Annotated in this window: 49 protein-coding genes (1 of these 49 running past the window's edge); 28 read left to right on the top strand and 21 right to left on the bottom strand. The window is 68.6% G+C overall.

What is annotated here, in order from left to right:
• Both metW and VBO01S_RS10145 read left to right on the top strand, forming a co-directional pair.
• On the top strand, positions 1 to 517 hold the 3' portion of the coding sequence (metW, locus tag VBO01S_RS10150; protein ID WP_062473606.1) for a methionine biosynthesis protein MetW. 71 nt of this gene lie to the left of the window's left edge; the window shows 517 of its 588 coding nt (coding positions 72-588); the start codon falls outside the window, past its left edge; its stop codon occupies positions 515 to 517.
• 37 nt (positions 518 to 554) lie between these two features.
• The gene (locus tag VBO01S_RS10145) at positions 555 to 1,142 is read left to right on the top strand and encodes an IMPACT family protein (protein ID WP_062473604.1); all 588 of its coding nucleotides are present in this window, start codon (positions 555 to 557) and stop codon (positions 1,140 to 1,142) included.
• Here VBO01S_RS10145 and VBO01S_RS10140 read toward each other — a convergent pair.
• Positions 1,087 to 2,019 (bottom strand): ion transporter, encoded by a 933-nt coding sequence (locus VBO01S_RS10140; protein WP_062473602.1) that lies wholly within the window; start codon positions 2,017 to 2,019, stop codon positions 1,087 to 1,089. The two genes, VBO01S_RS10145 and VBO01S_RS10140, sit on opposite strands and share 56 nt — an antisense overlap.
• 115 nt (positions 2,020 to 2,134) lie before the next feature.
• On the opposite strand from VBO01S_RS10140, the gene VBO01S_RS10135 reads away from it, so the two are divergent.
• Positions 2,135 to 2,650 (top strand): bactofilin family protein, encoded by a 516-nt coding sequence (locus VBO01S_RS10135; RefSeq protein WP_062473600.1) that lies wholly within the window; start codon positions 2,135 to 2,137, stop codon positions 2,648 to 2,650.
• Between the two features lie 33 nt (positions 2,651 to 2,683).
• Here the strand turns inward: VBO01S_RS10135 and VBO01S_RS10130 are convergent, their stop codons facing one another.
• Positions 2,684 to 3,538 carry a DUF72 domain-containing protein gene (locus VBO01S_RS10130; protein ID WP_082818071.1) on the bottom strand — a complete coding sequence of 285 codons (855 nt, stop codon included), beginning with the start codon at positions 3,536 to 3,538 and terminating at the stop codon, positions 2,684 to 2,686.
• A 92-nt stretch (positions 3,539 to 3,630) separates the two neighbouring features.
• On the opposite strand from VBO01S_RS10130, the gene VBO01S_RS10125 reads away from it, so the two are divergent.
• Together VBO01S_RS10125 and VBO01S_RS10120 are read left to right on the top strand one after the other, a co-directional pair.
• Positions 3,631 to 5,142, top strand: coding sequence for a M20 family metallopeptidase (locus tag VBO01S_RS10125; RefSeq protein WP_062473598.1), 1,512 nt, complete (start codon positions 3,631 to 3,633; stop codon positions 5,140 to 5,142).
• Positions 5,143 to 5,215: 73 nt separating this feature from the next.
• Positions 5,216 to 6,091 (top strand): alpha/beta hydrolase, encoded by an 876-nt coding sequence (locus VBO01S_RS10120; protein ID WP_062473596.1) that lies wholly within the window; start codon positions 5,216 to 5,218, stop codon positions 6,089 to 6,091.
• A 3-nt stretch (positions 6,092 to 6,094) separates the two neighbouring features.
• Here VBO01S_RS10120 and VBO01S_RS10115 read toward each other — a convergent pair whose 3' ends face one another.
• The 5 genes from VBO01S_RS10115 to VBO01S_RS10095 all read right to left on the bottom strand — a co-directional run bounded on the left by VBO01S_RS10115 (position 6,095) and on the right by VBO01S_RS10095 (position 11,314).
• A complete protein-coding gene (locus VBO01S_RS10115) occupies positions 6,095 to 7,273 on the bottom strand; it encodes an MFS transporter (protein WP_062473594.1) in 1,179 nt (392 codons plus the stop codon).
• Positions 7,274 to 7,378: 105 nt separating this feature from the next.
• Positions 7,379 to 7,843 carry a YidB family protein gene (locus tag VBO01S_RS10110; protein WP_062473592.1) on the bottom strand — a complete coding sequence of 155 codons (465 nt, stop codon included), beginning with the start codon at positions 7,841 to 7,843 and terminating at the stop codon, positions 7,379 to 7,381.
• 100 nt (positions 7,844 to 7,943) lie between these two features.
• Positions 7,944 to 9,299, bottom strand: a complete 1,356-nt coding sequence (locus tag VBO01S_RS10105; protein WP_062473590.1) for a M20/M25/M40 family metallo-hydrolase — start codon at positions 9,297 to 9,299, stop codon at positions 7,944 to 7,946.
• A 106-nt stretch (positions 9,300 to 9,405) separates the two neighbouring features.
• A complete protein-coding gene (locus VBO01S_RS10100) occupies positions 9,406 to 10,137 on the bottom strand; it encodes a 16S rRNA (uracil(1498)-N(3))-methyltransferase (protein ID WP_062473588.1) in 732 nt (243 codons plus the stop codon).
• A gap of 79 nt (positions 10,138 to 10,216) precedes the next feature.
• Positions 10,217 to 11,314 carry an aminoglycoside phosphotransferase family protein gene (locus VBO01S_RS10095; protein ID WP_062473586.1) on the bottom strand — a complete coding sequence of 366 codons (1,098 nt, stop codon included), beginning with the start codon at positions 11,312 to 11,314 and terminating at the stop codon, positions 10,217 to 10,219.
• 132 nt (positions 11,315 to 11,446) lie between these two features.
• On the opposite strand from VBO01S_RS10095, the gene VBO01S_RS10090 reads away from it, so the two are divergent.
• Genes VBO01S_RS10090 through rsmA form a run of 3 tightly spaced genes read left to right on the top strand, consistent with a single transcriptional unit; the run spans position 11,447 to position 16,255 of the window.
• Positions 11,447 to 14,038: an LPS-assembly protein LptD gene (locus VBO01S_RS10090; protein WP_062473584.1), complete on the top strand. Its 2,592-nt coding sequence runs from the start codon at positions 11,447 to 11,449 to the stop codon at positions 14,036 to 14,038.
• Between the two features lie 19 nt (positions 14,039 to 14,057).
• Entirely contained in the window at positions 14,058 to 15,461 is a 1,404-nt protein-coding gene (locus VBO01S_RS10085; protein WP_062473582.1) for a peptidylprolyl isomerase, read from the top strand.
• A gap of 26 nt (positions 15,462 to 15,487) precedes the next feature.
• Positions 15,488 to 16,255 (top strand): 16S rRNA (adenine(1518)-N(6)/adenine(1519)-N(6))-dimethyltransferase RsmA, encoded by a 768-nt coding sequence (gene rsmA / locus VBO01S_RS10080; protein WP_062473581.1) that lies wholly within the window; start codon positions 15,488 to 15,490, stop codon positions 16,253 to 16,255.
• 286 nt (positions 16,256 to 16,541) lie between these two features.
• Here rsmA and VBO01S_RS10075 read toward each other — a convergent pair whose 3' ends face one another.
• The 3 genes from VBO01S_RS10075 to VBO01S_RS10065 form a co-directional block, all read right to left on the bottom strand.
• Entirely contained in the window at positions 16,542 to 16,967 is a 426-nt protein-coding gene (locus VBO01S_RS10075; RefSeq protein ID WP_095747788.1) for a barstar family protein, read from the bottom strand.
• A 50-nt stretch (positions 16,968 to 17,017) separates the two neighbouring features.
• Entirely contained in the window at positions 17,018 to 17,431 is a 414-nt protein-coding gene (locus tag VBO01S_RS10070) for a guanyl-specific ribonuclease (protein ID WP_056574987.1), read from the bottom strand.
• Positions 17,432 to 17,611: 180 nt separating this feature from the next.
• Positions 17,612 to 19,960, bottom strand: coding sequence for an NADP-dependent malic enzyme (locus tag VBO01S_RS10065; protein WP_062473579.1), 2,349 nt, complete (start codon positions 19,958 to 19,960; stop codon positions 17,612 to 17,614).
• 176 nt (positions 19,961 to 20,136) lie between these two features.
• Here VBO01S_RS10065 and VBO01S_RS10060 point away from each other — a divergent pair, with 176 nt between their 5' ends.
• The 14 genes from VBO01S_RS10060 to VBO01S_RS09995 all read left to right on the top strand — a co-directional run bounded on the left by VBO01S_RS10060 (position 20,137) and on the right by VBO01S_RS09995 (position 40,658).
• Entirely contained in the window at positions 20,137 to 21,186 is a 1,050-nt protein-coding gene (locus VBO01S_RS10060) for an SPFH domain-containing protein (RefSeq protein WP_062473577.1), read from the top strand.
• 106 nt (positions 21,187 to 21,292) lie between these two features.
• On the top strand, positions 21,293 to 22,774 hold the full coding sequence (locus VBO01S_RS10055) for a DUF4178 domain-containing protein (RefSeq protein ID WP_062473574.1): 1,482 nt from the start codon (positions 21,293 to 21,295) through the stop codon (positions 22,772 to 22,774).
• Positions 22,775 to 22,834: 60 nt separating this feature from the next.
• Complete coding sequence (locus VBO01S_RS10050) at positions 22,835 to 23,053, top strand: DUF350 domain-containing protein (RefSeq protein ID WP_062473571.1); 219 nt, start codon at positions 22,835 to 22,837, stop codon at positions 23,051 to 23,053.
• Positions 23,050 to 24,606, top strand: coding sequence for a polyamine aminopropyltransferase (locus VBO01S_RS10045; protein WP_370680733.1), 1,557 nt, complete (start codon positions 23,050 to 23,052; stop codon positions 24,604 to 24,606). The genes VBO01S_RS10050 and VBO01S_RS10045 overlap by 4 nt, the downstream gene beginning before the upstream one ends.
• A gap of 117 nt (positions 24,607 to 24,723) precedes the next feature.
• Positions 24,724 to 26,334, top strand: coding sequence for an FAD-dependent oxidoreductase (locus tag VBO01S_RS10040; protein ID WP_062473569.1), 1,611 nt, complete (start codon positions 24,724 to 24,726; stop codon positions 26,332 to 26,334).
• Positions 26,331 to 27,449 (top strand): saccharopine dehydrogenase family protein, encoded by a 1,119-nt coding sequence (locus tag VBO01S_RS10035; RefSeq protein WP_062473566.1) that lies wholly within the window; start codon positions 26,331 to 26,333, stop codon positions 27,447 to 27,449. The genes VBO01S_RS10040 and VBO01S_RS10035 overlap by 4 nt, the downstream gene beginning before the upstream one ends.
• A complete protein-coding gene (locus VBO01S_RS10030; protein ID WP_062473563.1) occupies positions 27,446 to 27,832 on the top strand; it encodes a DoxX-like family protein in 387 nt (128 codons plus the stop codon). The genes VBO01S_RS10035 and VBO01S_RS10030 overlap by 4 nt, the downstream gene beginning before the upstream one ends.
• Complete coding sequence (locus VBO01S_RS10025; RefSeq protein WP_062473560.1) at positions 27,829 to 28,305, top strand: DUF2269 family protein; 477 nt, start codon at positions 27,829 to 27,831, stop codon at positions 28,303 to 28,305. Before VBO01S_RS10030 ends, VBO01S_RS10025 begins: the two co-directional genes overlap by 4 nt.
• 121 nt (positions 28,306 to 28,426) lie before the next feature.
• Positions 28,427 to 34,435, top strand: coding sequence for an alpha-2-macroglobulin (locus VBO01S_RS10020; RefSeq protein ID WP_062473557.1), 6,009 nt, complete (start codon positions 28,427 to 28,429; stop codon positions 34,433 to 34,435).
• Positions 34,436 to 34,468: 33 nt separating this feature from the next.
• A complete protein-coding gene (pbpC, locus tag VBO01S_RS10015) occupies positions 34,469 to 36,778 on the top strand; it encodes a penicillin-binding protein 1C (protein WP_370680743.1) in 2,310 nt (769 codons plus the stop codon).
• Positions 36,779 to 36,853: 75 nt separating this feature from the next.
• Positions 36,854 to 38,206: an esterase-like activity of phytase family protein gene (locus VBO01S_RS10010; RefSeq protein WP_062473551.1), complete on the top strand. Its 1,353-nt coding sequence runs from the start codon at positions 36,854 to 36,856 to the stop codon at positions 38,204 to 38,206.
• A gap of 150 nt (positions 38,207 to 38,356) precedes the next feature.
• Positions 38,357 to 38,665, top strand: coding sequence for a DUF3649 domain-containing protein (locus tag VBO01S_RS10005; RefSeq protein WP_370680729.1), 309 nt, complete (start codon positions 38,357 to 38,359; stop codon positions 38,663 to 38,665).
• Complete coding sequence (locus VBO01S_RS10000) at positions 38,662 to 40,311, top strand: PepSY-associated TM helix domain-containing protein (protein WP_062473548.1); 1,650 nt, start codon at positions 38,662 to 38,664, stop codon at positions 40,309 to 40,311. Before VBO01S_RS10005 ends, VBO01S_RS10000 begins: the two co-directional genes overlap by 4 nt.
• A complete protein-coding gene (locus VBO01S_RS09995) occupies positions 40,311 to 40,658 on the top strand; it encodes a DUF3325 domain-containing protein (RefSeq protein WP_062473545.1) in 348 nt (115 codons plus the stop codon). Before VBO01S_RS10000 ends, VBO01S_RS09995 begins: the two co-directional genes overlap by 1 nt.
• Before the next feature lie 7 nt (positions 40,659 to 40,665).
• Here the strand turns inward: VBO01S_RS09995 and VBO01S_RS09990 are convergent, their stop codons facing one another.
• Genes VBO01S_RS09990 through VBO01S_RS09975 form a run of 4 tightly spaced genes read right to left on the bottom strand, consistent with a single transcriptional unit; the run spans position 40,666 to position 44,158 of the window.
• Entirely contained in the window at positions 40,666 to 42,057 is a 1,392-nt protein-coding gene (locus VBO01S_RS09990) for an aminopeptidase P N-terminal domain-containing protein (protein ID WP_062473541.1), read from the bottom strand.
• Between the two features lie 6 nt (positions 42,058 to 42,063).
• On the bottom strand, positions 42,064 to 43,029 hold the full coding sequence (locus tag VBO01S_RS09985; protein WP_062473538.1) for a hypothetical protein: 966 nt from the start codon (positions 43,027 to 43,029) through the stop codon (positions 42,064 to 42,066).
• Positions 43,026 to 43,754, bottom strand: coding sequence for a nucleotidyltransferase family protein (locus VBO01S_RS09980; RefSeq protein WP_062473631.1), 729 nt, complete (start codon positions 43,752 to 43,754; stop codon positions 43,026 to 43,028). The genes VBO01S_RS09985 and VBO01S_RS09980 overlap by 4 nt, the downstream gene beginning before the upstream one ends.
• A gap of 14 nt (positions 43,755 to 43,768) precedes the next feature.
• Positions 43,769 to 44,158, bottom strand: coding sequence for an S-adenosylmethionine decarboxylase family protein (locus VBO01S_RS09975; RefSeq protein ID WP_062473535.1), 390 nt, complete (start codon positions 44,156 to 44,158; stop codon positions 43,769 to 43,771).
• Between the two features lie 149 nt (positions 44,159 to 44,307).
• Between VBO01S_RS09975 and VBO01S_RS09970 the strand changes: the two genes are divergently transcribed.
• Together VBO01S_RS09970 and gap are read left to right on the top strand one after the other, a co-directional pair.
• Positions 44,308 to 46,413 carry a transketolase family protein gene (locus VBO01S_RS09970; protein ID WP_062473533.1) on the top strand — a complete coding sequence of 702 codons (2,106 nt, stop codon included), beginning with the start codon at positions 44,308 to 44,310 and terminating at the stop codon, positions 46,411 to 46,413.
• A gap of 63 nt (positions 46,414 to 46,476) precedes the next feature.
• Positions 46,477 to 47,478, top strand: a complete 1,002-nt coding sequence (gene gap, locus VBO01S_RS09965) for a type I glyceraldehyde-3-phosphate dehydrogenase (RefSeq protein WP_056575024.1) — start codon at positions 46,477 to 46,479, stop codon at positions 47,476 to 47,478.
• A 70-nt stretch (positions 47,479 to 47,548) separates the two neighbouring features.
• Here gap and VBO01S_RS09960 read toward each other — a convergent pair whose 3' ends face one another.
• The 3 genes from VBO01S_RS09960 to VBO01S_RS09950 form a co-directional block, all read right to left on the bottom strand.
• Positions 47,549 to 48,145, bottom strand: coding sequence for a hypothetical protein (locus VBO01S_RS09960; protein WP_082818070.1), 597 nt, complete (start codon positions 48,143 to 48,145; stop codon positions 47,549 to 47,551).
• Between the two features lie 15 nt (positions 48,146 to 48,160).
• A complete protein-coding gene (locus tag VBO01S_RS09955) occupies positions 48,161 to 48,751 on the bottom strand; it encodes a hypothetical protein (RefSeq protein ID WP_062473530.1) in 591 nt (196 codons plus the stop codon).
• An 88-nt stretch (positions 48,752 to 48,839) separates the two neighbouring features.
• On the bottom strand, positions 48,840 to 49,148 hold the full coding sequence (locus VBO01S_RS09950; RefSeq protein WP_062473527.1) for a putative quinol monooxygenase: 309 nt from the start codon (positions 49,146 to 49,148) through the stop codon (positions 48,840 to 48,842).
• A 220-nt stretch (positions 49,149 to 49,368) separates the two neighbouring features.
• On the opposite strand from VBO01S_RS09950, the gene VBO01S_RS09945 reads away from it, so the two are divergent.
• Positions 49,369 to 49,659 carry a YciI family protein gene (locus VBO01S_RS09945; RefSeq protein WP_062473524.1) on the top strand — a complete coding sequence of 97 codons (291 nt, stop codon included), beginning with the start codon at positions 49,369 to 49,371 and terminating at the stop codon, positions 49,657 to 49,659.
• 30 nt (positions 49,660 to 49,689) lie between these two features.
• Here VBO01S_RS09945 and VBO01S_RS09940 read toward each other — a convergent pair whose 3' ends face one another.
• Together VBO01S_RS09940 and VBO01S_RS09935 are read right to left on the bottom strand one after the other, a co-directional pair.
• Positions 49,690 to 50,772, bottom strand: coding sequence for a pirin family protein (locus tag VBO01S_RS09940; RefSeq protein WP_062473522.1), 1,083 nt, complete (start codon positions 50,770 to 50,772; stop codon positions 49,690 to 49,692).
• Between the two features lie 148 nt (positions 50,773 to 50,920).
• The gene (locus VBO01S_RS09935; RefSeq protein ID WP_062473519.1) at positions 50,921 to 51,337 is read right to left on the bottom strand and encodes a VOC family protein; all 417 of its coding nucleotides are present in this window, start codon (positions 51,335 to 51,337) and stop codon (positions 50,921 to 50,923) included.
• 165 nt (positions 51,338 to 51,502) lie between these two features.
• Between VBO01S_RS09935 and VBO01S_RS09930 the strand changes: the two genes are divergently transcribed.
• Positions 51,503 to 53,080 (top strand): CYTH and CHAD domain-containing protein, encoded by a 1,578-nt coding sequence (locus VBO01S_RS09930; protein WP_082818068.1) that lies wholly within the window; start codon positions 51,503 to 51,505, stop codon positions 53,078 to 53,080.
• A 68-nt stretch (positions 53,081 to 53,148) separates the two neighbouring features.
• On the opposite strand, the gene VBO01S_RS09925 is transcribed toward VBO01S_RS09930, so the two are convergent.
• Positions 53,149 to 53,625, bottom strand: a complete 477-nt coding sequence (locus VBO01S_RS09925; RefSeq protein WP_062473516.1) for an FKBP-type peptidyl-prolyl cis-trans isomerase — start codon at positions 53,623 to 53,625, stop codon at positions 53,149 to 53,151.
• Positions 53,626 to 53,663: 38 nt separating this feature from the next.
• A complete protein-coding gene (locus VBO01S_RS09920) occupies positions 53,664 to 54,593 on the bottom strand; it encodes a LysR family transcriptional regulator (protein ID WP_062473514.1) in 930 nt (309 codons plus the stop codon).
• Between the two features lie 139 nt (positions 54,594 to 54,732).
• Between VBO01S_RS09920 and VBO01S_RS09915 the strand changes: the two genes are divergently transcribed.
• Complete coding sequence (locus VBO01S_RS09915) at positions 54,733 to 55,323, top strand: NADPH-dependent FMN reductase (protein ID WP_062473622.1); 591 nt, start codon at positions 54,733 to 54,735, stop codon at positions 55,321 to 55,323.
• The coding region (locus tag VBO01S_RS09910; RefSeq protein WP_062473624.1) for a pirin family protein at positions 55,320 to 56,003 on the top strand (684 nt) is incomplete at its 3' end. The genes VBO01S_RS09915 and VBO01S_RS09910, both read left to right, overlap by 4 nt.

The following is a 56,003-nucleotide window of genomic DNA, read 5'->3' as shown; positions in this document are numbered from 1 at the left end:
CTGCGGCGACGGCGCCCTGCTCGACCTGCTGCAGCGCGAGCGCGGCTGCACCGGCTATGGCGTGGAGATCGCCGACGGCAACGTGCTGCAGTGCATCCGCCGCGGCGTCGACGTGATCCAGCTCAACCTCGACGAAGGCCTGGCGATGTTCGACGACGCCACCTTCGACGTGGTGCTGCAGATCGACACGCTGCAGCACCTGCGCAATGCCGAGGTCATGCTGCGCGAGACCGCGCGCGTGGGCCGCTTCGGCATCGTCGCCTTTCCCAATTTCGCGCACTGGCCCAACCGCTTGAGCGTGGCGCGCGGGCGCATGCCCGTGACGCGCCGCCTGCCCTACCAGTGGTACGACACGCCCAACATCCGCGTCGGCACCTACAAGGACTTCGAGGTGCTGGCCGGCAAGAACAACCTGCGCGTGCTCGACGCCTTCGGCCTGCAGAACGGCCGCGACGTGCGCTGGCTGCCCAACGCGCGCGCCAGCACGGCGGTGTTCAAGTTCGAGCGGGGCGGCTGAGCACGCCGCCCCTGCACCGCACGGACATCGGGTCGGAATGAGCTTCACGCTCGCGCAGCCGGTTCACAGCGACCTGCTCATCAAGAAAAGCCGCTTCATCGGCTGCGTGCAACCGGTGCCCGACCGCGCGGCCGCGCTGGCGGTGGTCGCCTCGCTGCGCGCGGAACACCCGGGTGCCGCGCACGTGTGCTGGGCCCTGATGGCCGGCGGCCAGTCGGCCGCGAACGACGACGGCGAGCCCGGCGGCACGGCCGGGCGCCCCATGCTCGAGGTGCTGCGCCACCAGCAGGTCGAAGGCGCGCTTGCCACCGTGGTGCGCTACTTCGGCGGCGTGAAGCTCGGCGCCGGCGGCCTTGTGCGCGCCTACACCGACGCCGTGGCGCAGGCCCTGCTCGGTGCCACGCTGGTGCCGCTCGTGCGCCAGCGTCACCTGCAGTGCGCCGTGCCCTACGCGCTCGAGGGGCTGGTGCGGCGCGAGCTGGCCGCCATCGGTGCGGTGCTCGAAGACGTGCAGCACGGCGATGACGTGCGCATGGCCTTCGCGCTGCCCGCGCCCGAGGCCGACGCCTTCATCGCGCGCCTCGACGATGCTGCGCAAGGGCGCGTCGTCTGGCCGACGGCGTGAGCCGCTTCGCTGGCGCCTTGCCCGGGGCCGGCTCCGCCGCCAGGGCGAGCACGCCGCGCGAGGCGAGCGCGATCGGCTCCGCCAGGTCGTCGTCGACGCCGCGCCGCGTCATCTCGGCCGTGACGATGCCGGTGGGCACGGCCAGCACGCCCCAGCCCAGCAGCATCATCACCGAGGCGATCGCGCGGCCCAGGTCGGTCTTGGGCACGAGGTCGCCGAAGCCGACCGTGGCCATGGTGGAAATCGCCCAGTAGATCGCCACCGGAATGCTGGTGAAGCCGTGCGTCGGGCCCTCGACCACGTACATCAGCGTGCCCATCACCAACACCACGAGCATCACGAAGCCCACGAACACCGTGATCTTGCGGCGGCTCGATGCCACCGCCGACACCAGCGCGCGGTACTCCACCGAATAGCGCGACAGCTTGAAGATGCGGAACACGCGCAACAGCCGCAGGATGCGCACGTCGATCAGGTACGCCAGCTCGGGCGCGAAGGCCACGAGAAAGGTCGGCAGCAGCGCCAGCAGGTCGATCACGCCGTAGAAGCTCAGCGCGTAGCGCAGCGGCTTGTTCACGCAGCACAGCCGCGCGATGTACTCCAGCGTGAAGAGAATCGTGAACACCCACTCGAGCGCATTGAACAGAGGCCGCCACTGGTCGCGGATCGATTGCACGCTGTCCAGGATGACGACCAGCACGCTCATCACGATCACCGCGATTAGCGTCAGGTCGAACCACAGGCCGGCGGGCGTGTCGGCCTCGAAGATCACGGTGAACAGCGTGCGCCGCCAGCCGCGCGCGGGCTTGTCGAACCGCGAGTCGGTGGCGGCGGGCGTGGACAGGGCTTCGATGTTCGGGCGGATCAGGCGGGTCATGCGGGGCATTGTCAGGGGCCCCGGGCGACTTATTCAGTTACGCTTATTGCGCAATGAAGTGCCGCATGCCGTGAGTGCGTTCTTACGATAGTCCCCTTTCTTGAGGAGCTCCCCATTGGCCACACAGTCCCCCTTTTTCGGCAAGCGTGATCGTGACACCGATTCGCTGACGTCCCGTCCCGCACCGCTGGTTGGTTCGGGCACCAATCTCTCGGGCACTCCCGTCAATCCCTCCTCGTTGACCGCACAGGCCGGCCTGGCCCCGGCGGCTGCGCCTGCCGCCAAGGAAGGCGGCAGCAAGCTCACCGTCGGCCCGAACATCAAGCTCAAGGGCGTCGAGATCACCGATTGCGACACGCTCGTGGTCGAAGGCCTGGTCGAGGCGACGATGGATTCGCGCCTGATGCAGATCGCCGAGCAGGGCGAGTTCAAGGGCTCGGCCGAGATCGACATCGCCGAGATCCGCGGCGTGTTCGACGGCAACCTCACCGTGCGCGAGAAGCTCGTCATCCACTCGACCGGCAAGGTCACCGGCAAGATCCGCTACGGCAAGATCGTGATCGAAGAAGGCGGCCAGCTGTCGGGCGAAATCAGCTTCGGCGCCAAGCCGTCGCTGCAGGCCGCCGCCTGAGGCACCTGACGCGCCCGGTCTGACGACCGTCGATCAGGGCGCTTTCTTTTTCGGTGGGGCCTTTTTGGCCGCCGGCTTCGGCTTGTCCGCGGCGGCGGCCATTGCTGCGTCTGCAGCCGGCGGCGCCCACCCCAGGCGCTGCAGCAAGGCACCGGCCGCGGCCGGTGCTCTCTCCTTGGCGCCGTTGATGAAATACACGAACACGTCGCGCGCCTTCGGCGTCGTGGTCCAGCCTTGCGCGCGCGCGGCCCAGGTGTCCAGCGCCTTGGGCGCGTAGCCAGTCGCGAGCGACGCGTCGGCCATCATGAGCCGCGCATAGGCGACGTCGCCTTCGGGCTCCTCGAACGATGGAAACTTGTCGGCGTCGGTGAACACGGTCGACACCTTGTGCTTCTTCGCGAGCGCCTTGTAGGCGGGCACGATGAAGCTCTCGTGGCGCACGTCCATCACGTGGCGCAGCGCGCGGCTGCCTTCCTTCTTGGGCAGCAGCTCCAGGAAGGCTTCGAAGTCTTCTGCATCGAACTGTTTGGTCGGCATGAACTGCCACACGATCGGCCCGAGCTTGTCGCCCAGCTCGGCCACGCCGCTGTCGATGAAGCGCTGGATCGACTCGCCCGCGGTCGCCAGCACCTTGCGGTTGGTGGTGAAGCGCGAGGCCTTCATCGAGAACATGAAGTCGTCGGGCGTGTCGTCGCGCCACTTGCGGAAGGTCTCGGGCTTGAAGGTGCTGTAGTAGGTGCCGTTGATCTCGATGGCGCTGACCTGCCGGCTGGCGTGGTTCAACTCCTTCGCGTGGGCCAGGCCCTTCGGGTAGAAGTTGTCGCGCCAGGGCTCGTAGGTCCAGCCGCCGATCCCCACCTTGATCCGCGTCGATGTTGCCTTGCTCACATTGCGCTCCGGGTTTTGAGATCGCCCGCACTCTACGCGCGCGCGCCGCGAGGCGCAAAATGCGTTTTTTCGTCCCCGCGGAGAATCCCCCGATGAACGCCCCCCTGCACCGTGAAATGCCCGCCGGCACGCTCGACGCGACGCGCGCCCTCTCTGATGTCACCGCCCGATGGGACGGCGACATCGTCAAGCAACTCACCGACTACATCGCCATCCCCGCCAAGTCGCCCGGCTTCGACAAGGACTGGTCGGCCAACGGCTATCTGGAGACCGTGCTGCGCAACGCCGCGGCCTGGGTCGAGGCGCAGAAGGTCGAGGGCCTGAAGCTGGAGATCGTGCGCCTCGAAGGCCGCACGCCGGTGCTGTTCTTCGAAGTGCCGGCCACCGGCACGAACATGACCGAGACCGTGCTGATGTACGGCCACCTCGATAAGCAACCCGAGTTCACCGGCTGGCGCAACGACCTCGGCCCGTGGACGCCCAAGTACGAGAACGGGCTGCTCTACGGCCGCGGCGGCGCCGACGACGGCTACGCCGTGTACGCCAGCGTGGCCGCGCTGCAGGCGCTCAAGGCCCAGGGCGTGGCGCACCCGCGCATCGTCGGCCTCATCGAGACCTGCGAGGAAAGCGGCTCCTACGACCTGCTGCCGTACGTCGACGCGCTGCGTCCGCGCCTGGGCGAGGTCGAGCTGGTGATCTGCCTGGATTCGGGCGCCGGCAACTACGACCAGCTGTGGCTCACGACCTCGCTGCGCGGCATGGCCAGCGGCACGCTCAAGGTCGAGGTGCTGACCGAAGGCATCCACTCGGGCGACGCCTCGGGCCTGGTGCCCTCGAGCTTCCGCATCATGCGGCAGGTGCTCGACCGCCTCGAGGACAGCGCCACCGGCCGGCTGCTGCCCGCCAGCTTCCACTGCGAAGTGCCGGCCGACCGCCTGGCGCAGGCCAAGGCCACCGCCGCCATCCTCGGCGACGAGGTCTACAAGCGCTTCCCGTGGGCGCACTACGACTGCGGCGGCTCGACCATGTTCGCGCTGCCGACCACCACCGACCCGGTCGAGGCCCTGCTCAACCGCACCTGGAAGCCCACGCTGTCGGTCACCGGCGCCGAAGGCTTTCCGGCCCTGAAGGACGCGGGCAACGTGCTGCGCCCCTACACCGCCTTCAAGCTCTCGCTGCGCCTGCCGCCGCTGGTCGATGCGGCCGAGACGGTGCAAAAGCTCAAGGCCCTGCTCGAAGACAACGCGCCCTACCAGGCACGTGTCACCTTCGAAAGCGGCGGCGGTGCCACCGGCTGGAACGCGCCCACCATCACGCCGTGGTTCGAGGACGCACTCAACAAGGCCTCGCGCGCGCACTTCGGCGCCTCCTGCGGCTACATCGGCCAGGGCGGCACGATCCCGCTGATGAACATGCTGAGCGCCGGCTTCCCGACCGCGCAGATGATGGTCTGCGGCGTGCTGGGCCCGAAGAGCAATGCGCACGGCCCCAACGAGTTCCTGCACGTGCCCTACGCCAAGAAGCTGACGGCCGCCGTGGCCGAGGTCATCGCCGCCCTGCCCGTCGCGCACCGCGCCGCGGCTGCGGAGCCGGTGGCGGCTTGAGCGCCGCGCCGGGCCGCCCCAAGCTAGCTCGCTCCCGCTTGGCGGGAAGGCGCGCAGCGCCAAGGGTGCACCCATGAGCGACGCGCTGCCCTTGCCACATCGCGTGGCGCTGTCCACGCCGGACGGCGAGACGCTGGCGCTGCGGCGGCTGCCCGCCGCTGGCAGGCCCCGCGCCGTGGTGGTCGTGGTGCACGGGCTGGGCGAGCACGCGGGGCGCTACCACGGCCTGGCCAAGCAGTTGCACGGCTGGGGCTTCGCGGTCTGGGCGCACGACCACCACGGGCACGGCGAGTCCACCGGTGCGCGCGGCGGCCTGCCCAGCGAGCTGCGGCTGGTCGACGACCTGGCCCTGGTGATCGACGATGCGCGCCGCGAGAACCCCGGTGTGCCGCTGGTGCTGCTGGGCCACAGCCTGGGCGGCCTGGTCGCCGCGAGCCTGGTGGCGCGCGGCGTGCGGCCGGTCGATGCGTTGGTGCTCTCGTCGCCGGGGCTCGATCCGGGGCTGAACGGCTTTCAGAAGATGCTGCTGGCGGTGCTGCCGCGCATCGCGCCCAACCTGCGCGTGGGCAACGGGCTCGACGACAACTACCTCTCGCACGACCCGGTGGTGGTGCAGGCCTACCGCGATGATCCGCTCACGCACGACCGCATCGGCAGCCGGCTGGCGCGCTTCCTCGCGTACGAAGGCGTCACGGTGCAGCAGCACGCGGCGCGCTGGCCGGTGCCCACGCTGCTGATCTACGCGGGCGACGACCGGCTCGTGCGGCCGGCTGCGAGCCGCGCCTTCGCGGCCGCTGCGGCGCCCAGCGGCAACGTCGAGGCGAAGTGCTTCGACGCGCTGTACCACGAGCTCTTCAACGAGCTCGATGCGGAGCCCGTGTTCGACATGCTGCAGCGCTGGCTCGACCGGCGCTTTCCGGCGGCGACTGTTCCCGCGCGCGTGGCCTGAGGCTCAGGCCTTGGCCACCGGCGCGCGCCGGCGTTGCGTCTGCGCGAGCCAGAGCAGCGCGGCGCCGGTCAGGGCCACCGGCACCAGCGAGCCGTAGTTCAACAGCTGCCAGCCCTGCGTGGTCACCAATACGCCCGAGGCGAATGAGGTCAGCGCCAGCGTCGCGAACACGCAGAAGTTGAGCGCGCCCTGGGCGCGGTCGCGCTCCTCGGCCGTGTAGGCCGTGAGCGACAGCGTCGTGCTGCCGGTGAACAGGAAATTCCAGCCCACGCCGAGCAGGAACAGCGCCACCAGGAAGTGGTGCAGGTCCACGCCCGACAACGCCACCACGATGCAGCCGAGGTTGAGCGCCAGCCCCACCCCCATCACCGGCAGCGCGCCGAAGCGGCGGATCAGGTGGCCGGTGAAGAAGCCTGGCGCGAACATGCCGATCACGTGCCATTCGAGCACCAGCGCCGCGTCGGAAAACGGCAGGCTGCAGATCTGCATCGCGATGGGCGTGGCGGCCATCAGCAGGTTCATCACGCCGTAGCTCAGCGCGCCCGCGGCGGCCGACACGATGAACACGGGCTGGCGCATGATCTCGCCCAGCGGCCTGCCGCCGCCGGCTTCCTTGCGGGTCGGCGAGGGCGGGAATTCGATGAAGTGCATCACCGCCATCGAGAGCAGCGCCACCGCCGCCAGCGCGATGTAGGCGCCGGCGAAGGGCACGGAGAGCGCTTCGCGCGTGAAGGTCGCCAGGTTCGGCCCCGCCACCGCGCCGATCAGGCCGCCGACCATCACCATCGACACGGCCTTCTCGCGCCAGGCCGGCAGTGCCAGTTCGGCCGCTGCGAAACGGTAGAGCCCGGCGTTGGCGTTGTAGTAGCCGGCGACCAGGGTGGCGAAGCACAGCAGCCAGAAGTTCTTCGAGAACGCCGCGTAGGCGCACAGCAGCGCCGAGCCGACCGCCACCGCCAGCCCGATCTGAAACGAACCGCGGCGGCCGAAGCGCTGCTGTGTGCGCGCCACCAGCCCTGTGCTCAACGCGCCGCCCACCACATAGCCCATCACGGGCAGCGTGGCCATCCAGCCCTGTGGTGCGATGCCCAGGCCCACGAGACCGTTGATGGCGATGAAGGTGACGTTGTTGGTCAGGAGCAGGCCCTGGCAGATGGCCAGGAGCCACAGATTGCGATTCATGGGGCGCGGTTCTACGCGATTGGGCGACGAAGGCAAGGCGCCGGCCAAAAAAAAGCGCCCTCGCGGGCGCCGGAATTCTGAGAATGAAATTCGCCGGGTGGCAGGTCAGGTCGGCTTGTTGCCTTGAAGCAGTCCGCTGAGCGAGCCCAGCAGGTCGTCCTGGTTGCCGAGGCCTTGCTCGGGCACCTTGCCCTGCGGCGTGAGCTGGTTGATGAGGGCCGGCAGCATGGTGGCCAGCATCGGCAGCAGCATTTGTGCGTTGATGCCGAGCTTGGAGGCGATGGCGGCGATCGTGTCGCCGCCCAGCGCGTTCTGCAACTGATCGCCCGACACCGGCTTGTTTTCACCGTTGCCGATCCACGAGCCGATCACGTCGCCCATGCCCGCCTGCTCGAATTTCGAGACCATGCCGCCGAGGCCGCCCTGCCCGCCGTTGTTGGCAAGCAGGCCGCCCAGGGCGCCGGCGAGGCCTCCGAGATCTCCCAATCCCCCGAGGCCACCGCCTTGCGGTTGCTGCTGTTGTGCAGCGCCTCCTAGCACCTGACCGAGTACCGAATCGAGCAACCCCATGACCATTCCTTGGTGTGTGACAGAAACGCTCACATTTTCCAATGTGGCGACCCGCTTGCCGAAAGTGGCGCGGCCACTTTCGAACTGGCAACGTGACAAATTACTTGCTGCGTGCTGCGCGTTTCGGCAGGAGCGCGGGGCTGACGCCCTGCACGCCGACCAGACCGAGCACGGTGACGAGCGAATTCTGCGCGCCTTTCCATGCATCTGTCACGTCAATCGACTCGGCCAGCGAGTGGAATCCGCCCGACTTGCCGCCGCCGCCGATGATGATGGCCGGGATGCCCAGCGAAATGGGAACGTTCGCATCCGTGCTGCCGCCGCGCAGCAGCGTCTTGTGGCCGAACGCACTGTTGGCACGCGTGGCGGCCTCGACGATCACCGAGTCGGGCGCCGTGCGGCCGCCCGGGCGGTCGCCGATGAGCTTGGTGCTCACGCTCAGGCTGCTCACGTTCCAGCGCTTGTTCTCTTCCGCCACGGCCTCGTCGAGCGTGGCGAGGATCTTCTTCTCGGTCTCCAGCAGCGAGGCCATGTCGTCCGAGCGGATGTCGATGGCCATGCGCGCATCGGGCGCGATGGTGTTCACCGAGGTGCCGCCGCCGACGGTGCCGACGGTGAAGGTGGTCTTGGGGAAACTCGGCGTGCGCACCTCGGCGATCTTGGCGATGGCGCGGCCCATGCCGTGGATCGCGCTGGGCACCTGGCCGAAGGCGCCGAAGCTGTGGCCGCCCGGGCCCTTGAAGGTGACTTCGTAGCGGTGGCTCGCGGTACCGAGCACCAGCACGTGGCCGTCGGGCGAGGGCTCCAGGCCGACCATGCCGTCGATGTCCAGGTGGTCGCGGAAGATGGCCTTCATGCCGCGCAGGTTGCCCAGTTCTTCCTCGCCGACGTTGGCAACGATCATCAGGTCGCCCACGGTCTGGATCTTGTTGTCGTTGAGCACCTTGAGCCACGACAGCAGCACCGACAGGCCGCGCGTGTCGTCACCGATGCCGGGCGCGAAGAGCTTGCCGTCGCGCTCCTTCACCTTCACATCGGTGCCGGCCGGAAAGACCGTATCGAGGTGCGCCGAGATCAGCAGCTTGGGGCCGTTGCCCGTGCCCTTGCGCAGGCCGATCACGTTGCCTTCGGCGTCGATCTTCGCGTCGGGCAGGCCGAGGGCTTTCAGGCGCGCCAGGAAGGCTTCGGCGCGCTTCTGTTCCTTGAAGGGCGGCGCTTCGATCTCGGTCAGCGTCTTCAGTTCTTCGACCGTGCGTTCGTGGTCGGCCTTGACCGATTCCAGCAGCTTGCGGATCGCGGGCGAGGCCATGAGCTGGGTGTAGGCCTGGTCGACCGCGGGGCTGACTTGCGCCGGCGTGGGCGCAACGGCCTGGCTCTGGGCGTGAACGGCGGGCATGGCGCACAGCGCGGCCAGGACGAGGGGGGCGAGACGAAGCGCGCGGGATGAACGAGGCATGGGGAGAGCGGTCCTTCCGGGAGGCGGATTGAACAAGAAAAAACGAAGCGGCCATTGTTCCGCAGGCGCCCGGTGTGCGCCTCGCGGAAAACACCCCCCGAACCGCTCAGGCGCCGACGAGCGACACCAGCGCCGCGAGCGCCGCGGTTTCGGCGCGCAGCACCCGCGCGCCGAGCGTGGCCGGTGCGAAGCCGCGCGCGATGGCGTCCTGTTCCTCGGTGGCGCTGAGGCCGCCTTCGGGGCCGCTGAGCACGAGCGCCGGTTGTGCGGTGGGTGTCTCTGCGGCCACGGCGGTGACAGCGCGCGTGCCCTCGGCCAGGCTCAGCACGAGTCGCGTCGTTGTCGTATCTGCGGCGGCAGCACCGCCGAGCCAACCCGCGAAGGACTGCACCGGATGGATCACCGGCACGCGATTGCGACCGCATTGCTCGCAGGCCGCGACGGCGATGGCTTCCCAGTGCGCCCGTTTCTTCTCGGCGCGCTCGCCCGACAGGCGCAGCACGCCGTGCGCCGTGGCCAGCGGCTGGATGCTGGCCACGCCGAGCTCGGTGGCCTTCTCGACCAGCCAGTCCATGCGCTCGTTGGCCGGCATGCCGACCGCGAGGTGCACGGCGCGGGCCGCTTCGCGCTCGATGGGCGTGTGGGCCCCCACCGTCACCGCGACCTCGCTGCGGCCCATGCGCTCGACCGTCGCGGCGTACTCGCCGCCCGCGCCGTCGAACAGGGTGAGCGTGTCGCCGGGCTGCATGCGCAGCACCTGCACATGGCGCGCGGCGCCCGGCGGCAGCGCCAGGCTGGCGCCGGCGGTCAGCGGCACGGAGCAGTGAAAACGGGGCATGCGATGAGATCAGGAGCTGATGGCGCCCGTGGTACGGGCGCTACAGCGATTTTCTTTTTTGGCTTTTTTCAGTTTCTCTTCAGACTCGGCCGTAGGCGAAGCCGGTGACGGCCGTGGTGCCCTCGACCTCGTCGATCACGCGCAGCAGCGGCTTCAGCTCGATGTAGCGGCTGGCGGTGGCGCGGATGTAAGCGATGAAGCGAGGTGTGTCGGCCAGGTAGCGCGGCTTGCCGTCGCGCAGCGTGAGGCGCGCGAAGATGCCGGCCACCTTGAGGTGGCGCTGCAGGCCCATCCATTCGACCGCGCGGTAGAAGGCGCCGAAGTCCTCGTCGACCGGCAGCCCGGCCTTGCGCGCGGCGGTCCAGTAGCGGATGGTGATGTCGAGCACGAACTCCTCGTCCCAGCTCAGGAAGGCGTCGCGCATCAGGCTGGCGATGTCGTAAGTGATCGGGCCGTAGACGGCGTCCTGGAAGTCGAGCACGCCCAACGGCTGGCCGGCATCGTCGCCCACCATCAGGTTGCGCGGCATGAAGTCGCGGTGCACGTAGACGCTCGGCGACGCGAGGTTGTTCTCGACGATCAGCGCGAAGGCGCGGTCCAGGCGCTCTTTCAGCTGGCCTTCCACGGCCACGCCGCGGTGCTTGCCGATGTACCACTCGGGAAAGAGCGCCAGTTCACGCTCGAGCAGCGCGCGGTCGTAGGGCGGCAGCACGCCGGGCCTGGAGGCCAGCTGCCAGCGGATCAGCGCGTCGATGGCCAGGTCGTAGAGCGGCCGGTTGGCGTCCGGGCGGGCCGGGTCGATCACGTCGAGCATGGTCTGGCGGCCCAGGTCGTCGAGCAGCAGGAAGCCGTGGTCGCGGTCCCATTCGAGCACCTGCGGCGCCGTCACGCCGGCCTCGGTCATCAGCTGCGCCACCTGCACGAAGGGGGCGCTGTTTTCCTTGTCGGGCGGCGCATCCATCACGATGCGCGTGCGGCCGTCGGTGGTGTCGAGGCGGAAGTAGCGGCGAAAGCTCGCGTCGGCCGAGGCCAGCCGGACGGTGTCCGGGCGCAGTTGCCGGGCGTCGGCAATGCCGGCCAGCCAGCCCCGGAACGCTTCGGCCCGCTGCGGATCTGTCCAGAGAATGGCCTGGGCGGGGTGTGGGGTCGTGGACGCCGGGGTCGAAGGTGCTGTCATGGATAATCAATTCTACAAATCCGCCTGGCGCGGCACCCCTGCTCGAGGTCGATCCGACCGGGCGGGGTGGCTGCCGGACCCCGCAACCCGCCGGCTTGCCGCGCCGTCCCGACGATTTTTCGTTCCGAATCGATGCCTACGACCCCACGCGCTGCCTTGCGACGTTCGAGCCCGCCGCTGCCACTGGCCGTGCTGTCGCTGGCGCTGCTGCACGCGCATGGCGCCCTCGCCCAGCAAGCCGGTGTGCTTGAGGGACCGCTCACGCTGAAGCGCACGCCGCTGCTCACCGAGACGCTGACGCCCGTGCAACGCAGCCAGCTGCCCAGCCTCGTCACCGGCGACCGCATTTCCGGCCGCCCCGACCTCGAGACCGTGGTCGAGGGCAACGCCACGCTGCGCCGTGGCCCGGTCGCCATCACGGCCGACCGCCTCGAGTATTACCAGCCGGACGACCGCGCCAAGGCCACCGGCAACGTGCGGGTCAACCAGGCCGGCAACGTGTACGAAGGCCCCGAGCTGGAACTCAAGCTCGAGACCTTCGAGGGCTTCTTCAACAACGTGCGCTACCGCTTCCTCGCGACCGGTGGCCACGGCGAGGCCGAGCGCATCGACTTCGTCGACTCCAACGTCTCGATCGCGCGGCGCGCCAGCTACACCACCTGCCGCCGCGAGGACTTTCCCGGCTGGATGCCGGCCTGGCTGCTGACCGCCGCCACGCTGACCACCGACACCGAGGAAAACGAGGGCGTGGCCATCGATGCGCGCATGAGCTTCATGGGCATCACGACGCCGCCGATCCCGCGCGTGACCTTCCCGCTGTCCAACGAGCGCAAGAGCGGCCTGCTGCCGCCCACCATCGGGCTGGACAACACCAACGGCTTCGAGGTCGCACAGCCCTACTACTGGAACATCGCGCCCAACCGCGACGCCACCTTCACGCCCACGCTGATGAGCAAGCGCGGGCTCAACTTGGCCAGTGAGTTCCGCTATCTCGAGAAGGACTACAGCGGCAGCATCCGCCTGGACCTGATGGGCAGCGACCGCCTCGTGGGCCAGCGCTACAACGAGGCGCGCGCCGAGCAGCTGCAGAAGCTGAACAACGGCGAGATCGCGCTCAAGGACCTGAACTTCGGCAAGCCGCCCGACAGCAGCAAGCGCTGGGGCCTGTGGCTCAACCACCACCACGACTTCGACGCCAAGGCGCTGGGGCTCGACTCTCTGTCCGCCAGCCTCAACATCAACCGCGTCAGCGACAACGACTACTGGCGCGACTTCACGCGCACGCCGACGCTGGCGCAGCGCCAACTGCCGAACGATGCCTCGCTGAACTGGACCAAGGGCGACTGGAGCGGCGCGGTGCGCGCCCTGCGCTACCAGACGCTGCAGTACAACCTGTCGCCGGTCGTGCCCTCGTACGACCGCGTGCCGCAGATCACGGCCAACTACGCCAAGTACGACTGGCACGGCTTCGACGTTTCGCTGAACACCGACTACTCGCGTTTTCGCGTCAACAGCATCCTGGCCGGCCAGCCCGGCTTCGACCTCATCCAGCAGTCGCAGCCCGACGGCGACCGCGTGTTCGCGCAGGCGGCGATCAGCCGGCCGTTCCTCACGCCGAGTTCGTTCGTCATCCCCAAGCTGCAGCTGCACGCGACCTCGTACAACTACTACCTGCCGCAGTCGTCCATTCCGAAGGTGTCGGTCAACGGCATCGACTACGTGAACGGGATGCCGTACAACCCGAGCCAGCTGTACTTCTTCCCGACCTCGTCGAACCGCGTCGTGCCGACCTTCAGCCTGGACAGCGGCCTGGTCTTCGAGCGCGACGCCAGCTACTTCGGCCGCGCCTTCCGCCAGACGCTGGAGCCGCGCGCGTACTACGTGTACACGCCGTACCGCAACCAGAGCATGCTGCCGAACTACGACTCGGCCGCCAACGACTTCAGCTTTGCGACCATCTACACCGAGAACGCGTTCTCGGGCGCGGACCGCATCTCGGACACCAACGCGCTCACGCTGGGCGTCACGTCCCGCCTGATCGATCCGGGCACCGGCGTCGAAGCCGTGCGCTTCGGCATCGCGCAGCGCTTCCGCTTCGCCGACCAGAAGGTCACGCTGCCGGGCGTCGCGCCGGTCACCGACCGCACCAGCGACCTGCTGCTGGGCGCCCAGATCAACTGGACGCCCAAGTGGAGCCTGGACACGCTGCTCCAGTACAACCCCGATTCGCGCCGCTCCACGCGCAGCGCGATCAGCGCGCGCTACAACCCGGGCCCGTACCGCAACCTCAGCGCCGCCTTCCGCTACCAGGCGCCGAGCACGCCCACGGCCACCGACGGCAACAAGTCGATCGACTTCGGCTGGCAATGGCCGCTCAACGACCTGTGGGGCGACAAGGGCAAGGACCTCGGGCCGGGCAAGGGCGAAGGCGGTGGACGCTGGTACGCCGTGGGTCGCCTGAACTACAGCCTGCAGGACAAGAAGCTCACGGACGGCGTGCTCGGGGTCGAGTACGACGGCTGCTGCTGGATCAGCCGTGTGGTGCTGCAGCGCATCACCACCGGCCAGGTGACGGCCAACACCCGCATCATGTTCCAGCTCGAATTCGTCGGTTTCTCCAGCATCGGCTCGAGCCCGATGCAGGCGCTGCGACAGAACATCCAGCGCTACCAGCCGCTGCGTCAACCGACCGAAGCCCCGAGCCGCTTCACCAATTACGACTGAAACGACGACCGTCCACGCCATGAAACACATCCGTTCCCTCATCACCCTGGGTTGCCTTGCGGCCATCGCCGCAACGGCTGGCGCACAGGGCTTTCGTTCCGGCAGCGGCATCACGGACATCATGCGTGCCGGTCCCCGGATCGTGCCGCCGGCGGCGCGCCCGGCCGGTCCCGCGGCGGCGCCGGTGCAGCGCGCGGCCGAGTACATCGTGGCGCTGGTCAACTCCGAGCCGATCACCAACACCGAGGTGCAGTCGCGTGTCACCCGTCTGATCCGCGAGAACCCGGACGCCGAGCGCGTGCCGCGCGCCGAACTCACGCGCCTCGTGCTGGAGCGCCTGATCACCGAGCGTGCGCAGCTGCAGCTGGCGAAGGAAAACGGCATCAAGGTCGATGACGTGGCGATCGACCAGGCCGAGCAGACCGTGGCCCGCCAGAACGAGATCAGCCTCACCGAACTGCGCAGCCGCGTCGCGGCCGAAGGCATCTCGCCGCGCGAATTCCGCAACGACCTGCGCGACCAGTTGCTGCTCACGCGCCTGCGCGACCGCGAGGTCGAGTCCAAGGTCAAGATCAGCGACACCGAGGCCGACGAGTACCTGCGCGACCAGCGCGAGAGCGCCGTCAAGAACAACGCCCTGCTCAACCTCAACATCGCTCAGCTGCTGGTGGCCGTGCCCGAGAACGCCACCGAGGCGCAGGTCGCGACCGCACAGAAGAAGGCAACCGACCTCGCACAGCGCGCGCGCAGCGGCGAAGACTTCGCCAAGCTGGTACGCGAGAACTCCGACTCGCCCGACCGTGCCAACGGCGGCGCGCTCGGCCTGCGCAGCGCCGACCGCTACCCGCCGGTGTTCGTCGAGGCCACGCAATCGACCGCGGTGAACGGCATCGCCGGACCCGTGCGCTCGGGCGCCGGCTTCCACGTGCTCAAGGTGCTGACCAAGGCGCAGGTGGGTTCGTCGGATGCGTCCATCACCCAGACCCAGGTGCGCCACATCCTGCTGCTGAACGACCCCAAGCGCACGACCGCGCAGGCGGTGGCCCAGCTGCAGGAATTCAAGCGCCGCGTGCAGGCCGGTACCGCCGACTTCGCCGGCCTGGCGCGCGACAACTCGCAGGACGCGAGCGCCAAGGAAGGCGGCGACCTCGGCTGGTCGCGCCCCGGCCAGTTCGTGCCCGAGTTCGAGGAAGCCATGGACCGGCTCACGCCTGGCCAGATCAGCGACCCCGTGGTGTCGCGCTTCGGTGTCCACCTGATCCAGGTGGTCGGCCGCCGCGAAGCCAAGCTGAGCCAGTCGGAGCAGCGCGAAGCCGCGCGTGCCGCGCTGCGCGAACAGCGTGTCGAAGAAGCCTTCACCACCTGGGTGCAGGAAGTGCGCGCGCGCGCCTACGTCGAATACCGCGAGACGCCGCAGTCCTGATGGCCGCGGCAGCGTCTTAGGCCGCGATGGCACAGCACATTGCAAGAAAGCGGTTCGGACAGCACTTCCTGTCCGACGGCGGGATCATCGACGGGATCGTGCAGGCGATCGCGCCGCAGCCCGGCGATGCGATGGTCGAGATCGGGCCGGGGTTGGCGGCGCTCACGCAGCCGCTGGTCGAGCGGCTTGGCCGCCTGACGGTCATCGAGCTCGACCGCGATCTGGCCAAGCGGCTGCGCGAGCATCCGCAGCTCGACGTCATCGAGTCGGACGTGCTCAAGGTCGACTTCGCCGAACTCGCGGCCAAGGCCGAACCGAAACCGCTGCGCGTGGTGGGCAACCTGCCCTACAACATCTCCACGCCGATCCTGTTCCACCTGCTGGGCTATGCCCACCTGATCGCCGACCAGCACTTCATGCTGCAAAAGGAAGTGATCGACCGCATGGTGGCCCGACCCGCCACCTCGGACTACAGCCGCCTGAGCGTGATGCTGCAGTGGCGCTACGACATGGAGAACGTGCTGTTCGTACCGCCCGAGAGCTTCGACCCGCCGCCGCGTGTGGACAGCGCCGTGGTGCGCATGGTGCCGCTCGCGCAGCCGCCGGTGGTCGATGCGGCGCGGCTCGGCGAGATCGTGCAGGTCGCCTTCAGCCAGCGCCGCAAGATCCTGCGGCACACGCTGGGCAAGTGGCTGGGGGAGCACGGCTTCACCGGCGAGTTCGACATCCAGCGCCGGGCCGAGGAGGTGCCGGTGGCCGAATACGTTGCACTGGCCCAGGCCGTTCCCCCATGAAAAAAAGCCCGTCGATGACGGGCTTTTTTTGTGACGGCGAGCGGTTGCAGTTACGCAGCTGCCAGCCAGTACCCCGCGTTGAAGGGGCTGCTCATGCGCAGCGCCAGGGGCGACACGTCGACGAGCTTGTCGGTCGGCATTTTCTCGCCGGCCGGCTCGGTGCTGGCGGCGGGCGTGGCCGCGGCGGCTGCCGTGGCGGTGGTGTTGACTTCGATGCCATCGAGGGTTTCAGCGGTCGGCTGAGCCTCGTTCGCCCGTTCTGCTTGGCTGGTGGATGCAGAACGGGCTACAGAAAAGAATAGAAGCAGCGGAACGGGACCTTGCGATCGCCCCAGTAGTCCGAAGCGTCGCGGAAGATGTCGAGCAGTTGCTCGCGCGCTTCCTTGTCGAACTTGGCGTTGGCCGGGATCTGTTCGAGCACGATGACGAAACCAGGCTGCGGGCCCGATTTATGCAACGGGTCGGTCATGCAGTCGTACAGCGCGTCGAAGTTCTTGCCGAAGTGCGCCGGGAAGGTGAACTGCTGGGCAATCAGGTCGAGCACGTCCTGCTTGGTCTGGGCGTTGCCCAGGTTGGCGTACAGGAAGTGCTGGCCGGCCGCGTTGGCTGCATCCTGCAGGTCGTTCACGCGGAACGCGCGGATCGATTGCACGATGTTCGGGCGTACGGCTCGAAGGGATAAGGTCATATCCGCTGGTCTTTCCATAGTCATCATCATCTCGTCGGGGCGCTTCGGGGCGCCGCTCAGGTCGTTGTCATCGCTCATGGCGCAATCCGTCTGAAACTCGCATAGTGGTCCGCCGTGTACCAGCAGGCTTCGGGCGCCGTGCGCTGCTCGCCACCGCAAACGATCCGCCGGGCACCGCGGTTGCGCGCGCCGGGCGTTGGCACCGTGTACTCGCGGTAATGCCCGCGGCGTGCCGCTGGCAGGATGCGTTCGCGATTGCCGAATACCGTGCCGTCTTTGTCGTACCGGAAGGGGCCACCGTCAAGGATGGCCTGGTAGGTTCGCTGGCCCTGGACCGGCAGATCGGTCAGGGCAATCGATGCCTCGGAGGACGTTTTGTCGGCGCCGAACCATCCGCGGGCCTCGGCCCCCGTCGTCAGAGCCACCAGCATCAAGCTGGTGAGCGCAAACTTAGTGACAGAGGACGTGATCGAGGCGTAAGCCGCCATGGGGCACCACAAGAAAAGAGCGGGGGGTTTGAATTGCGCTCAACCTCGGGGTTAACCCGCAAATTCAAGCCCGCGAGTGTGCACCACGCTGGCGAAAATAGCAAGCGACTGCCCAAAGTTTGAGCAGTCGCGGGGGCAGAAAGCGACGCCTTAAGTTGGCGTCCACTCTCGCCAAATGGCCTATCTTTCGGCGTTTGCGTCGGCCACTGTCAAGGCCGTCATGTTCACGATGCGGCGAACAGTCGCGCTCGCCGTGAGAATGTGCACAGGTTTGGCCGCGCCGAGCAGAACCGGGCCGATGGCGATGTTGCCGCCGGCTGCGGTCTTGAGCAGGTTGTAAGAAATGTTGGCAGCGTCGATGTTGGGGAACACCAGCAGGTTGGCGTCGCCCGCGAGCGCGCTGTGCGGCATGACGACCGCGCGCTGCTTGCTGTCCAGCGCCACGTCGCCGTGCATTTCGCCGTCCACCTCGAGCCAGGGCGCCTGCACGCGCAGCAGGTCGAGCGTCTTGCGCATCTTGACGGCGCTGGGCTCGTTGCTGGTGCCGAAGTTGGAGTGCGACAGCAGCGCGGCCTTCGGCTTGAGGCCGAAACGCATCATTTCCTCGGCCGCCATGGTCGTGATCTCGGCCAGTTCCTCGGGCGTCGGGTCGTAGTTGACGTGCGTGTCGACCAGGAACACCTGGCGGTCGGGCAGCAGCAGGCCGTTCATGCAGGCGTACACCGGCACGTCCTGCGGGGTGCTGGCGCAGCCGCCGGGGCGCTTGCCGATCACCTGGTCGATGTAGTGCAGGTGGATCAGCGTGGTGCCCCAGGTGCCGCAGATCATGCCGTCGACCTCGCCCTTGTGCAGCAGCATGGCGCCGATCAGCGTGAGGCGGCGGCGCATCTCGATCTTGGCGGTCTGTACCGTCTGGCCCTTGCGCTCGGTCATGCGGTGGTAGGTCTGCCAGAAGTCGCGGTAGCGGTGGTCCTGCTCGACGTTGACGACGTCGTAGTCGAGCTCTTCCTTCAGGCGCAGGCCGAATTTCTCGATGCGCTGGGCGATGATGGCCGGACGGCCGATCAGCGTCGGGCGCGCCAGGCCTTCGTCCACCACGATCTGCGCGGCGCGCAGCACGCGCTCTTCCTCGCCTTCGCAATACGCCACGCGCTTCTTCGGCGCGCGCTTGGCGGCGTCGAAGATCGGCTTCATGGTGGTGCCCGAGGCGTAGACGAAGCTCTGCAGCTTGTCGCGGTAGGCGTCCAGGTCCTTGATCGGGCGCAGCGCCACGCCGCTTTCCTCGGCCGCCTTGGCCACGGCCGGCGCGATCTTCATCATCAGGCGCGGGTCGAAGGGCTTCGGAATCAGGTATTCGGGGCCGAAGCTCAGCTTTTCACCGGCGTAGGCGGCGGCCACGCGCTCGCTCTGCTCGGCCTGGGCCAGCTCGGCGATGGCGTGCACCGCGGCAATCTCCATCTCGTCGGTGATGGTGGTGGCGCCCGAGTCGAGCGCGCCGCGGAAGATGTACGGGAAGCACAGGACGTTGTTGACCTGGTTCGGGTAGTCGGTGCGGCCCGTGGCCATGATCACGTCGTTGCGCACCGCATGGGCGTCTTCGGGCGCGATCTCGGGGTTCGGGTTGGCCAGCGCGAAGATCACCGGCTTGGGCGCCATCTTGGCGACCATTTCGGGCTTGAGCACGCCGCCGGCCGACAGGCCGAGGAACACGTCGGCACCGGCGATCACTTCCGACAGCTTGCGCATGTCGGTCTTTTGCATGTACTGGCGCTTGTCGTCGTCCATCAGCTCTTCGCGGCCTTCGTAGACCACGCCGGCCAGGTCGGTGACGAACACGTTCTCGCGCTTCAGGCCCACCTTGAGCAGCAGGTTCAGGCAGGCCAGCGCCGCGGCGCCCGCGCCCGAGGTGACCAGCTTCACTTCGGCGATGTTCTTGCCGGCCACCTTCAGGCCGTTGAGCATGGCGGCCGCCACCGTGATGGCCGTGCCGTGCTGGTCGTCGTGGAACACCGGGATCTTCATGCGCTTGCGCAGCTCGCGCTCGACGTAGAAGCAGTCCGGGGCCTTGATGTCTTCCAGGTTGATGGCGCCGAAGGTGGGCTCCAGCGAGGCGATGATCTCGACCAGCTTGACAGGGTCCTTCTCGTCGATCTCGATGTCGAACACGTCGACACCGGCGAATTTCTTGAAGAGAACGCCCTTGCCTTCCATCACCGGCTTGGAGGCCAGCGGGCCGATGTCGCCCAGGCCCAGCACGGCGGTGCCGTTGGAAATGACACCCACGAGGTTGCCGCGCGAGGTGTACTTGAAGGCGTTGGCCGGGTCCTTGACGATTTCCTCGCAGGGCGCGGCCACGCCGGGCGAGTAGGCCAGCGACAGGTCGCGCTGGTTGACCATCTGCTTGGTCGCCGCGATGGCGATCTTGCCGGGGACGGGAAACTCGTGGTACTCGAGGGCGGCACGGCGCAACAGGGCGCGCTTGTCTTCCGGGGTGGGGGTCGAAGGGGACGATGCGGTCGAATCGGACATGTGCCGTTGCTCCTGGTGGCGCTTCTTCTGGGGGCGCCGATTGTAGACCTCGGTCCATCCCGCCCTACGCCGCATGGCCGGTGGCAGGCATGACCAAAAGCACGGGGCGCCGTCAAGGCCCTGTGGCAATATGTGTGGCTGGGACACAAACCGACAACATCTCGAGAGGAACGACCATGGCCCTGATGGATTTCATCAAGAAACAGTTCATCGACATCATCCAGTGGACCGAGTCCGGCGATGGCACGCTGGCCTGGCGTTTCCCGATGGCCGAGATGGAAATCCAGAACGGCGCCTCGCTCACCGTGCGCGAGTCGCAGATGGCCGTGTTCGTCAACGAAGGCCAGGTGGCCGACGTGTTCGGCCCCGGCATGTACAAGCTCACGACGCAGACGCTGCCCGTGCTCACGTACCTGAAGAACTGGGACAAGCTCTTCGAATCCCCCTTCAAGAGCGACGTCTATTTCTTCAGCACGCGCCAGCAGGTCGACCAGAAGTGGGGCACGCCCCAGCCGATCACGATCCGCGACAAGGACTTCGGCGCCGTGCGCCTGCGCGCCTTCGGCAACTACAGCTTCCGCATCGGCGACCCGAAGCTGTTCCACACCGAAATCTCCGGCACGCGCGACATCTATTCCGTGGCCGACCTGGACGGCCAGCTGCGCGGCCTGGTGCTGCAGAACATCAGCAACGCCATCGCCTCCAGCGGCCTGCCCTTCCTGGACCTGGCGGCCAACCAGATCCAGTTCGCGACCGCGCTGGCGACCCAGCTGGTGCCCGAGTTCGAGAAGATCGGCATCAAGCTCGAGAACATCACGGTCCAGAACGTCTCGCTGCCCGAAGAGCTGCAGAAGATCCTCGACCAGAAGATCGGCATGGGCATGGTCGGCAACGACATGGGCAAGTTCATGCAGTACCAGACGGCGCAGGCCATCCCCAAGTTCGCCGAAGGCGCAGCGGGTGGCAGCGGCATCGCGGGCGACGCGATGGGCCTGGGTGCCGGCGTGGCGCTCGGCCAGGTGCTGGCGCAGAACCTCGCGCAGGGCCTGAGCCCGAACGCCGCGGCCCAGGCCGCGGCCACGACGCAGCAGCCGGCCGTGGCCGTGGTGAGCGCCGCCGACGTGATGACCACGCTCGAGAAGCTCGGCGAACTCAAGACCAAGGGCATCCTCACGCAGGAAGAGTTCGACGCCAAGAAGGCCGAACTGCTGAAAAAGCTCGTCTGATCCGTCGCAATGTTTTCGATAGCGACTGACGCCCGCCCAGCGGGCGTCAGAGGCCTTTTGGGCTTGAATCATTCGTGGCCGGCCGCGCCATCGCACCCGGTGCGCCATGGCTGAGGAAACCGGCTCCCAACGCTACTACCGCGCGCCCTGCCCCGGCTGCGGCGCGCCGGTCGAATTCCGCTCGGCGCAATCGACGCACGCGGTCTGCCCGTATTGCCAGAGCACCGTCGTGCGCCAGGGCGACACGCTCGCGCGCACCGGCAAGATGGCCGAGCTGTTCGACGACTTCAGCCCGCTGCAGCTGTTCGCCGCCGGCCGCATCCAGGACAAGTCCTTCACGCTGATCGGCCGGCTGCAGTACACCTACCCCGGCGGGCGCTGGACCGAGTGGATCGCCGCGCTCGACGGCGACCGCACCGGCGTCCTCAGCGAGGACAACGGCGCCTACGTCTTCGCGCTGCCCTTCGACCTGCAGCGCGCCGCGCCGCCGCCCGCCGACCTGCGCGTGGGCGCCACCACCGCCTTCGCCGGCCAGAGCTACACCGTCGCCTCCAACGAACAGGTGGCGCTGACCTCCGCGCAGGGCGAGTTGCCGCACCTGCCCGCGCTCGGCCAAGCGTTCGCGATGGTCGAACTGCGCAACGACAAGGGGCTGGTGCTCAGCATCGACTACGGCACCGCCCCGCCCACGGCCTACCTCGGCCGCTCGGTGCAGCTGGACGATCTGCAGCTCACCGGCCTGCGCGACGAATCCGCGAAGGACGAAAAGGGCCGCAGCTTCAACTGCCCCAATTGCGGCTCGCCCGTCACGGTCAACCTGGCCGACAGCAAGAGCATCACCTGCGGTTCGTGCAACAGCATCATCGACCTGTCGCAAGGCATCGGCGGCGAGCTCAAGCACGCCGAGCAGAACGAGCCGGTGCGCCCGCTCATCGCGCTGGGCAGCGTGGGCCAGCTGCAGGGCGCGCAGTGGCAGGTGGTGGGCTTCCAGCACCGCATGGGCCAGGAGCCCGGCGACGACGAGCAGTTCGGCTGGGACGAGTACCTGCTGTACAACAAGAAGCGCGGCTTCAGTTTCCTCGTCGATGCCGAAGACGGCTGGAGCATGGTCAAGCCGACCACCGGCGCGCCCGTGATGGCCGAGAACGGCACCACCGCCACCTACCTCAACAAGCGCTACCAGCAGCAGTACGCCTACAACGCCGAGACCACCTACGTGGCCGGCGAGTTCTACTGGCAGGTCGAGCGCGGGCAGAAGACCTTCAACCGCGACTTCGCCAGCGGCGGCGCGCTGCTCTCGATGGAGCGCTCGGCCAACGAGCTGACCTGGTCCTCGGGCAGCAAGATTGACAGCGGCGCCGTGGCCACGGCCTTCAAGCTCGACGCCAAGAAGGACCTGTTCTCGCGCGGCGACGCGCTGCCCGTGAGCGCCGCGTCGGGCATGGGCTGCGGCACGATCATCCTCGTCATCGTGGTCATCCTCTTCGTGCTGATCATGATGAGCAACTGCAGCGGCGGCTCCTCGAGCGGGTACCGCAGTTCGGGCGGTTCGTACGGCGGCTACTCGAGCGGCGGCGGCCACAAATGACGAAGATCGCGCGCAGGCGCTCTCTTGTTTCTCTCTTTATTGCTACGACTGGAGGTCCCCATGGGAATTGAATGGCTGAAACCGGGCGTGGTCCTCGGATCGCTCGTGTATGCGCTGATCGGCGTGGTGGTCTTCTGGATCTGCTTTCTGATCATCGACAAGATCACCCCCTATGACCTGTGGGGCGAGATCGTCGAGAAGCAGAACAGGGCGCTGGCGCTCGTCGTGGCCGCCATGTGCCTCGGCATCAGCGTCATCGTGGCCGCAGCAATCCATTGAGCGACGCGGCCCTGCCCGCGCGCACCCCGGATGCGCGGGGGCCGCAACCCGTGGAGATCGCGCTGCTCGCCAGCGTGTTCGTCGTCGCGGCCTGCGGCCTCGTCTACGAACTGAGCGCGGCCGCGCTGAGCTCCTACCTGCTCGGCGACTCGGTGCTGCAGTTCAGCACCATCATCGGCACCTACCTGTTCGCCATGGGCGTCGGCTCGTGGCTCTCGCGCTACTTCGATCGGCAGCTGCCGGCGCACTTCCTTCGCATCGAGCTGCTCGTGGCGCTGATCGGCGGCGCGCTGCCGGCGATCCTGTTCCTGGCCAACGCCTACGTGCCGGGCGCGTTCCGGCTGCTGCTGTACGGCCTCGTGGTGGTGGTGGGCACGCTGGTGGGGCTCGAGATTCCGCTGGTGATGCGCATCCTCAAGCGCAACATCGTGCTCAAGGACCTCGTGTCGCAGGTGCTGACCTTCGACTACCTGGGCGCGCTTGCCGTGTCGGTCGCGTTCCCGCTGATCCTCGTGCCGCAGCTGGGCATGATCCGCACCGGCCTGCTGTTCGGCGTGATGAACGCCGCGGTGGCCGTGTGGGCGCTGTGGCTGTTCCGCCATGAGCTGCGCCGCGCCGGCGCGCACGCGGTGGCCTGCTTTCTCACGCTGGCCGCGCTCATCGGCGCCTTCTGGGGCGCCGACCACATCACCACGCTGGCGGAAGACAAGTTCTACCAGGACCGCATCGTCTTCAGCGCCAGCTCGCCCTACCAGCGCATCGTGGTCACGCGCGGCGCGCTGGGCCACCGGCTGTTCCTCAACGGCAACCTGCAGTTCGCCGAGCGCGACGAGTACCGCTACCACGAGGCGCTGGTGCACCCCGCGATGGCCGCGCACGGCGCGCCCAAGAAAGTCGCCGTGCTCGGCGGCGGCGACGGCATGGCGGTGCGCGAGATCCTCAAGTACCCCTCGGTCGAGTCGGTCACGCTGGTGGAGCTCGATCCGAACATGACGCAGCTCTTCACCACGCACGAGACGCTGGCCGCGCTCAACGGGCACGCGCTGTCGTCGCCGAAGGTGAAGGTGGTCAACACCGACGCGTTCCAGTGGCTGCAGCAGGAGGGCGACACCTTCGACGTCATCGTGGTCGACTTTCCCGATCCCACCAACTTCGCCATCGGCAAGCTCTACACCAACAGCTTCTACGCGCTGCTCGACCGGCGCCTGTCGGCCAGCGGCTACGCCGTGATCCAGACCACCTCGCCGCTGGTGGCGCGCAAGAGCTACTGGACCGTGGCAAGCACCATCGAGTCGGTCGGCCTGAAGGCCACGCCGTACCACGCGCACGTGCCCAGCTTCGGCGAATGGGGCTACATCATCGCCAGCCATCGGCCCTACCGGCAGCCCGACGCGCTGCCGGGCGGCATGCGCTTTCTCACACCGGCGACGCTGCCCCTGATGTTCGACTTTCCGCTCGACATGGCACGCGTGCCGACCGAAGTGAACCGCCTGTCGAACCAGACCCTCGTCACCACCTACGAGCAGGAGTGGGGCAAGGTCATGGCTCACTGATATGGCTCGCCCCCAGGCTGCGCGCACTTCGTGTCGCTTCGCCAACCCCCTGCCGGGGGCAACACCTGCGGCCCGGCAAAGCCGGTTCCGCGGTGTTTCACGAAGGAGCCGTGTGCCATGAGGCGTCGCGGCTTTCTTGGCGTCGCTGCCGGTGCAGGCGCCCTGGCGCTGGCCGGCTGCGAGGCGCCACCGCCGGTCATCGAAGGTGGCTTCACCGGCATCGATGTCGCGCGCGGCCACGCCATGCGCGACGCCACGCTCAAGTCGCAGGCCCCGGCCACCGTCAAACGCACCCGCGTCGTCATCGCGGGTGGTGGCGTCGCTGGCCTGGCGGCGGCGCGCGCGCTGCGCCTCGCGGGCATCGACGACTTCGCGCTGCTCGAACTCGAAGACACCGCCGGCGGCAACGCGCGCGGCGGCTCGGTCGGCGGCATTGCCTGCCCGCTCGGCGCGCACTACCTGCCCACGCCCGGCGACGACGCGCACGAGGTGCAGGACCTGCTCGAAGAACTCGGCCTGCGCCGCCGCGTGGCCGGCCGCTGGACCTACGACGAGCGCCACCTGTGTCACAGCCCGCAGGAGCGCCTGTTCTTCCGCGGCGAGTGGCAGGATGGGTTGCTGCCCGTGCACGACGTGGGCGATGGCACGCACGCCCAATACCGCCGCTTTGCGCAGCGCATCGACGCGTTGCAGCACGCCGCCCATTTCGCCATTCCCACGCTGCGCTTCGCCGTCACGCCCGAACTGCTCGCGCTCGACGCCGTGCCCTTCGCGGGCTGGCTCGACCGCGAAGGCTTCGACGACGCCCACCTGCGCTGGTACCTCGACTACTGCTGCCGCGACGACTACGGCGCCGGCATCGCGCAGGTGTCGGCCTGGGCCGGTATCCACTACTTTGCAAGCCGGCACGGCTTTCATGCGCCCGGCGACGCGAGCGGCAGCGTCAATGACACCAACCCCGATCGCGACGGCGTGCTCACCTGGCCCGAAGGCAACGGCTGGCTCACGAAGCAGCTGGCCGCGCCGCTGGGCGAGCGCCTGCACACCGGCCAGGTCGTCACGCGCATCGCCGAAGGGCGCGGCGGTGTCGAGGTCGATGCGTGGGACGCCGCCTCGAAATCCATGGTGCGCTGGCAGGCCGAGCGCTGCATCGTCGCGCTGCCCGTCTTCATCGCCGCGCGCGTGGTCGAGAACCCGCCCTCGCTGCTGACGAGCGCTGCCGCGCACGTGCGCTACGCGCCCTGGCTGGTCGCCAACGTGCACCTGCGCGGCCCGCTGGCCGATCGCGTCGGCGCCGCGCCGAGCTGGGACAACGTGATCTACGGCACGCGCGGCCTCGGCTACGTCGATGCGCGCCACCAGACGCTCGACCCCACGCCGCGCGGCACCGTGCTCAGCTGGTACCGCCCGCTGGGCCCGAGTGGCTACGACACCGGCGACGGCCGCCAGCTGCTGCTCGAGCGCCCGTGGACCGCATGGCGCGACGAGCTGCTGGCCGAGCTGTCGGTGCCGCACCCCGACCTGCCCGCGCTCGCCACGCGCGTCGAAATCACGCGCTACGGACACGCCATGTCGATCCCGCGGCCCGGTCTGCTCGCGCAGATCGGCGCGCACGGTGACCGCGTGGCCGCGGGCCGGCTGTCGTTCGCGCACGCGGACTGGTCGGGCTATTCGATCTTCGAGGAAGCCTTCACGCGCGGCCACATCGCCGGAGCCAGCGTCGCATGAAGACGCTGGTGCTTGGCGGCTACGGCAACTTCGGCGCGCGCATCAGCCGCGCGCTGGCGCAGGACCCGGGCATCGAGTTGTACGTCGGCGGGCGCGACCTCGAACGGGCCACGGCCTTTGCGCAATCGCTGGGCGGCAACGCGCGCGGTGTACGCGTCGATGCGCAGTCGCCCGACCTCGCGCAGGGCCTGGGCTTCCTGGGCGTCGACCTCGTCATCCACACCGCCGGCCCGTTCCAGGGCCAGGACTACCGCGTGCCGCAGGCCGTGGCAGCCGCCGGCGCGCACTACATCGACCTGGCCGACGGCCGGCGCTTTGTCTGCGACTTTCCCGCCGCGATGGACGCTGCCTTCCGCCGCGCAGGCCGCACCGCCGTGACTGGCGCCAGCACCGTGCCGGCGCTGTCGTCGGCGGTGGTCGATCACCTCGCCGCCAGCTGGCAAGGCATCCGCAGCATCGACATCTGCATCGCGCCGGCACAGGGCGCGCCGCGCGGCGAAGCCACGCTCGCGGGCGTGCTCGCCTACTGCGGTGCGCCGATCCGCGTCTGGCAGGGCGGACGGTGGACCGAGCAGCCCGGCTGGGCCCATCCCGCGAAAGTGCAGTTCGCGCGCATGAAGCCGCGCCGCGGCGCCTTGTGCGACATCCCCGATCTCGAACTCTTTCCCGCGCGCTACGCCGGCGTGCAGTCGGTCATGTTCCGCGCCGCACTCGAAGTCGGCCTGACCCAGCAGGCCTTCGCCTTCCTGGCGTTCCTGCGCCGCACGGGCCTGCTGCGCGCACCGCAGAAGCTGGCGCCGCTGCTGCACGCGACGGGCGGCGTGTTCGATGCGTTCGGCACCGCGCTGGGTGGCATGGTGGTGCGCGTCGAAGGCATCGATGCACACGGCGCCATCGCGCGCCGCGCCTGGCACGTCGCGGCCGACGACAACCACGGTCCCGAGATTCCCTGCATGGCCGCCATCCTGCTGGCGCGCCGGCTCGCGCGCGGCGAGGCGTTGCCGGTGGGCGCGCACGCCTGCGCCGGCCTGCTCACGCTGCCCGAGTTCGACCCCGAGTTCGCGCGCTGGGGCATGGTGACGGATGTGATCGACGAAGGGGCGCCCACGCCATGACGCGCCCTGCTGCTGCCGACGGCGACGACCGCCTGCTGCGCCTGAGCCTCGTCGCCGTCTGGCTCTTCACCGCCGTCGCCAGCACCGTCGAACTCGACGGCCAGAGCCGCCGTGTGCTGGCCGATGCGGGCATCACCTCGCCGCCATGGCTGGTGCAGGCGCTGATCGTCGGCGGCGCGGCGGCCGATCTTGCGGTCGGCCTGGCGCTGTGGCTGCGACCCGGCCGCACCGTTTACCTGGCCGCCTTCGCCTTGATGCTCGCCATGACGCTCGTGGCAACCGCGCTGCAGCCGGGCCTGTGGCTGCACCCGCTGGGCCCGCTGCTCAAGAACCTGCCCATCGCCGCGCTGCTCTGGCATTTGTACCGACGCGCCACGCCATGAACACCTACCTCGTCCTCAAGTGGCTGCACATCGTCTCCAGCGTGCTGATGGTCGGCACGGGGTTGGGGTCGGCCTTCTACATGTTCTTTGCCAACCGCAGCGGCAGCGTGCCGGCGCAGGCGGTGGTGAGCCGGCTGGTGGTGCGGGCCGACTGGTGGTTCACCACGCCCACGGTGATCCTGCAGCCGGTCACCGGCTTCGCGCTGGCGCACCTGGCGGGCTGGCCGCTGTCGACGCCGTGGTTGGCGCTCTCGCTGGGGCTGTTCGCGTTCGCGGGGGCGTGCTGGCTGCCGGTGGTGTGGCTGCAGATCCGCATGGCGGCCCTGGCGGGGCAGGCGCATCGCGAGAGCACCGCGCTGCCGTCGCTGTATCTGCGCTACCAGCGCTACTGGGAGCTGCTTGGCTACCCGGCCTTCGTGGCCATGGCCATCGTGTTCTGGCTGATGGTGAACAAGCCCGCGATTCCGTTTTGATCTGAACCGGGCCGGTGCGCGGGCCCTGTGCGGTTTTCACGCAGACTTCACACACAGCGCCATGGCTTCACAGACCGGGCAGAGACTGTCAGGCGCCAACAAAAACATCGGGGGAGCGTCCATGCTTCAAGTTGCCAATCGAAAACTCGCGTCGCTGAGCGACGTGCTCTTCACGGGGCTGGGCCGTGTGCTCGGGTTCCTGCGTCCGCTGGCACGCGGGCTCATCGGTTCCTGGCGACCCCCGGGGTGGCTGCGCATCGTGGGCGCCTTTCTTCTCTTCGGGCTGCAGTGGCTGCAGCAACGGCTGGCCTGGGTGGTGTTGCTGGCGCTGCTGGTGCTGGCCGGCTGGTTCGCGAGCCCGCATGTGCTGAAGTGGTGGCACGGCCTCACGCCCGATCGCGTCGAGCCCGTCGTTTCCACCGCCCAGATCGTGCCGCCGCCGCGCACGCAGATCGAGAACGACAAGGGGCCCAACCCGGTCGTCATCAACTTCTCCGCCTCGGTCGCGCCGATCGCGCGCATCGGCCAGGAGGCGACCGGCGTCAGCATCGAGCCCGCCATTGCCGGGCGCTGGTCGTGGAGCAGCCAGAAGAAGCTCGAATTCCTTCCCGCGCAGGACTGGCCGGTCGGCCAACCCTACAAGGTGCAGCTGGCGAAGGACGCGCTCGCGCCGCACATCGAGATCGAGCAGCGCAAGTACGAGTTCACCTCGCCCGAATTCAGCGCGCGCATCGCGGGCGCGGAGTTCTACCAGGACCCGGTGCAGGCCAACGTGCGGCGCGCGCTCTTCCAGGTGCGCTTCTCGCACCCCGTCAACACGGCCGAGTTCGAAAAGCGCCTGGTGCTGACCCATGACCAGGCCTGCGGCACTTCGATCTTCAGCGTGGGCAAGTGCGCGAGCGAGAAGTTCACCGTCAGCTACGACAAGCTGCGCCTCACCGCCACCCTCCAGTCCGAGCCGCTGCCCATTCCCGAGAAGACACGCCCCGTGGTGCTCAGCCTTACCTCCGGTGCGGTCGCGCAGAAGGGCGGCCCCGGCCAGCGCAGCGACATCTCGCGCGCGGTCGACATCCCCGGCCTCTTCAGCCTCGACATCTCGAGCATCGACCCCACCATCGTCACCGGCGAGAACGGCGAGCCCGAGCATGTGATGCACGTCACCGCCTCGATGCCGGTCCACGAGCGCGAAATGGCGCGCGTGGTGCAGGCCTGGCTGCTGCCCGCCACGGAAGAAGCCAAGGGCGACCCCGAAGAAAAGTTCGACTGGTCCGCCGACCCCTCGAAGGTCACCGACGCGGTGCTGCGTCGCGCGAAGAAGATCAGTCTGCAGCCCATCGCCAGCGAACGCGAAGTGACCGAGATGGTCAGCTTCCGCCTCCCGCAAGCCGAAGGCGGCCGCTACCTGCTGGTGCGCGTGGCCAAGGGCCTGAAGACGCCGGGCGGCTACCAGCTCGGCGCGGCGCGGCAAGACGTTCGATTGCTCAAGACCTTCGCGCCCGAGCTCACCATCATGAGCCAGGGCTCGCTGCTCGCGCTGTCGGGTGAGCGCAAGCTGCCGATCCTGGTGCGCGACCTGCCGGGCATCCGTCTGGAAATCGGACGCCTGCTGCCGCAGCAGCTGCAGCACCTGGTCACGCAGACCAACGGTGACTTCGCGCATCCGCAGTTCAACAGCGGCCTGCAGTCGGACAACCTCGTCGACCGCTTCCAGAAGGAGATCCCGCTCAGCATCCCCGCCGGCAAGGCGCACTACGAGACCGTCGACTTCGCGCAGTACCTGCGCAGCGACGTGGCCGACCGCCGCGGCGTGTTCCTGCTCAAGGTGCAGGGCTACGACCCCAAGGCCAAGAAGAAGGCCGAGGGCGATGCGACGCAGGCGCAGCCCGAAGAAGAGCAACAGGAAGAACAGCAATCGGAAGGCGAAGGCGACCCCGAAAGCGGCAACCCCGAAGACCAGAAGGACCAGCGCCTGGTGCTCGTCACCGACCTGGGCATCGTCGCCAAGAAGTCGCTCGACGGCACGCGCGACGTGTTCGTGCAGAGCATCGCCAATGGCCAGCCGGTGGCCGGTGCACTGGTCGAGGTGTGGGGCCGCAACGGCATGATCGTCGCGTCGCAATCCACCGACGCCACGGGCGCCGCCAAGCTGCCCAATCTCGCCGGCTACCAGCGCGAGAAGGCGCCCGTGGTGCTGGTGGTGCGCAAGGACGGCGACCTGAGCTTCCTTCCCTTCAACCGCAGCGACCGCACGCTCGACATCTCGCGTTTCGACGTCGGCGGCCTGCGCGCGGCCGGCGTGCCGAACCAGATGACCGCCTACGTGTTCAGCGACCGCGGCATCTATCGCCCGGGCGACACCATGCACATCGCGATGATGGTCAAGGCCGGCAACTGGGCCACGTCGCTGCGCGACCTGCCGCTCGAGGCCGAGATCATCGATGCGCGCGGCCTCAGCGTGCGCCGCGAGAAGCTCAAGCTCGGCCCCGGCGGCGCGGCGGAAATCGCCCACGCCACGCAGGACACCTCGCCCACCGGCAACTACACCGTCAACCTCTACCTGCCGCGCGAATCCTCGCCCGGCAACCCCGAGGTGCAGGGCCTGCTCATCGGCAGCACGACGGTGAAGGTGCAGGAGTTCTTGCCCGACCGCACCAAGGTCGTCACCAAGCTCAGCAGCGAAGTGGCCGAGGGCTGGGTCAAGCCCAAGGACCTGAAGGCGCTCATCGACGTGCAGAACCTCTTCGGCACGCCTGCGCCCGACCGCAAGGTCGAAGGCACGCTCACGCTGAGCCCGGCCTTCCCGGTGTTCCGCGCGTTCGCCGACTACGCCTTCTTCGATCCGCAGCGCGCCACCGAGAAGCAGGTCGACGACCTGGGCAGCGTGCAGACCAGCGCCGAGGGCAAGGCCGAGTTCGACCTGCGCCTCTCGCGCTTCGATGCGGCCACCTACCAGGTGCACGTGCTCGCCAAGGCCTTCGAGCCCGAGGGCGGGCGCAGTGTCTCGGCCGAGGCGCAGACGTTGGTGAGCGACATGCCCTACCTCGTGGGCGTGAAGGTCGACGGCGACACCAGCTATGTGAGCAAGGGCGCCGTGCGCAATGCCACCGTGATCGCGATCGACCCGCAGGCGAAGAAGACGGCCGTGGACGCCCTGAAGATCGAGCGCGTGGAGCGCAAGGTGCTGTCGGTGCTCGTGAAGCAGGACAACGGCCTGTACCGCTACGAATCGCGCAAGAAGGAAATCGTGATCGACGAGAAGCCGCTGGCCATCGTCGCGGCCGGCAACACCATTGCGCTGAACACCGCCACGCCCGGCAACTTCGCCTACGTGGTGCGCAATGCCGGCGGACTGGAGCTGAACCGCGTCGAGTACAGCGTGGCGGGCAACGCGAACGTCTCGCGCTCGCTGGACCGCAACGCCGAACTGCAGCTCACGCTCGACCGCAAGGACTACGAGCCGGGCCAGGAGATCGAGGTGAGCATCCGCGCGCCGTATGTCGGCGCCGGCCTTATCACCATCGAGCGCGACAAGGTCTATGCCCACGCATGGTTCAAGACCGACAAGACCGCCTCGGTGCAGAAGATCACGCTGCCCAAGGACTTCGAGGGCACGGGCTACATCAACGTGCACTTCGTGCGCGACCCGGCCTCGGACGAGGTCTACATGAGCCCGCTGTCGTACGGCGTCATTCCCTTCGCCACCAGCCTGGCCAAGCGCACCGCGAACCTGCAGCTCACCAGCAGCGAACTGATCAAGCCCGGGCAGACGGTGAAGATGAAGCTCACCAGCGACAAGCCCACGCGCGCCGTGCTCTTCGCGGTGGACGAAGGCATCCTTCAGGTGGCGCGCTACAAGACGCCCGATCCGCTCAAGCACTTCTTCCAGAAGCGCGCGCTCGAAGTGGGCACATTGCAGACGCTCGACCTGATCCTGCCGGAGTTCAAGAAACTCATGCAGGGCGCGGCGCCCGGCGGCGACGGCGAAGGCGAACTCGGCAAGCACCTGAATCCGTTCAAGCGCAAGCGCGACAAGCCGGTGGCGTACTGGTCGGGCCTCGTCGATGTGAACGGCAGCCGCGAGTTCAGCTACACCGTGCCCGAGAGCTTCAACGGCAGCCTGCGCGTGATGGCCGTCGCGGTGAACGACGAGACCACCGCCGCCAAGAGCACCCGCACCGTGGTGCGCGGCGACATGGTCATCCTGCCGAACGCGCCGCTCGCGATGGCGCCGGGCGACACCGTCGAAGTGGGCGTGGGCCTTGCGAACAACATCGTGGGTTCGGGCAAGGACGTGCCCATTGCGCTCACGCTCACCGCCTCGGGCGGGCTCGAAGTGGTGGGCGATGCCACGCAGACGCTGAAGGTCAACGAGCGCGGCGAAGCGAGCACCAGGTTCAACGTGCGCGCCAAGCCGGGCGAGCAGGCAGTGCTGGGTTCATCGGCGCTGGTGTTCACCTCGACGCACAAGACCTTCAGCGCGCGCCTCTCGACCGAAGTGAGCGTGCGGCCCGCATCGCCGTTCGTCACGCTGGTGCAGGCGGGCAGCTTCCAGCGCGCGGGCGAGTTGAGCAGCAAGGCCGACCTGTATCCGAACTTCCGCAAGAGCGATGTCGCGGTGTCCGCCGCGCCATGGGCCTTCGCGACCGGCCTCATGCAGTACCTGGAGGTGTACCCGCACGGCTGCACCGAGCAGATCACGAGCCAGACCTTCCCGGCGGTGCTGCTGTCGGGCCGCCCTGAGCTGGTGAAGGAAATGGCGCGCGGCCGCACGCCCGAGCAGGGCCCGATGCCCGAGGCGCGCAAGACCTTCGAGCGCTACCTCGTGCAGCTGCGCGCACGGCAGACGGCCGACGGCGGCTTCTCGCTCTGGCCCGGCGCGGGCACCGATGCCTTCGCCACGCTCTACGCGGTGCACCTGCTCATCGAAGCCAAGGACCACAAGCTGCCCGTGCCGCAAGACCTGCTGCAAAAGGCGAACACGTATCTGCAGGGCTGGCTCGGCAGCGGCGACACCTCGCTCGACGGCTGGCGCCAGCGCACGCAGGCGGCCTACCTGCTCACGCGCCAGGGCATCATCGCGCCGGCCGCACTGGCCAACCTGCGCGAAGCGTGGCGCAACAAGCAGACCCAAGGCTGGAGCGACGACCTGGGCGCCGTGTACCTCGCTGCGAGCTACCAGCTCGTGAAGCAGGAGCAGGTCGCCAACGAGCTGCTCAACCCGGTGTGGTCCGACCTCCTCGCGCGCACCGAGAAAAAGCAGCGCCGCAACGTGTGGGGCGCGTATTACGACCCGCTGGTGCACGACAGCATGACGCTGCACCTGGTGGGCCGCCACTTCCCTTCGCGCCTGAAGACGCTGAAGCCCGAAGTGTGGGAAGGCATGGGCGCGATGGTGCGCGACGGCTGGTACAACAGCCTGTCGTCGGCCTCGATGCTGCTCGCGGTCGATGCGTACTTCGAAGCGGTGGCGCAGAACGCCGAAGGCAAGCTCACGGCGCAGACCGTCAATGCGCAAGGCCAGGCCGCGGCGCTCGCACTGGGCTCGGTGAATCCGATCACGCGCGCCGCGGTGCCCGCCGGCACGGCCAAGCTCAAGCTGTCGAACGACAGCGACTTCAACCTCTATTACAGCTGGGCCGAGCAGGGCTTCGAGCGCAACGTGCCCAGCACGCCGGTGAACCAGGGCCTGGAGATCTTCCATGAAGTGCTCGATGCCAAGGGCAACCCGATCACCAAGGCCAAGCTCGGCGAAGAGGTCACTGTGCGGGTGCGCGTGCGCAGCCTGGAGCGTGCACAACTCAACGACGTCGCGTTGGTCGACCTGCTGCCCGGCGGCCTGGAGCCGGTGCTGCAGGCCGTGGGCGACGACCAGGAAGCCAATGCCGATGCGCCGATCTGGAAGAAGCGCCTCGGTGGCGGCGGCTCGTGGAAGGTGCAGTACGCCGACATCCGCGAAGACCGCGTGGTGTTCTACGGCGCCGTCGACAAGAACCTGCTCGAGGTGACCTACAAGGCGCGGGCGACCAACGTCGGCGACTTCGTGGTGCCGGCCGCGTACGGCGAGGCGATGTACGACCGGCGCGTGTATTCGCGCTCTGCGGGTGCGCGCTTTCAGGTCGTCGCGAACTGACGCCAGGCAGCGGAGGCCGTCATGCGCTTGAGCGTGAAGTTGGGAAGGCTCCGCAGGCCAGCGCTGTGGGCGCTGGCGGTCGCCTTCCTGCTCGCCTTGCTGCGCCTGTGGCCGCACGCCCCGCTCAGCGAAACCGTCGGCAGCTCGCGTGCCGTGTATGCGCAAGGCGGAGAGCTGCTGCGCCTCACCCTCGCAAGCGACGAGCAATACCGCCTCTGGGTGCCGCTCGACCGCATCTCGCCCACGCTGGTCGATGCCGTGCTGCTGTACGAAGACCGCCGCTTCTACGCGCACCCCGGCGTCAACCCCGCCGCGCTCGTGCGCAGCGCGTGGCGCATTGCGAGCGGCGAGCGCCGGCAGGGCGGCTCGACGCTCACGATGCAACTCGCGCGGCGCGTCTACGGCATCGACAGCCGCACGGCCATGGGCAAGATCGCGCAGATCGGCGCGGCGCTCTGGCTCGAGGTGCGCTTCGGCAAGCGCGAGATCCTCGAGGCGTACCTCAACACCGCGCCCTACGGCGGCAACATCGAAGGCGTGCAGGCCGCGAGCCTCATCTACTTCCGCAAGGACGCCGCCAAGCTCAGCCTGCCCGAGGCGCTGACGCTCGCGGTGATTCCGCAGAACCCGGTCAAGCGCATCGCCGAGCGCGGTCGCAATGCCGAGTTGCAGTCGGCGCGCGAACGTTTGTGGGCGCTGTGGGCCGAGCGCGATCCCACCGCGAAGCAGCACGCGCCCGATGCGCAACTCGCGCTCTCGGCACAGTCGCGCGGCAGCCTCCCCTTTCTCGCACCGCACGCCACCGACATGCTGCTCGCGCAGGAGCGCGGTGTGCAGGAAGTGCGCACCACCATCGACCTGCGCATGCAGGGCACGCTCGAACGCGTGATGGGCCAGTACCTGCGCACGCATGCCGACGTCGGCATGACCAACGCGAGCGCGCTGCTGCTCGACGCTTCGACCATGCAGGTGCGCGCGCTGATCGGTTCGGCCGACTGGCACAACGACGCGATCGCGGGGCAGGTCAACGGCACGCAGGCCAAGCGTTCGCCGGGCTCTACGCTCAAGCCCTTCATCTACGCACTCGCGCTCGACCAGGGCTTGCTGCATCCGAAGACGATGCTGAAGGACGCACCCACCTCCTTCGGCCCCTACACACCCGAGAACTTCGACCACCGCTTCGCCGGCCCGCTGCCTGCGCAGGAAGCGTTGATCCGCAGCCGCAACATCCCCGCGGTGGCCGTCGCTGCGAAGCTGTCGAAGCCGGGGCTCTACGACTTCATGCGGCTCGCGGGCGTGCAGAAGCTGCAGAGCGAATCGCACTACGGCCTCGCGCTGGTGCTGGGCGGCGGCGAGGTCACGCCCGAGGAGCTCGCGGGCCTCTACGCCACGCTGGCGAACGGCGGCATCTCGCAGCCGCTGCGCTACACGCAGCCCGCGCCCGACGAGCGGCCGGCGCAGCCGTTGCGCCTCTTGAGCGAAGAGGCCTCGTTCATCACGCTCGACATGCTGCGCCACACGCCGCGCCCCGACACCACGCTGCCCGCGCGCCCCGCCATCGCATGGAAGACGGGCACGTCATGGGGCTTTCGCGATGCGTGGACCGCGGGCGTGTTCGGCCGCCATGTGCTCGTGGTGTGGGTCGGCAACTTCGATGGCACGAGCAACCCTGCGCTCGTGGGCGTCGATGCGGCCGCGCCGCTGTTCCTGCGCATGGTCGATGCGCTGCGCGCGGAGCGGCTCGATCCCGGCGAGATCGCGACGCGCCAGCCGGCGGACCTGCGCCAGGTCGAGGTGTGCACCGCGACGGGCGGACTGCCCGATGCGCTGTGCCCGGTGCGCACCACCACATGGTTCATCGCCGGCAAGTCGCCGATCCAGGTGAGCAACCTGCACCGTGCCGTGTGGGTCGATGAAACGACCGGCAAGGTGGTGTGCGGGCCGCAACCCAATGCGCGCCAGCAGGTGGTCGAGCAATGGGGCAGCGACATGCGCCGGCTGTTCCGCCAGGCGGGCCTGCCGCGTGCGAGCCTGCCGACCGACGGCTGCGAGAAGGGCGAGGCTTCGGAGACGGCGCCGCTCATCACCTCGCCCTTGCGCGGCGTGCGGCACACGCTGCGCGTGAAGAAGCCCGAGCCGCTCGTGCTGCGCGCCGAAGCGGCGGCGGGCACGCAGACGATCTACTGGTTTGCCGATGACGCACTGGTCGGCAAGGCCGCGCCCGGCGAAGGCATCACGTGGATGCCCGACATGGCCGATTCAGGCCGGCGCTATGTGCTGCGCGCGGTCGATGACCAGGGCCGCGCCGAGTCGCGCGAGGTGACGGTGGACATCGCACCTTGAGCTGAACGGATGTCACGGCGCCGTCACGCAGGCTGGGCATGGTCTCGCGTTTCGACTGAAACCTTTCTTCTGCCCATGACGCGTCTCGCCTCCCTCTCCTTCATCGCCCTGGCCACCGCACTCGCCTGCGGCGGCGCGGCCGCACAGACCGCCTTCCCCGCCACGCTCTCCGGCCACGCCGTGCTGCCTGCGCAGAGTTTCGTCGCCGCACCGAAAGACGCGCCGGCCGACCTGCAGGTGAGCGGCAAGTTCACTTCGGGCAAGCGCGTCGAGGCACTGGGCACGATCGAAGGGCTTTCGGGCGGCCGCGGTACCGGCGTGTCGGTGCCCTTCAAGGGCCAGCCGCTGCAGGGGCACTCGGGCATCAAGAAGATGGACGACGGCTCGTTCTGGATCCTCACCGACAACGGCGCCGGCGCGAAGGCCAACTCGCCCGACTTCATGCTCTACCTGAACCACTACAAGGTGGACTTCAAGAGCGGCAAGTTCAATCGCATCAACACCATCTTCCTGCACGACCCCGACAAGAAGGTGCCGTTCCGCATCGTTCACGAAGGCACGAAGCAGCGCTACCTGACGGGTTCGGACTTCGATCCCGAGAGCTTCCAGTTCGCCGGCGGCGCGCTGTGGATCGGCGAGGAGTTCGGCCCCTTCCTGATCAAGGCCGACCTGAAGGGCAAGGTGCTCGCGGTGTTCGACACGCAGGTCGACGGCAAGGCCGTGCGCTCGCCCGATCACCCCGCGGTCACCACACCGGGCGCACCAGGCGGCGCTGTCGATTTCCAGGTCAAGCGCTCGAAGGGCTTCGAAGGCATGGCCTCGTCGAAGGACGGCAGCAAGCTCTATGCGCTGCTCGAAGGCCCGGTGTGGAACGCCGAGGCCAAGGACTACGAGAAGGTTGAAGGCAAGGAAGCCCTGCGCGTGCTGGAGTTCGACGTGGCCTCCGAAAAATGGACGGGCCGTCACTGGAAGTACGTGCTCGAAGCCAACGGCCACGCCATCGGCGACTTCAACATGATCGACGGCACCACCGGCCTCATCATCGAGCGCGACAACGGCGAAGGCACGAGCGACAAGGCCTGCCCCGAAGGCCAGAAGCGCACCGACTGCTTCCACGACATCGCGAAGTTCAAGCGCGTCTACAAGGTCGAGCTCAGCGACGCGAACGTGGGCGGCGCGGTGCGCAAGATCGGCTACATCGACCTGCTGAACATCGCCGACCCGGACAAGCTCGCGCGCAAGCCGCTGAACGACGGCGTGCTCAAGTTCCCGTTCTTCACCATCGAGAACGTCGACGTGGTCGATGCCACGCACATCGTGGTCGGCAACGACAACAACCTGCCGTTCTCCAGCAGCCGCGAGCCGAACAAGGCCGACGACAACGAGCTGGTGCTGCTCGAAGCCGGCGCGTTGCTGCAGGCGAAGTAAGGCGCCGCGCGCCTTTCAAGGCCCCGCTCGCGGGATGGGCGGGGGGCGAGAAAAACCCAGAAGATGAGTATGATTCTCATTCTCCAGGTTTCTCCTCTCCCTCTGTCCCATGAATTTCCGAACGACCTTGCACGTCGTCCGGCGCCCGTCGTGAGCGCCGGCCTCCGCTACCGGATGGGCGTCGCGTCGCGGGCCGTCGCCGCCATCGCGGGCGGCTACGGCGTGGCTGCGCTGTCGGCCGCCGTGCTCGCGCTGGGCCTGCCCGCCCTCTTCGGCATGGCGCGCAGCGAAGCCGCGCTGACCGGCACGCTGGCCTCCTTCCTCGTCTACGCCGTGGCCGTGATGTGGGTCTTCGCGGCGCGCTCGGCGTGGCGCGCCTGGACCGGCCTTGCCATCGCGGCGGCCCTGCAGGGCCTGCTGTTGCTGCTGTGGACCCAGGGCGGCGGAGGTGCCGCATGAAGGAAGGATTCCGTCAGTCGATGGCCTGGCTGCACACCTGGTCGGGCCTGCTGGTCGGCTGGGTGCTCTTCATGGTGTTCGCGGCCGGCACGGCCTCGTACTTCAAGGACGAGATCACCTTCTGGATGAAGCCGGAGCTGCACGCCGTGACGCCGGGCACGGTGCCGCAGCCGGTGGCCGCCGACAACGCGCTGGCTTTCATGCAGCGCCACGCGCCCGATGCCACGCGCTGGTTCATCACCCTGCCCACCGAGCGCGAGCCCGGCGTGAGCCTGCTGTGGGCCAAGCCGCCGCCGCCACCCGGCTCGCCGCCCGTGGACCGGCGCCGCAGCTTCGACCGCGCCATGCTCGACCCGGCCACGGGCCAGGCGATCACCGCGCCGCGCGAGACGCGCGGCGGCGAGTTCTTCTACCGCCTGCACTTCGACCTGCACTACATGCCCGCGCTCTGGGCACGCTGGATCGTCGGCTTCTGCGCGATGTTCATGCTCGTGGCCATCGTCAGCGGCATCGTCACGCACAAGCGCATCTTCAAGGACTTCTTCACCTTCCGCCCGAAGAAGGGCCAGCGCTCGTGGCTCGACGCGCACAACGTCACCGCCGTGCTCGCGCTGCCGTACCACGCCATGATCACCTACACCGGGCTGGTCACGCTGATGTTCATGTACATGCCGTGGGGCCCGCAGGTGGCCTACAAGGCGCACGGCGGCAACGACACCTTCTTCGCCGAGGCCTTCCCGGGCGGCGTGCGCACGCAGATCAAGGCCTCGGGCACCAAGGCCGCGCTGGCGCCCCTCGCACCCATGGTGGCGCAGGCCACGGCCCACTGGGACGGCGCGCCCGTCGGCCGCATCGTGGTGCACCAGCCCAACGACGCCAACGCCGTGGTCTCGCTCACGCGGGCCGAAGGCCGGCACCTGTCGTACGACCAGCCCAGCATGCAGTTCAACGGCACGACCGGCGCGCTCATCGGCAGCTTCGGCGACGTGCCCAAGGCCGCGGCCGAAACGCGCGGCGTGCTCTACGGCCTGCACATCGGCCGCTTTGCCGATCCGCTGCTGCGCGCGCTGTTCTTCGTCTCGGGCCTGGCGGGCTGCCTGATGGTGGCCACGGGCCTCTTGCTGTGGGCCGTGAAGGAGCGCCAGAAATACGCCAAGACCCTCAAGCAGGGCGGACGCATCGGCTTCGGCCTGCGGCTGGTTGACGGGCTGAATCTCGGCGCGATCGCCGGCCTGCCCGTGGCGATGGCTGCCTTCTTCTGGGCCAACCGCCTGCTGCCGGTCGACGTGGCCGGCCGCAACGAGGCCGAGATCCGCTGGTTCTTCATCGTCTGGGGCGCCACCGCCGTGCTGGGCCTGCTGCGCCCGACCCTGCGCATGTGGCAGGCGCAGCTCGCGCTCGGCGCGCTGCTGTTCGCGCTGCTGCCGGTGCTCAATGCCTTCACCGGCCCCGCGCCGCTCACCGTGAGCCTGCGCACCGGCCCGAGTTCGGTGGCGGGCTTCGACCTCGTGGCGATCGCGCTCGGCCTGGGGTTGGCGGGTGCGACCTGGCTGGTGGAGCGCAAGCGCCGCAAGGCGCTGGCCGCGCCGAAGAAAGCCGTCAAGTCGCCGCCGACAGAACTCGCTGCGTCGGGCCAGGGGTCGTGATGCCGCTGCTCGGGTTGGTGTTCGCCGCCTCGCTGGCCGGCTTCTGCGCGCTGAGCCTCGCGATGGACCGCCACAGCGAAGACGTCTTCGGCCGCGGCAGCACGCCGGGCGCCTGGCGCCGATGGCTGCAGCTCGGGGGCACGGCGCTGCTGTGCCTGTCGCTGTGGGCCAGCCTGGAGGCTGCGGGCGGGTCGGTGGGATGGGTGCTGTGGCTCGGAGCGCTCACTGCGGCGGCGCTGGCGACGGTCGGGTTGTTGAGCGGGCTGCCGCACCGTTTTCCGCGCATTGCCATGGGCGCCGCGGTGCTCGCGATCGGGCAGGCGCTGTTCTGCGCGCTGCCCGGCTGATCCGCGCTCAGGCGCGCATCAACGCCTCGATCTCATCCGCCTTCACCGGCACCCCCCGCGAAATCAGTTCGCAGCCCGTGGCCGTGACGATCGCGTCGTCCTCGATGCGGATGCCGATGTTGTGGAATTTCTCGGGCACGCCTTCGCCGGGCCGCACGTAGATGCCGGGCTCCAGCGTCAGCACCATGCCCGGGTGCAGGATGCGGCTCGGGCGGTTCTTGATGAGTTCGTTGGACAGCGGGTCCTTGCGCTCGCTCACTTCGCCCACCTGCGTGGGTTCGACATAGCTGCCGCAGTCGTGCACGTCCATGCCCAGCCAGTGGCCGGTGCGGTGCATGTAGAACTGGAAGTAGGCGCGCGAGTCGATCACGTCGTCGACGCTGCCGACCTTGTTGCCGTCGAGCAGGCCCAGGTCGAGCATGCCCTGCGCCAGCACTTTCACGGCCGCGTCGTGCGGGTCGTTGAAGCGGTTGCCGGCCTTGGTGGCGGCGGCCGAGGCGTCCTGGCTGGCGAGCACCAGGTCGTACAGCGCGCGCTGCGGGCCGCTGAACTTGCCGTCGGCCGGGAAGGTGCGGGTGATGTCGCTGGCGTAGCCGTCGAGCTCGCAGCCGGCGTCGATCAGCACCAGCTCGCCCTTGCGCACGGGCGCGGCGTCGGCGCGGTAATGCAGCACGCAGGCATTGGCGCCGGCCGCGACGATGGAACCGTAGGCCGGGTACTGCGAACCGCCCAGGCGGAACTCGTGCAGCAGCTCGGCGTCGAGGTGGTACTCGCGCACGTCCTTGCCCTCGCGCAGCATGCGCGCCGACAGCTGCATCGCGCGGATGTGGGCGCGGGCGCTGATCTGCGCGGCGCGGCGCATGATGTCCTGCTCGTGCGCGTCCTTCACGAGGCGCATCTCGTCGAGCGGGCCGCACAGGTCGCGTTGTTCTTCGGGGCACAGCGCACCGTAGCGCACGCGCGCACGCACCGACTGCAGCCAGCCGTCGATGCGGGTTTCCAGGCCCTTGTGGGTGGCGAAGGGGAACCACACGGTCGAGCGGTTCTCGAGCAGCTTCGGCAGCTTGGCGTCGAGGTCGTTCACCGAGAAGGCCTCGTCCACGCCCAGCGCGGCGGGGGCGGCGTCGGGGCCGAGGCGGTAGCCGTCCCAGATCTCGCGTTCGAGGTCTTTCGGCGCGCAGAACAACGTGGCGCGGCCGTCGCCCGCCAGCACCAGCCAGGCGTTGGGCTCGGTGAAGCCGGTCAGGTAGTAGAAGTAGCTGTCGTGGCGGAACAGGAAGTCGCTGTCGCGGTTGCGCTGGCGCTCGGGCGCGGTCGGGACGATGGCGATGCCGTCCTTGCCCAGTTGCGAAGCGAGGCGCGCGCGGCGCTCGGCGTAGATCGTGGTGTCATTGAGCATGGGATTTCACTTTCGATACGGTGCAAGTCCGGGGTCCGCGGGTACCAGATGCCGCCATGGGAACACATCCTGTGCAAAGTGGCTGACGTAGCCGCCGATCGTTGACTGGATGACCATGAATTGCAGCCGCTGCCGCACGCCCTGCAGCTGCTGCAGCTGCTGCAGCTGCTGCAGCTGGGCCAGGTCGAGGCAGGTGTTGCGCAGCCTCAGCACGCGCAGCTGCGCGCCCACGGGGCTGTGCAGCAAGGCCTCGTAGTCTTCGAAGGCCGTGATGCCGCCGGGCGTCCGGTCGGCCGGCCACGCCATCTGCTGCTCGGTGGATTCGGAAAAATCCAGCAGCCTGAGGCCCGGCAGCTGCGTTGCGGCGGCCAGGTGGCGGATGAAGTGCTGCGTGGCGAAATGCGCGCCGACGCACAGGCTGGTCAGTTGCGGCAGCGGCACGGCGAAGAAGTCGGCGTTCGGCGCGTTCGGCACCGTCAGTTCGCTCAGGTGCGGCGTCTTGCGCACCCAGCGCGCGATGTCGCCGCCTTCCTCGAGGATGCCGTCGCTGGTGCAGACGAGCGACTGGTTGTGGTCCTCGGGCTGCGTCGGCTTGATGAACAGCGAGCGCAGGCGGGGAAACATCACCGGGCTCTCGAGCAGCGGCGTGAACATCCATTCGCGCGAGCCGTTGGCGCCGCTGTCGGGGCCGCTGAACGACAGCGAGGTGAGGCAGTCGGCCACGTCCTGCCGGCTCAGGCAGGCGAGGGTTTCGTCGAAGGCGTCGCCCCAGGTGTCGCCGAAGTATTCGACGTGCCAGCCCTGGCGCATGGGCGCGAGGCTCAGGCGCGTGAAGTCGCTCACGTAGAGCGGCACGGTCAGCGGGTCTTCGGGCGCGCCGTCATTGCGTTCGGCGGCGGTGGCCAGGGCCAGGTCGTGCAGGCGCTGCGGCAGCAGGCGCAGGGCGTCGGGCAGCGGCGCGAGCGTTGTCATGCGCCCGCTGCCGGCGCGACCCCGGCGTTGAGTTGCTGCAGGCGCTGCGGCGTGCCCACGTCGGTCCAGTCGCCGGTGTAGAGCTCGGCGCTCACCTGCTGGTTGTCCATGGCCGCGCGCAGGATCGGTGCCAGCGGGGCCTTGATGCCGTCCGGATTGCCGGCCGGGATGTCGCAGTACGGCGGCGCGAACAGCGCGGCGCGGTACAGGCCGATGGTCGAGAAGGTGTACTTCTCGGCCGCCTGGTTCAGCGCGAGCCCGTCGGGCGAGAGGCCGAAGTCGCCCTTGGGGTTGTGCGCCGGATTCGGCACCAGCCACAGGTGGGCGAGCTTGCCGCTGGCCAGGAAGCGGTCGACCGCGGCCTGGGTGAAGCGAAAGCCCGGTGCGAACACGTCGCCCGCCGCCACCCAGAACACCTCACCCAGCAGCGGCAGCGCGCGCACGATGCCACCGGCTGTTTCAAGCGCGCCGCCGAAGTCGCGGCCCTCGTCGGAATACGAAATGGACAGCGCACCACGCCCGTCCAGCACGGGGCGCGCGCCGAACCGGGCGGCGACCTGCGCGCCCAGCCAGTCGGTGTTGACCACCAGCTCGGTGAAGCCGCCGTCGGCCAGCGCCTCCATCGGCCACTGCATCAGCGGCTTGCCGCGCACTTCGAGCAGGGGCTTGGGCGTGGCGTCGGTCAGCGGCCGCATGCGTTCGCCGCGGCCGGCGGCCAGGATCATCGCGCGCACCGCCATCACTGCACCGACCCGGCCACACGGCCGCGTTGCAGTTCGTTGCGCTCGCTGTGGCGGGGCTGGAACAGCGCCACCAGGCAGGCCATCAGCGCATGCGCCTTGGCCGAGTGGTCGGCGCCGAAGTTGCAGACGTACACGTCGAGCGTCACGCCGCGCTGCTCCGGCCAGGTGTGGATGCACAGGTGCGATTCGGCCAGCAGCAGCGTGGCCGTCACGCCGCCCGGCCCCTGCGGCGTGGCCGGAAAGCCGTGGACCAGCTTGCCCACGGCCTGCAGCCCGGCGGCGGCCACGGCCTTGGTGCAGACCTCGCCGAGCGCGCGCCCGTCGGTGAGCCATTGGAGGCCGCATTGGCAGTCGTGGAGATCGGCGGTGAGGTGCAGCCCTTGCATGGGGGGCAACTCTAGCAGCCGGGCCTGCGACACAAGAGAGCATCAGCGGGGTGTTGGCCCTGTATCGAGGCCGGGCGCGGCTCGCCCGGTAAAATCTCGGGTTCTCCCGTATCCCCCACCCACCCTTTTCCCCCGAAAGCCCACTGCCCATGGCAAACCAAGCCCTGATGGCCAACGCGATCCGCGCGCTGGCAATGGATGCCGTTCAACAAGCCAATTCCGGACATCCGGGCGCACCGATGGGCATGGCCGACATGGCCGTCGCCCTGTGGGGCGAGCACCTGCGCTACAACCCCGCCAACCCGCACTGGTTCGACCGCGACCGCTTCGTGCTGTCCAACGGCCACGCCTCGATGCTGATCTACGCGGTGCTGCACCTCACGGGCTACGACCTGCCCCTGGCCGAGATCAAGAACTTCCGCCAGCTGCACAGCAAGACCGCCGGGCACCCTGAAGTCGACGTCACCCCCGGCGTCGAGACCACCACCGGCCCGCTGGGCCAGGGCATCACCAATGCCGTGGGCTTCGCGCTGGCCGAGAAGCTGCTGGCCGCCGAGTTCAACCGCAAGGACCTGGCCATCGTCGACCACCACACCTACGCCTTCCTGGGCGACGGTTGCATGATGGAAGGCATCAGCCACGAAGCCTGCGCCCTCGCCGGCGCCTGGCACCTGAACAAGCTGATCGCCCTGTACGACGACAACGGCATCAGCATCGATGGCCAGGTCAAGCCCTGGTTCATCGACAACACCGAAGAACGCTTCAAGGGCTACGGCTGGAACGTCGTCGGCCCGATCGACGGCAACGACGCCAAGGAAGTGGCCAAGGCCATCGCCAAGGCCAAGAAGGAAGCCACCAAGCCCACGCTGATCGTCTGCAAGACCACCATCGGCAAGGGCAGCCCGAACCGCGCCGGCACCGCCAAGGCGCACGGCGAGGCGCTGGGCGCCGAAGAAATCAAGCTCACGCGCGAAGCCATCGGCTGGCCCTACCCCGCCTTCGAAATCCCGGCCGAGGTGTACGCCGACTGGGACCACAAGGCCGAAGGCGCCAAGACCGAAGCCGCCTGGAACGACACCTTCGCCGCCTACACGGCCGCGTACCCCGAACTCGCCGCCGAGTTCACGCGCCGCATGAAGGGCGAGCTGCCCAAGAACTTCCACCAGGTCGCGTTCGACACCGTGGTCGCCGCCCACACCAAGGGCGAAACCGTGGCCAGCCGCAAGGCCAGCCAGCTCGCGCTGGAAGCCTTCACGGCCGCGCTGCCCGAAATGCTCGGCGGCAGCGCCGACCTCACGGGCTCCAACCTCACCAACACCAAGAGCACCGCCGCGCTGCGCTTCGACGCCAAGACCGGCGCCGTCGTGCTGAACGCGCCCCCCGCACCGGTGGTGCCCCAGGGCGGCGAAGACGAAGCCGCACAAGGCGATGCCGTCGAACCGCCGCACGGCGAGATCGGCCGCCACATCAACTACGGCGTGCGCGAATTCGGCATGGCCGCCATCATGAACGGCGTGGCGCTGCACGGCGGCTACATCCCCTACGGCGGCACCTTCCTCACCTTCAGCGACTACAGCCGCAACGCCATCCGCATGGCCGCGCTCATGAAGCGCCGCGTGGTGCACGTGTTCACGCACGACTCCATCGGCCTGGGTGAAGACGGCCCGACGCACCAGTCGATCGAGCACGCCGCCTCGCTGCGCCTCATTCCCAACCTGGACGTCTGGCGTCCGGGCGACACGGCCGAAACCGCCGTGGCCTGGGCTGTCGCACTGCAGAACGCCACGCGCCCGACCGCCCTGTTGCTGAGCCGCCAGAACATCGCCTACGCCGCCAAGAGCGACCTGGGCGACATCAGTCGCGGCGCCTACGTGCTGTCCGAGCCCGAGAACGTCGGCCTCAAGAACAAGAAGACGGCAGCGGTCATCATCGCCACCGGCTCCGAAGTGCAGCTCGCGCTGGCCGCCCAGAAGCTGCTGGCCGACAAGAAGATCGCCGTGCGCGTGGTGTCGATGCCCTCGACCACCACCTTCGACCGCCAGGACCTGGCCTACAAGAAGGCCGTGCTGCCCAAGAAGATCCCGCGCGTCGCGGTCGAAATGGGCTGCACCGACGGCTGGTGGAAGTACGGCTGCGCGGCCGTGGTCGGCATCGACAGCTACGGCGAGTCGGCCCCCGCGCCCGTGCTGTTCAAGCACTTCGGTTTCACGGCGGAGAACGTGGCCGCCACCGTGGAAGCGGCCCTGCGCGACTGAGCGTCGCGCGGTTCGTCCTCTTCCCGTCCGATCAAAAGTTTTTCAACCTTAGGAGCAAGTCAGATGGCTATCAAACTCGGTATCAACGGCTTCGGCCGCATCGGTCGCAACGTGCTGCGCGCAGCCGTGCAGAACTTCAAGAACGACATCGAAATCGTTGCCATCAACGACTTGCTCGAGCCGGAATACCTGGCCTACATGCTCCAGTACGACTCGGTGCATGGCCGCTTCAAGGGCGAGGTCACGGTCGAAGGCAACACGCTGATCGTCAACGGCAAGAAGATCCGCCTCACGCAAGAGCGCGACCCGTCGCAGCTCAAGTGGAACGAAGTCGGCGCCGACATCGTGCTCGAGTCGACCGGCCTCTTCCTCACCAAGGAAACCGCGCAGAAGCACATCGACGCAGGCGCCAAGAAGGTGATCCTGTCGGCCCCCTCGAAGGACGACACCCCCATGTTCGTCTACGGCGTGAACGACAAGAAGTACGCCGGCGAAGCCATCATCAGCAACGCCAGCTGCACCACCAACTGCCTGGCGCCGCTGGCCAAGGTGCTGAACGACAAGTGGGGCATCAAGCGCGGCCTGATGACCACCGTGCACGCCGCCACCGCCACGCAGAAGACCGTGGACGGCCCGAGCAACAAGGACTGGCGCGGCGGCCGCGGCATCCTGGAAAACATCATTCCGTCGTCGACGGGCGCGGCCAAGGCCGTGGGCGTGGTGATCCCCGAGCTGAACAAGAAGCTCACGGGCATGAGCTTCCGCGTGCCGACCTCCGACGTGTCGGTGGTCGACCTGACCGTCGAACTCGTCAAGGACGCCACCTACGCCGAGATCTGCGCTGAAATGAAGGCACAGAGCGAAGGCGCACTGAAGGGCGTGCTGGGCTACACGGAAGACAAGGTGGTGGCCACCGACTTCCGTGGCGACCCGCGCACCTCGATCTTCGACGCCGAAGCCGGCATCGCGCTGGACGGCACCTTCGTGAAGCTCGTGAGCTGGTACGACAACGAATGGGGCTACTCGAACAAGTGCCTCGAGATGGTGAAGGTCGTGTCGAAGTAAGACTTCGCGGCTCCCACAAAAAACGCGCCCTCGGGCGCGTTTTTTATTGGGCGAGTGGTCGTCGAACGGCTCAGCGCAGCTTTTCGTTGCGCCGTATCTCGCTGCTGAGCTGCGCCGTCATCCGCGTGGCCGCGCGCCGGGCGGCCAGGCCGTAGTCGCCGTTGAACTCGCCGAACTCCGCCGTGCCGTTGCCGACCGCGCGCACGCGCGTGACTTCGGCGCCCGCGGTGTCGGTCACCACGCAGGCCACCTCGGCCGTGAACGCGGTGGGCGGCCAGGTGATCCACGAGGACGAGCTCGAATCGGTCTTGATCTGCGGCGTGAACACCAGCGACACGCCCGCTGCCTCGTTGGCCTTGGCATCGCCGGCGGTGCGCAGCACGACCACGTTGCGGTAGACCGCGCGCAGTGCGTCGCGGATCGATTTTTCGAGGTCGCGGTACGGGTAGTAGCTCACGCGGTCGCCGCTGCCGCCGGCGGTGGTCACTTGCAAGTCGCGCTGCGCGTCGGTCATCACGTAGGCCACCTTCTTGGGAATGAGGTGGGCGGCCGACCGCGGCGGTGCGGTCTCGGTGATCATCGTGATCGGGTGGGCGCAGCCCGCCAGCAGCACGGCGGTTGCCAGCACGGCAGCCAGCCGGGGCGTCAGGAAAGAAAGAAGCGTCATGGTGCGTCCCCGGCCTTACTGCGCAGACGGCGCGATGGCCGCGACGAATTGCGGATCGGCATACACCTGCCGCAGCAACGCCCGTACCAAGCGCGGGTACGCGGCCTGCCCGGCGGGCACGGCCACGATGTTCGCGTAGCTCGAATCGAAGGCGATCTCGCCGCGGTAGGTCTTGCGCAGCGTCTGCGCAGCGTTGCGCGTGACGGTGACTTCGACGTCCATGCGGCCAGAGCCGTTGATCACGCCCAGGTCGAGCTCGTTGACGAGGATGCGCGCCGCGATGCGGGTCGGTGCCTTGGGGTCGTAGACGGAGATCTCGCTCAGGTCGCGCATCAGCGCGTCTTCGAGGTACTGGGCGAAGGTGCCGCTGGGCGACACGAGCCTGGCGCGGCGCAGGCCCAGGGTGTTGATCCTGTCGTTGGGGTCGGTGGGCTGCACCTTGGCCACCGCGACCTTGCCGGGGTTGTGGGCCTCGAGCCGGTCGAGCGCCTCGTAGTCGGCGGCATAGGGCGGCGCGCCGAGCTGCGCGCAGCCCGTGGCCAGTGCCGCCAGCAGGAGCGCGCCAGTGCGCCAGCGCACGCCCTGCGGTCTGGAGACGATCGCCATGTCTTGAACCCCCTCGTCCGAGATGTCTTCCTCTCCCCGGCGCGAGGGTAGCAGGCATCGCGCCGCGCGCGAAGGCGGCGCGAAAGACTCAGATCGGTTCGAGCACGTGGATGCGCTTGCTCTCGGTGAGCTCCCTGGTCTGGGCGCTGAAGGCCGCCATGTGCGGCGCGACCGCGTGCGCCTGCAGGGCCGGCAGCGAGGCCCACTTCTCGATCACCACGAAGGTGTCGGGCCCGAAGCTGGCCTTGGACGGGGGAATGCCCTGCGCGTCGATCGTGGCGGCGTACTCGATGCAGCCCTCTTCGGCCAGCACGGCGGCGCGGTTGGCCTTGAAGGCTTCGAGCAGCAGGGCGCGCTGGCCGGGCTTGGCGGTGATGACGGCAACGACTTGGATCATGGAACAGGGTCTCCGGTGAAGTGACATGAACTGAGGAATGGAACGACCGAATCTACGAGATCGCACGCCGCCGCGCAGGTCCGGTGGGCGACAAGGCCGCCGGTCGGCCGCGCATGCACATGCCGCATGCGACAGTTACCCGCGAGACACACTCTCGCCCCGCCACGGTCGTGGCGAGGTCATAGGATCGGGTCATCTTCCGCATCGACCGGCCTTTGCCATGTTCATCGTCACCCTGACCTACATCCGTCCGCTCGAGGAACTCGACGCGCTGATGGATGCGCATGTCACCTGGCTCAAGAAGCACTACGCCAGCGGCCTGTTCGTGGCGTCGGGGCGCCAGGTGCCGCGCAAGGGCGGCGTGATCCTCGCGCGCTCGGGCGACCGCGAGGGGCTCGAGGCGGTGCTGGCGCGCGACCCCTTCGTGCAGGGCGGCGTCGCGCGCACTGACGTGATCGAGTTCATCCCGAGCATGACCGCGCTGAGCGTCGAGGTGCTGCGCGGCTACTGAGAACCGCGCAACCCCGGAAGCCGATGTAGATCAGGCTCCCGGCACTTCCTCGCGCCCGTCCGGGTGCCGCGCAAAGCGCGCGGCCTCGGCGCCATGCACCGGCGCCGGGTCGGCCCAGGGCCAGCCGCCGAACTGCGTGCGGCGGTAGTCGGCCATCGTCTGGGCGATCTCGGCCTGCGTGTTCATCACGAAGGGGCCGTACTGCGCCACCGGCTCGCCGATCGGGCGGCCCTGCAGCAGCAGGAACTCGCCGTCGCCTTCGGGGCCGTTGCACAGCTCCACCGCTGCGTCGGCGCGCAGCTCGATGGCCGCCGGCCCGTCCACGCGCCGACCCGCCACCTGCGCGGTCGCACCCTTGAAGAAATACAGCATGCGCCGCGTGCCCTCGCTGGCGGCGGGCGGCAGCGTCCAGCGCGCGCCGGGCGTCATGCGCAGCGTCCAGATCGCCAGGTCGGCGCCGGCCTGCGCGGCCCACGAATCGGGCGGCGGCGCGAGCGGGTCGATGGCCGCCTGGGCCTGCGCGTCATCGCCGCCGAAGCGCCCGGCGATCACCGCCACCTCGGTGCGGCCGCCCTGCGCGTCGTCCGAGGCGAAGCGCGGAATCGCCTCCGACCAGAACATCGTGAAGTGCGGCTCGGCCATCTTGTTCTTCGCCGGCAGGTTGAGCCAGATCTGGAACAGCTCCAGCGGATTGGGCGCGCCGGCGTCCAGCAGCGGGAACATCTCCGAATGCACGATGCCCTTGCCGGCCGTGAGCCACTGCACGTCGCCGCCGCCGAAGCGCGCCGTGGCGCCCAGCGAGTCGGAATGGTCGACCAGGCCCTTGCGCACGATGGTCACCGTCTCGAAGCCGCGGTGCGGGTGCGAGGGAAAGCCCGGCACCGTCTCGCCGTGGTACATGCTCCAGCCGTCCTTGCGGCTGAAGTCCTGGCCGATCTGGCGGCCGGCCAGCGAGGCCTCGGGGCCCATGCGGCCGTTGGCCTTCGGGTACGCGTCGTCGTGGTAGACGCAGAACAGGAACGGATCAAGGGTCTGCCACGGGAAGCCGAGTGGCTGGACCTGGACGATGGGAGACGGGCTGCTGCTCTTGCTGTTGTCGTTGCTGTCGGGCATGTCGGTATTCCTTGGTGAGGCAGGCACGGCCGCCATGCGGGCCGCGCCGGAACCAGGAATATCGGGGCGCCGCCGCCTTTCGGTAGGTGCCTTCCGCGCAACGATCAAGAGCGCATATGGAACGATGGGCATCGTCCGGCCCCCACGTTCACTGCCCGGGCATCTCGGCGTTCGGGTCCATGTAGACCAGTTCCCAGATGTGGCCGTCCAGGTCCTGGAAGCCGTGGCCGTACATGAAGCCGTAGTCCTTCGGCTCGCGCGGCGTCGTGCCGCCGGCGGCCACAGCCTTGGCGACCAGTTCGTCGACCTCGGCGCGGCTCTCGCACGACAGGCACACCAGCACCTCGTTCTCCTTGCGGGCGTCCGCGATGCCCTGGTTCGTGAAGGTCTTGAAGTAGTCCTCCATCAGCAGCATCGCGTGGATGCTGCCTTCGTGGATGACCATGCAGGCGGCGTTCGCGTCGGTGAACTGCGGGTTGAAGGTGTAGCCCAGCGCGCCGAAGAAGGCCTTGCTCTTGTCGAGGTTCCGGACGGGGAGGTTCACGAAGATCTGCTTGGTGGCCATGGTGTCTTTCCTGTGCTGATGAAGGGTGAATGGGGTGTTTGCCGACGTCTTTGTGTACGCCGTCCACAAAAGATATCAAAGAAAATGGACGGTGTCCACATGATTTTTCGAAGCACCGGAAATCGGCCGGCACCACCTCGCTGAGGGGAAAAAAGAGCGGGCATCATGAACACCATGGAAATCGAGTTCAAGTTCTGCATTCCCGCCGGCCGCCTGAAGGCCGTCGAAGCCGCCTTGCGGCGCGGCGCCGTCGTGCGCACGCGCCTCCAGGCCCGCTATTTCGACACTGCCGACCAGCGCCTCGTGGCTGACGGCATGGTGCTGCGGCTGCGCAAGGAGGGCCGGCGCTGGGTGCAGACCGTCAAGGCCGCCGGCGACAACGCGCTGCACCGGCTCGAGCACAACGTCGACCTGGGCACCGGCGCCGCCGCGCCCGCCATCGACCCCGCGCGCCACGCCGGCACGCCCGTCGGCGAGCGGCTGGCCCGCCTGCTGCAACTGGCCGATGGCGCTCCGGTGCCGCTGGTCGAACGCCAGTCGACCGACATCGTGCGGCTCACGCGCGACCTGCGCGTGAGCGGTCCGGGCGGCGCCGTCGTCGAGATGGCGCTCGACGTCGGCAAGGTCGTCGTGCACGCGGGCACGCCTGCGCAGCGCACCTCGCCCGTGTGCGAGCTGGAGCTCGAACTCAAGAGCGGCGACGTGCAGGGGCTCGTGGCGCTCGCGCGGCGCTGGTCGCAGCAGCACGGCCTGTGGTTCAGCACCGTCTCGAAGGCCGAGCGCGGCATGCGCCTGCTGGCCGAACAGGAGACGGTGCCCGCCGTGAAGGCCGAAGCGCCGCGCTTCCCCGCTCACAGCCGCGACGGCCGCGCCCTCCAGCAGGCCGTGGTCGCGTCGTGCCTGGACCAGATGCTGCCCAACGCCAGCGAGATCGCCGCGGGCAGCACCGACGAAGAGCAGATCCACCAGCTGCGCATCGGCATCCGCCGCCTGCGCACCGCGCTGCGCGAACTGGCGGGGCTCGACGCCGACACGAGCCGCTTCGACGCCGCCACCTGGGAGCCGCCGCTGGTCGACGCCTTCCGCGCGCTCGGCGAACTGCGCGACCGTGAACAGGTCGTGAAGCTCGCGCAGCCACGGCTGCGTGAGGCGGGCGCGCCGGAGGTCGATCCGCTGGCGGGCGATGCCAGCGATGCGGCTGCCGCGCCGGCGCTGACACCCGGCGACATCGTGCGCGCCGCCGCGTTCCAGGACGTGCTCGTGTCGCTGATCGGCTTCACCGCTGCCGCACCCGAGTCGACGGGCCCGACGCCGCTCGCTGCCGACGCGGCCCTTCAGCTGCTGCGCGAGCGGCTCCAGCGCCTGCACAAACAGGCCGTGCGCGACGGCCGGCGTTTCGAATCGCTCGCCACCGAACACCAGCACCGCGCGCGCAAGCGGCTCAAGCGCCTGCGCTACCTGGCGGAGTTCGCGGCGCCGCTGTTCGCCGAGACGGAAGGCGGCAAAAAGAAGAAGGACGCGGCCGAGCGCTACCTGAAGGCCCTGCGCCCCGCGCAGGACGCGCTGGGCGCGTTCAACGACGAGGCCGTGGCGCTCGCGCTGTACCGCGAGGTCGCATCGCGCGACCCGCGTGCGTGGTTCGCGGTGGGCTGGTTCAGCGCGCGCCGTGCGGCGGGGGCGACGGCGTGTCGCCAGGCGCTGGAGAGAATCGGCGAGGCGCCGAGGTTCTGGAAGAAGAAGTAACCAGGAAGCAACTGGCGAAGCGAACGCCGGGCCACGCGGCCCTCGGCGTTCGTCACCGACCCTGTCACTCAGTGATGGTGGCCATGCGCCCCATGCACATGCCGGTGCTCGATCTCCACCGGCAGTGCCGCGCGCACGTCCGTCACCTGCAGGCTGAACTTCAGCGCCTTGCCGGCCCACGGGTGGTTGCCGTCGAGCAGCACGACCGGGCCCTTGATCTTGGTCACGGTGAAGACGTGCTCGGTGCCGTCGTCGAGCCGGCCCTGCAGCTGGCCGCCGACCTTCACGCCGGGCGGGAACTCGGTCTTGGGAATGGTGCGCACCAACGCCTCGTCGCGCAGGCCGAAGGCGTCTTCGGGGGCGAGGTTCAGCGTGGTCTGGTAGCCCTTTTCCTGGCCGTCGAGCGCCTGCTCGATCTTGGGCAGGGTGTTTTCGTAACCGCCATGCAGGTAGGCCATCGGCTCGGGGCTGGCTTCGATGAGCTTGCCCTGGGCGTCGGCGACTTTGTACTTGAGGGTGACGACGGTGTCTTTTTCGATTTTCATGGCGGGCATTTTCTGTGGAAATCGATCCGCGTCCGAAGTCAGGTCATCCGCGCCCGCCACACATCCGGCAACGCCTCCTCCTCCCGCAGCTTCTGCGTCACCATCCCGATGAACGCCGACACCGCCCGCGGCAGGTGCTTGCGGCTCGGGTAGACCACGCTGAGCCCGTGCCCGGTGCGCTGGTACTGCGGCAGCACCGGCACCAGCCGCCCCGCCTCCACGTCGAGCCGACCCATGGCGGGCGGCAGCAGCGCGATGCCCAGGCCGGCGATGGCGGCCTTGCGCAAAGCCTGCGCCGTGTTGCCGCTGAAGCGGCCGCCCACCTGCACTTCTTCTTCCTTCCCGCCGGGCCCGGTCAGGCGCCAGGTGGTGCGGCCGCTCGGGTGGGCGGGAGTCACGCAGTCGTGGTCGGCCAGCTCAGGCAGGGTGGCGGGCGTGCCGCGCGCGGCCAGGTAGGCGGGGCTGGCGACGAGGCCGTCGGTGCGCGGGCCGAGCAGCTGGCGGGCGACGTACCCCGAGTCGGCCAGCGCGCCGCCGCGGAAGGCGATGTCGATCTGCTCGGCGATCAGGTCGGCCTTCGCGTCGCTGAGCACGAACTCGACGCGCACCAGCGGGTACGCGGCCAGGAAATCGGCCACCCAGGCCATGGGGAAGAAGTCGAAGAAATCGGCCGTGGCCGCCACGCGCACGCGGCCGCTGGGTTCCTGGCTGCCGGTGATGAGCGCCTGCCCGGCCTCGACCAGCCCATCGACCGCCTCGGCGCACTGTTCGTGAAACGCCTGCCCGGCGCCGGTGAGCGTGAGCTTGCGCGTCGAGCGCTGCAGCAGCCGGGTGCCGAGCTGCGCCTCCAGCTGCTGGATGCGCCGGCTCACGGTGTTGGGCGGCAGGCCCAGCCGGCGGCCGGCCTCGGCGAAGCTGCCGTGGCGCACCACCTGCACGAAGACGGCGATGTCGTTGAGGTCGAGCATGGCGAGGCCTATTCCTTCTGTTCGTGGACGAGTGCAATCCGACTCTACCGTCTAGTCGATCAATGCGTGCGTGCCTAACCTTTAGTCCATGGCCTTTCCGGCCTTCGACCACCTCATTTCATTCAGGAGCACGCACCCCATGACCGGACAGCAACAACAACCCCGCATCGGCATCGTCATCGGCTCGACCCGCGAAGGCCGTTTCGGCGAGAAGCCCGCGCACTGGATTCACGAGATCGCGAAGCAGCGCACCGACCTCGCCTTCGAGCTGGTCGACCTGCGCGAGCACCCGCTGCCCTTTTTCAACGAAGCCGGCGCGCCCGCCTGGGGCCCGGTGAAGAACGAGGCCGCACAGCGCTGGCAGGCCAAGCTGGCCACCTTCGACGGGCTGATCATCGTCACGCCCGAGTACAACCACGGCCCGAGCGCGGTGCTGAAGAACGCGATCGACTGGGCCTACAAGGAGTTCATCCGCAAGCCGATCGGCTTCGTGGGCTACGGCGGCGTGGGCGCGGCGCGGGCGGTGGAGCAGCTGCGGCTGGTCGCGGTCGAGATGCAGATGGCGCCCGTGCGCCACGCGGTGCACATCGGCATGGTCGAGTTCCTGGGCATCTGGCAGCAGGGCAAGTCCTTCGACGACTTCCCGCACCTGGCGCAGTCGGCCACGGGCCTGCTCGACGACATGGCGTGGTGGACCCGCGCACTGAAGACCGCGAGGGAGGCCGCATGACCACCGCTGTTGCAACGGACACCCGCGCCATCGTTTACCGCACACGCGGCGCCAGGCACGGGCCGATCACGCGGCTCATGAGCCCGGGCGACCTGGGCGAATATCTCAAGCCCTTCGTGTTCCTCGACCTGTTCGGCTTCGATGTCGATGGCGGCCACAAGGGCTTCGGCCTGCACCCGCACTCGGGCATCGCCACGCTGACCTGGCTCATCGAAGGCGACACGCTCTACGAGGACACGACCGGCGAACAGGGCGTGCTGCGCGGCGGCGGCGTCGAGTGGATGCGCGCCGGCAACGGCGTGTGGCACACGGGCGCACCGGCGCCGGGCGTGACGCGCGTGCAGGGCTTCCAGCTCTGGGTGGCGCTGCCGGCCGCCGAAGAAAACGCGCCCGCGCAGAGCATCTACCTCGCGCCTTCGCAGGTGCCGCAGGAAGGCCCGGCGCGCGTGCTGCTCGGGCGCTACGGCGCGGCGCAGAGCCCCATTCCGGCGCCCTCGCCGATGAACTACCTGGCCGTGCAGTTGAAGGACGGCGAACGCTGGCGCTACACGCCGCCCGCCGGTCACATGGTGGGCTGGGTGGCGGTGAACGCGGGCCGGCTCGACGCGGGCGACGGCACCGGCGGCCCCATCGGCACGGGTGAGCTCGCGGTGTTCGAAGAGTCCGGTGCGGCCATCGAC

The organism is Variovorax boronicumulans NBRC 103145 (genome assembly GCF_001591345.1).
Lineage (GTDB): Bacteria > Pseudomonadota > Gammaproteobacteria > Burkholderiales > Burkholderiaceae_C > Variovorax > Variovorax boronicumulans.
The sequence above is the reverse complement of the archived record's forward strand: the minus strand, read 5'-3'. Positions and strand labels throughout refer to the sequence as shown.

Excerpts from the sequence above, each read along its gene's own strand:
- VBO01S_RS10145 (WP_062473604.1), top strand. The coding sequence starts at position 555 with ATGAGCTTCACGCTCGCGCAGCCGGTTCACAGCGACCTGCTCATCAAG.
- VBO01S_RS10140 (WP_062473602.1), bottom strand. The coding sequence starts at position 2,019 with ATGACCCGCCTGATCCGCCCGAACATCGAAGCCCTGTCCACGCCCGCC.
- VBO01S_RS10125 (WP_062473598.1), top strand. The coding sequence starts at position 3,631 with ATGAACGCCCCCCTGCACCGTGAAATGCCCGCCGGCACGCTCGACGCG.
- VBO01S_RS10120 (WP_062473596.1), top strand. The coding sequence starts at position 5,216 with ATGAGCGACGCGCTGCCCTTGCCACATCGCGTGGCGCTGTCCACGCCG.
- VBO01S_RS10115 (WP_062473594.1), bottom strand. The coding sequence starts at position 7,273 with ATGAATCGCAATCTGTGGCTCCTGGCCATCTGCCAGGGCCTGCTCCTG.
- VBO01S_RS10110 (WP_062473592.1), bottom strand. The coding sequence starts at position 7,843 with ATGGGGTTGCTCGATTCGGTACTCGGTCAGGTGCTAGGAGGCGCTGCA.
- VBO01S_RS10105 (WP_062473590.1), bottom strand. The coding sequence starts at position 9,299 with ATGCCTCGTTCATCCCGCGCGCTTCGTCTCGCCCCCCTCGTCCTGGCC.
- VBO01S_RS10100 (WP_062473588.1), bottom strand. The coding sequence starts at position 10,137 with ATGCCCCGTTTTCACTGCTCCGTGCCGCTGACCGCCGGCGCCAGCCTG.
- VBO01S_RS10095 (WP_062473586.1), bottom strand. The coding sequence starts at position 11,314 with ATGACAGCACCTTCGACCCCGGCGTCCACGACCCCACACCCCGCCCAG.
- VBO01S_RS10090 (WP_062473584.1), top strand. The coding sequence starts at position 11,447 with ATGCCTACGACCCCACGCGCTGCCTTGCGACGTTCGAGCCCGCCGCTG.
- VBO01S_RS10085 (WP_062473582.1), top strand. The coding sequence starts at position 14,058 with ATGAAACACATCCGTTCCCTCATCACCCTGGGTTGCCTTGCGGCCATC.
- rsmA (WP_062473581.1), top strand. The coding sequence starts at position 15,488 with ATGGCACAGCACATTGCAAGAAAGCGGTTCGGACAGCACTTCCTGTCC.
- VBO01S_RS10075 (WP_095747788.1), bottom strand. The coding sequence starts at position 16,967 with ATGACTATGGAAAGACCAGCGGATATGACCTTATCCCTTCGAGCCGTA.
- VBO01S_RS10070 (WP_056574987.1), bottom strand. The coding sequence starts at position 17,431 with ATGGCGGCTTACGCCTCGATCACGTCCTCTGTCACTAAGTTTGCGCTC.
- VBO01S_RS10065 (WP_062473579.1), bottom strand. The coding sequence starts at position 19,960 with ATGTCCGATTCGACCGCATCGTCCCCTTCGACCCCCACCCCGGAAGAC.
- VBO01S_RS10060 (WP_062473577.1), top strand. The coding sequence starts at position 20,137 with ATGGCCCTGATGGATTTCATCAAGAAACAGTTCATCGACATCATCCAG.
- VBO01S_RS10055 (WP_062473574.1), top strand. The coding sequence starts at position 21,293 with ATGGCTGAGGAAACCGGCTCCCAACGCTACTACCGCGCGCCCTGCCCC.
- VBO01S_RS10050 (WP_062473571.1), top strand. The coding sequence starts at position 22,835 with ATGGGAATTGAATGGCTGAAACCGGGCGTGGTCCTCGGATCGCTCGTG.
- VBO01S_RS10040 (WP_062473569.1), top strand. The coding sequence starts at position 24,724 with ATGAGGCGTCGCGGCTTTCTTGGCGTCGCTGCCGGTGCAGGCGCCCTG.
- VBO01S_RS10035 (WP_062473566.1), top strand. The coding sequence starts at position 26,331 with ATGAAGACGCTGGTGCTTGGCGGCTACGGCAACTTCGGCGCGCGCATC.
- VBO01S_RS10030 (WP_062473563.1), top strand. The coding sequence starts at position 27,446 with ATGACGCGCCCTGCTGCTGCCGACGGCGACGACCGCCTGCTGCGCCTG.
- VBO01S_RS10025 (WP_062473560.1), top strand. The coding sequence starts at position 27,829 with ATGAACACCTACCTCGTCCTCAAGTGGCTGCACATCGTCTCCAGCGTG.
- VBO01S_RS10020 (WP_062473557.1), top strand. The coding sequence starts at position 28,427 with ATGCTTCAAGTTGCCAATCGAAAACTCGCGTCGCTGAGCGACGTGCTC.
- VBO01S_RS10010 (WP_062473551.1), top strand. The coding sequence starts at position 36,854 with ATGACGCGTCTCGCCTCCCTCTCCTTCATCGCCCTGGCCACCGCACTC.
- VBO01S_RS10000 (WP_062473548.1), top strand. The coding sequence starts at position 38,662 with ATGAAGGAAGGATTCCGTCAGTCGATGGCCTGGCTGCACACCTGGTCG.
- VBO01S_RS09995 (WP_062473545.1), top strand. The coding sequence starts at position 40,311 with ATGCCGCTGCTCGGGTTGGTGTTCGCCGCCTCGCTGGCCGGCTTCTGC.
- VBO01S_RS09990 (WP_062473541.1), bottom strand. The coding sequence starts at position 42,057 with ATGCTCAATGACACCACGATCTACGCCGAGCGCCGCGCGCGCCTCGCT.
- VBO01S_RS09985 (WP_062473538.1), bottom strand. The coding sequence starts at position 43,029 with ATGACAACGCTCGCGCCGCTGCCCGACGCCCTGCGCCTGCTGCCGCAG.
- VBO01S_RS09980 (WP_062473631.1), bottom strand. The coding sequence starts at position 43,754 with ATGATCCTGGCCGCCGGCCGCGGCGAACGCATGCGGCCGCTGACCGAC.
- VBO01S_RS09975 (WP_062473535.1), bottom strand. The coding sequence starts at position 44,158 with ATGCAAGGGCTGCACCTCACCGCCGATCTCCACGACTGCCAATGCGGC.
- VBO01S_RS09970 (WP_062473533.1), top strand. The coding sequence starts at position 44,308 with ATGGCAAACCAAGCCCTGATGGCCAACGCGATCCGCGCGCTGGCAATG.
- gap (WP_056575024.1), top strand. The coding sequence starts at position 46,477 with ATGGCTATCAAACTCGGTATCAACGGCTTCGGCCGCATCGGTCGCAAC.
- VBO01S_RS09960 (WP_082818070.1), bottom strand. The coding sequence starts at position 48,145 with ATGACGCTTCTTTCTTTCCTGACGCCCCGGCTGGCTGCCGTGCTGGCA.
- VBO01S_RS09955 (WP_062473530.1), bottom strand. The coding sequence starts at position 48,751 with ATGGCGATCGTCTCCAGACCGCAGGGCGTGCGCTGGCGCACTGGCGCG.
- VBO01S_RS09950 (WP_062473527.1), bottom strand. The coding sequence starts at position 49,148 with ATGATCCAAGTCGTTGCCGTCATCACCGCCAAGCCCGGCCAGCGCGCC.
- VBO01S_RS09945 (WP_062473524.1), top strand. The coding sequence starts at position 49,369 with ATGTTCATCGTCACCCTGACCTACATCCGTCCGCTCGAGGAACTCGAC.
- VBO01S_RS09940 (WP_062473522.1), bottom strand. The coding sequence starts at position 50,772 with ATGCCCGACAGCAACGACAACAGCAAGAGCAGCAGCCCGTCTCCCATC.
- VBO01S_RS09935 (WP_062473519.1), bottom strand. The coding sequence starts at position 51,337 with ATGGCCACCAAGCAGATCTTCGTGAACCTCCCCGTCCGGAACCTCGAC.
- VBO01S_RS09930 (WP_082818068.1), top strand. The coding sequence starts at position 51,503 with ATGAACACCATGGAAATCGAGTTCAAGTTCTGCATTCCCGCCGGCCGC.
- VBO01S_RS09925 (WP_062473516.1), bottom strand. The coding sequence starts at position 53,625 with ATGAAAATCGAAAAAGACACCGTCGTCACCCTCAAGTACAAAGTCGCC.
- VBO01S_RS09920 (WP_062473514.1), bottom strand. The coding sequence starts at position 54,593 with ATGCTCGACCTCAACGACATCGCCGTCTTCGTGCAGGTGGTGCGCCAC.
- VBO01S_RS09915 (WP_062473622.1), top strand. The coding sequence starts at position 54,733 with ATGACCGGACAGCAACAACAACCCCGCATCGGCATCGTCATCGGCTCG.